General features: G+C 61.8%; 50 protein-coding genes (2 of these 50 running past the window's edge). 20 read left to right on the top strand and 30 right to left on the bottom strand.

The genetic code is table 11. The features are described from left to right. Positions 1-468: the 5' portion of an inorganic diphosphatase gene (gene ppa, locus M1E12_RS18020; protein WP_113458952.1), read on the bottom strand. 69 nt of this gene lie to the left of the window's left edge; only the first 468 of its 537 coding nucleotides appear in the window; its start codon is at positions 466-468; its stop codon lies beyond the left edge, outside the window. A 126-nt stretch (positions 469-594) separates the two neighbouring features. On the opposite strand from ppa, the gene M1E12_RS18025 reads away from it, so the two are divergent. Further along, the gene (locus M1E12_RS18025) at positions 595-1,227 is read left to right on the top strand and encodes a hypothetical protein (RefSeq protein ID WP_479562797.1); all 633 of its coding nucleotides are present in this window, start codon (positions 595-597) and stop codon (positions 1,225-1,227) included. Between the two features lie 15 nt (positions 1,228-1,242). Here M1E12_RS18025 and M1E12_RS18030 read toward each other — a convergent pair whose 3' ends face one another. From M1E12_RS18030 to M1E12_RS18040, 3 genes are all read right to left on the bottom strand, one after another. Further along, the gene (locus tag M1E12_RS18030; RefSeq protein ID WP_479562798.1) at positions 1,243-1,749 is read right to left on the bottom strand and encodes an N-acetyltransferase family protein; all 507 of its coding nucleotides are present in this window, start codon (positions 1,747-1,749) and stop codon (positions 1,243-1,245) included. Between the two features lie 179 nt (positions 1,750-1,928). Beyond that, positions 1,929-3,758, bottom strand: a complete 1,830-nt coding sequence (gene typA / locus M1E12_RS18035) for a translational GTPase TypA (RefSeq protein ID WP_136539445.1) — start codon at positions 3,756-3,758, stop codon at positions 1,929-1,931. Positions 3,759-3,915: 157 nt separating this feature from the next. Beyond that, positions 3,916-5,979: a M3 family metallopeptidase gene (locus tag M1E12_RS18040; protein WP_479562799.1), complete on the bottom strand. Its 2,064-nt coding sequence runs from the start codon at positions 5,977-5,979 to the stop codon at positions 3,916-3,918. Between the two features lie 196 nt (positions 5,980-6,175). On the opposite strand from M1E12_RS18040, the gene M1E12_RS18045 reads away from it, so the two are divergent. Both M1E12_RS18045 and M1E12_RS18050 read left to right on the top strand, forming a co-directional pair. Further along, positions 6,176-6,604 carry a hypothetical protein gene (locus M1E12_RS18045; RefSeq protein WP_113458957.1) on the top strand — a complete coding sequence of 143 codons (429 nt, stop codon included), beginning with the start codon at positions 6,176-6,178 and terminating at the stop codon, positions 6,602-6,604. Between the two features lie 108 nt (positions 6,605-6,712). Beyond that, positions 6,713-7,903, top strand: a complete 1,191-nt coding sequence (locus tag M1E12_RS18050) for a multidrug effflux MFS transporter (RefSeq protein WP_479562800.1) — start codon at positions 6,713-6,715, stop codon at positions 7,901-7,903. 56 nt (positions 7,904-7,959) lie between these two features. Here the strand turns inward: M1E12_RS18050 and M1E12_RS18055 are convergent, their stop codons facing one another. The 3 genes from M1E12_RS18055 to M1E12_RS18065 all read right to left on the bottom strand — a co-directional run bounded on the left by M1E12_RS18055 (position 7,960) and on the right by M1E12_RS18065 (position 9,827). After that, complete coding sequence (locus M1E12_RS18055; protein ID WP_136539437.1) at positions 7,960-9,183, bottom strand: argininosuccinate synthase; 1,224 nt, start codon at positions 9,181-9,183, stop codon at positions 7,960-7,962. Positions 9,184-9,291: 108 nt separating this feature from the next. After that, a complete protein-coding gene (locus M1E12_RS18060) occupies positions 9,292-9,582 on the bottom strand; it encodes a type II toxin-antitoxin system RelE/ParE family toxin (protein ID WP_479562801.1) in 291 nt (96 codons plus the stop codon). Then, positions 9,579-9,827: a type II toxin-antitoxin system ParD family antitoxin gene (locus tag M1E12_RS18065; RefSeq protein WP_479562802.1), complete on the bottom strand. Its 249-nt coding sequence runs from the start codon at positions 9,825-9,827 to the stop codon at positions 9,579-9,581. Before M1E12_RS18065 ends, M1E12_RS18060 begins: the two co-directional genes overlap by 4 nt. A gap of 100 nt (positions 9,828-9,927) precedes the next feature. Here M1E12_RS18065 and M1E12_RS18070 point away from each other — a divergent pair, with 100 nt between their 5' ends. Beyond that, positions 9,928-10,791, top strand: coding sequence for an SDR family NAD(P)-dependent oxidoreductase (locus M1E12_RS18070; RefSeq protein WP_136539431.1), 864 nt, complete (start codon positions 9,928-9,930; stop codon positions 10,789-10,791). A gap of 74 nt (positions 10,792-10,865) precedes the next feature. Beyond that, positions 10,866-11,507 (top strand): LysE family translocator, encoded by a 642-nt coding sequence (locus tag M1E12_RS18075; protein WP_113377938.1) that lies wholly within the window; start codon positions 10,866-10,868, stop codon positions 11,505-11,507. Between the two features lie 33 nt (positions 11,508-11,540). On the opposite strand, the gene rlmN is transcribed toward M1E12_RS18075, so the two are convergent. From rlmN to M1E12_RS18095, 4 genes are all read right to left on the bottom strand, one after another. Continuing rightward, complete coding sequence (rlmN, locus tag M1E12_RS18080; RefSeq protein ID WP_310243088.1) at positions 11,541-12,716, bottom strand: dual-specificity RNA methyltransferase RlmN; 1,176 nt, start codon at positions 12,714-12,716, stop codon at positions 11,541-11,543. Positions 12,717-13,014: 298 nt separating this feature from the next. Then, positions 13,015-13,518 carry an invasion associated locus B family protein gene (locus M1E12_RS18085; protein ID WP_310243085.1) on the bottom strand — a complete coding sequence of 168 codons (504 nt, stop codon included), beginning with the start codon at positions 13,516-13,518 and terminating at the stop codon, positions 13,015-13,017. 260 nt (positions 13,519-13,778) lie between these two features. Then, a complete protein-coding gene (locus M1E12_RS18090) occupies positions 13,779-14,159 on the bottom strand; it encodes a YkvA family protein (protein ID WP_113458964.1) in 381 nt (126 codons plus the stop codon). Between the two features lie 76 nt (positions 14,160-14,235). Further along, positions 14,236-14,538 (bottom strand): 4a-hydroxytetrahydrobiopterin dehydratase, encoded by a 303-nt coding sequence (locus M1E12_RS18095; protein ID WP_136539424.1) that lies wholly within the window; start codon positions 14,536-14,538, stop codon positions 14,236-14,238. Positions 14,539-14,565: 27 nt separating this feature from the next. Between M1E12_RS18095 and M1E12_RS18100 the strand changes: the two genes are divergently transcribed. Further along, complete coding sequence (locus tag M1E12_RS18100) at positions 14,566-15,024, top strand: low molecular weight protein-tyrosine-phosphatase (protein WP_479562803.1); 459 nt, start codon at positions 14,566-14,568, stop codon at positions 15,022-15,024. Here the strand turns inward: M1E12_RS18100 and thpR are convergent. Both thpR and M1E12_RS18110 read right to left on the bottom strand, forming a co-directional pair. Next, positions 14,973-15,566, bottom strand: coding sequence for an RNA 2',3'-cyclic phosphodiesterase (thpR, locus tag M1E12_RS18105; protein ID WP_113458967.1), 594 nt, complete (start codon positions 15,564-15,566; stop codon positions 14,973-14,975). The two genes, M1E12_RS18100 and thpR, sit on opposite strands and share 52 nt — an antisense overlap. 66 nt (positions 15,567-15,632) lie before the next feature. After that, positions 15,633-16,280 carry an arylesterase gene (locus tag M1E12_RS18110; RefSeq protein ID WP_479562804.1) on the bottom strand — a complete coding sequence of 216 codons (648 nt, stop codon included), beginning with the start codon at positions 16,278-16,280 and terminating at the stop codon, positions 15,633-15,635. A 74-nt stretch (positions 16,281-16,354) separates the two neighbouring features. Between M1E12_RS18110 and M1E12_RS18115 the strand changes: the two genes are divergently transcribed. The 3 genes from M1E12_RS18115 to M1E12_RS18125 all read left to right on the top strand — a co-directional run bounded on the left by M1E12_RS18115 (position 16,355) and on the right by M1E12_RS18125 (position 20,528). Next, positions 16,355-17,068 (top strand): ABC transporter ATP-binding protein, encoded by a 714-nt coding sequence (locus M1E12_RS18115; protein ID WP_113458969.1) that lies wholly within the window; start codon positions 16,355-16,357, stop codon positions 17,066-17,068. Further along, a complete protein-coding gene (locus M1E12_RS18120) occupies positions 17,065-19,611 on the top strand; it encodes an ABC transporter permease (RefSeq protein WP_479562805.1) in 2,547 nt (848 codons plus the stop codon). Before M1E12_RS18115 ends, M1E12_RS18120 begins: the two co-directional genes overlap by 4 nt. Before the next feature lie 179 nt (positions 19,612-19,790). Beyond that, positions 19,791-20,528 (top strand): Bax inhibitor-1/YccA family protein, encoded by a 738-nt coding sequence (locus M1E12_RS18125; protein ID WP_479562806.1) that lies wholly within the window; start codon positions 19,791-19,793, stop codon positions 20,526-20,528. Between the two features lie 149 nt (positions 20,529-20,677). Here M1E12_RS18125 and M1E12_RS18130 read toward each other — a convergent pair whose 3' ends face one another. From M1E12_RS18130 to M1E12_RS18145, 4 genes are all read right to left on the bottom strand, one after another. Beyond that, on the bottom strand, positions 20,678-21,253 hold the full coding sequence (locus tag M1E12_RS18130) for a CarD family transcriptional regulator (protein WP_479562807.1): 576 nt from the start codon (positions 21,251-21,253) through the stop codon (positions 20,678-20,680). A gap of 381 nt (positions 21,254-21,634) precedes the next feature. Next, positions 21,635-21,973 carry a ferredoxin FdxA gene (fdxA, locus tag M1E12_RS18135; protein ID WP_113458972.1) on the bottom strand — a complete coding sequence of 113 codons (339 nt, stop codon included), beginning with the start codon at positions 21,971-21,973 and terminating at the stop codon, positions 21,635-21,637. A gap of 188 nt (positions 21,974-22,161) precedes the next feature. Then, positions 22,162-22,572: an RNA-binding S4 domain-containing protein gene (locus M1E12_RS18140; RefSeq protein WP_479562808.1), complete on the bottom strand. Its 411-nt coding sequence runs from the start codon at positions 22,570-22,572 to the stop codon at positions 22,162-22,164. Further along, positions 22,572-25,616, bottom strand: a complete 3,045-nt coding sequence (locus M1E12_RS18145) for a helicase-related protein (RefSeq protein ID WP_479564912.1) — start codon at positions 25,614-25,616, stop codon at positions 22,572-22,574. Before M1E12_RS18145 ends, M1E12_RS18140 begins: the two co-directional genes overlap by 1 nt. Before the next feature lie 323 nt (positions 25,617-25,939). Between M1E12_RS18145 and M1E12_RS18150 the strand changes: the two genes are divergently transcribed. The 3 genes from M1E12_RS18150 to M1E12_RS18160 are packed head-to-tail and all read left to right on the top strand — an operon-like array spanning position 25,940 to position 27,431. Then, a complete protein-coding gene (locus tag M1E12_RS18150; protein ID WP_479562809.1) occupies positions 25,940-26,968 on the top strand; it encodes an alpha/beta fold hydrolase in 1,029 nt (342 codons plus the stop codon). A gap of 13 nt (positions 26,969-26,981) precedes the next feature. Beyond that, positions 26,982-27,134 carry a DUF3309 family protein gene (locus M1E12_RS18155; RefSeq protein WP_082511155.1) on the top strand — a complete coding sequence of 51 codons (153 nt, stop codon included), beginning with the start codon at positions 26,982-26,984 and terminating at the stop codon, positions 27,132-27,134. A gap of 42 nt (positions 27,135-27,176) precedes the next feature. Next, a complete protein-coding gene (locus M1E12_RS18160; protein WP_113458975.1) occupies positions 27,177-27,431 on the top strand; it encodes a glycine zipper domain-containing protein in 255 nt (84 codons plus the stop codon). A gap of 214 nt (positions 27,432-27,645) precedes the next feature. Here the strand turns inward: M1E12_RS18160 and M1E12_RS18165 are convergent, their stop codons facing one another. The 3 genes from M1E12_RS18165 to M1E12_RS18175 form a co-directional block, all read right to left on the bottom strand. Then, positions 27,646-27,999: a YunG family protein gene (locus M1E12_RS18165; protein WP_479562810.1), complete on the bottom strand. Its 354-nt coding sequence runs from the start codon at positions 27,997-27,999 to the stop codon at positions 27,646-27,648. A gap of 65 nt (positions 28,000-28,064) precedes the next feature. After that, positions 28,065-28,790, bottom strand: a complete 726-nt coding sequence (gene phbB, locus M1E12_RS18170; RefSeq protein ID WP_310242743.1) for a beta-ketoacyl-ACP reductase — start codon at positions 28,788-28,790, stop codon at positions 28,065-28,067. Positions 28,791-28,942: 152 nt separating this feature from the next. Further along, positions 28,943-30,124 carry an acetyl-CoA C-acetyltransferase gene (locus M1E12_RS18175; protein WP_479562811.1) on the bottom strand — a complete coding sequence of 394 codons (1,182 nt, stop codon included), beginning with the start codon at positions 30,122-30,124 and terminating at the stop codon, positions 28,943-28,945. 224 nt (positions 30,125-30,348) lie between these two features. On the opposite strand from M1E12_RS18175, the gene phaR reads away from it, so the two are divergent. Next, the gene (phaR, locus tag M1E12_RS18180; RefSeq protein WP_479562812.1) at positions 30,349-30,930 is read left to right on the top strand and encodes a polyhydroxyalkanoate synthesis repressor PhaR; all 582 of its coding nucleotides are present in this window, start codon (positions 30,349-30,351) and stop codon (positions 30,928-30,930) included. A 42-nt stretch (positions 30,931-30,972) separates the two neighbouring features. Here phaR and M1E12_RS18185 read toward each other — a convergent pair whose 3' ends face one another. From M1E12_RS18185 to mtgA, 4 genes are all read right to left on the bottom strand, one after another. Further along, the gene (locus M1E12_RS18185; protein ID WP_113458978.1) at positions 30,973-31,368 is read right to left on the bottom strand and encodes a hypothetical protein; all 396 of its coding nucleotides are present in this window, start codon (positions 31,366-31,368) and stop codon (positions 30,973-30,975) included. Positions 31,369-31,503: 135 nt separating this feature from the next. Continuing rightward, positions 31,504-31,689: a 50S ribosomal protein L32 gene (gene rpmF, locus M1E12_RS18190; RefSeq protein WP_006724402.1), complete on the bottom strand. Its 186-nt coding sequence runs from the start codon at positions 31,687-31,689 to the stop codon at positions 31,504-31,506. Positions 31,690-31,844: 155 nt separating this feature from the next. Further along, complete coding sequence (locus M1E12_RS18195; RefSeq protein ID WP_479562813.1) at positions 31,845-32,492, bottom strand: glutathione S-transferase family protein; 648 nt, start codon at positions 32,490-32,492, stop codon at positions 31,845-31,847. Between the two features lie 71 nt (positions 32,493-32,563). Then, positions 32,564-33,298, bottom strand: a complete 735-nt coding sequence (mtgA, locus tag M1E12_RS18200) for a monofunctional biosynthetic peptidoglycan transglycosylase (protein ID WP_479564913.1) — start codon at positions 33,296-33,298, stop codon at positions 32,564-32,566. A gap of 144 nt (positions 33,299-33,442) precedes the next feature. Between mtgA and M1E12_RS18205 the strand changes: the two genes are divergently transcribed. The 3 genes from M1E12_RS18205 (at position 33,443) to M1E12_RS18215 (ending at position 36,109) form a co-directional block, all read left to right on the top strand. Then, entirely contained in the window at positions 33,443-34,357 is a 915-nt protein-coding gene (locus M1E12_RS18205; RefSeq protein ID WP_479562814.1) for a polyprenyl synthetase family protein, read from the top strand. Between the two features lies 1 nt (position 34,358). Further along, positions 34,359-35,414: a histidinol-phosphate transaminase gene (gene hisC, locus M1E12_RS18210; protein ID WP_479562815.1), complete on the top strand. Its 1,056-nt coding sequence runs from the start codon at positions 34,359-34,361 to the stop codon at positions 35,412-35,414. A 62-nt stretch (positions 35,415-35,476) separates the two neighbouring features. After that, complete coding sequence (locus M1E12_RS18215) at positions 35,477-36,109, top strand: LysE family translocator (RefSeq protein ID WP_310242731.1); 633 nt, start codon at positions 35,477-35,479, stop codon at positions 36,107-36,109. Between the two features lie 54 nt (positions 36,110-36,163). Here M1E12_RS18215 and M1E12_RS18220 read toward each other — a convergent pair whose 3' ends face one another. The 3 genes from M1E12_RS18220 to M1E12_RS18230 all read right to left on the bottom strand — a co-directional run bounded on the left by M1E12_RS18220 (position 36,164) and on the right by M1E12_RS18230 (position 39,496). Further along, on the bottom strand, positions 36,164-36,829 hold the full coding sequence (locus tag M1E12_RS18220) for a YiaD family glycine zipper/OmpA-like lipoprotein (RefSeq protein ID WP_136539396.1): 666 nt from the start codon (positions 36,827-36,829) through the stop codon (positions 36,164-36,166). 76 nt (positions 36,830-36,905) lie between these two features. Then, positions 36,906-38,171 (bottom strand): flavodoxin-dependent (E)-4-hydroxy-3-methylbut-2-enyl-diphosphate synthase, encoded by a 1,266-nt coding sequence (ispG, locus tag M1E12_RS18225; protein ID WP_479562816.1) that lies wholly within the window; start codon positions 38,169-38,171, stop codon positions 36,906-36,908. A 131-nt stretch (positions 38,172-38,302) separates the two neighbouring features. Beyond that, positions 38,303-39,496: an MFS transporter gene (locus tag M1E12_RS18230; protein ID WP_479562817.1), complete on the bottom strand. Its 1,194-nt coding sequence runs from the start codon at positions 39,494-39,496 to the stop codon at positions 38,303-38,305. Between the two features lie 211 nt (positions 39,497-39,707). Here M1E12_RS18230 and M1E12_RS18235 point away from each other — a divergent pair, with 211 nt between their 5' ends. Next, entirely contained in the window at positions 39,708-40,586 is an 879-nt protein-coding gene (locus M1E12_RS18235; RefSeq protein WP_479562818.1) for a DMT family transporter, read from the top strand. Here M1E12_RS18235 and M1E12_RS18240 read toward each other — a convergent pair. Continuing rightward, positions 40,568-41,731, bottom strand: coding sequence for a M20 aminoacylase family protein (locus M1E12_RS18240; protein ID WP_183954619.1), 1,164 nt, complete (start codon positions 41,729-41,731; stop codon positions 40,568-40,570). The genes M1E12_RS18235 and M1E12_RS18240 overlap by 19 nt on opposite strands. A gap of 134 nt (positions 41,732-41,865) precedes the next feature. Between M1E12_RS18240 and M1E12_RS18245 the strand changes: the two genes are divergently transcribed. Next, on the top strand, positions 41,866-42,501 hold the full coding sequence (locus tag M1E12_RS18245; protein WP_479562819.1) for a TetR family transcriptional regulator C-terminal domain-containing protein: 636 nt from the start codon (positions 41,866-41,868) through the stop codon (positions 42,499-42,501). 326 nt (positions 42,502-42,827) lie between these two features. After that, positions 42,828-51,335: a glycoside hydrolase family 94 protein gene (locus M1E12_RS18250; RefSeq protein ID WP_479562820.1), complete on the top strand. Its 8,508-nt coding sequence runs from the start codon at positions 42,828-42,830 to the stop codon at positions 51,333-51,335. A 64-nt stretch (positions 51,336-51,399) separates the two neighbouring features. Here M1E12_RS18250 and pyc read toward each other — a convergent pair whose 3' ends face one another. Both pyc and M1E12_RS18260 read right to left on the bottom strand, forming a co-directional pair. After that, the gene (pyc, locus tag M1E12_RS18255) at positions 51,400-54,861 is read right to left on the bottom strand and encodes a pyruvate carboxylase (RefSeq protein ID WP_479562821.1); all 3,462 of its coding nucleotides are present in this window, start codon (positions 54,859-54,861) and stop codon (positions 51,400-51,402) included. Positions 54,862-54,978: 117 nt separating this feature from the next. Then, on the bottom strand, positions 54,979-55,716 hold the full coding sequence (locus M1E12_RS18260; RefSeq protein WP_310242718.1) for a LuxR family transcriptional regulator: 738 nt from the start codon (positions 55,714-55,716) through the stop codon (positions 54,979-54,981). 280 nt (positions 55,717-55,996) lie between these two features. On the opposite strand from M1E12_RS18260, the gene M1E12_RS18265 reads away from it, so the two are divergent. After that, positions 55,997-57,671 carry the 5' portion of a glucan ABC transporter ATP-binding protein/ permease gene (locus tag M1E12_RS18265; protein ID WP_479562822.1) on the top strand. 71 nt of this gene lie beyond the right edge of the window, so only the first 1,675 of its 1,746 coding nucleotides appear in the window; it begins with the start codon at positions 55,997-55,999; the stop codon falls past the right edge of the window.

Here is a 57,671-nt window from a genome sequence, read left to right on the forward strand (position 1 = left end):
CCAGTCGCCGATCTTCACCCACTTGCCGGGCTCCAGATCCTTGTAGTGCTCGAAGAAGTGCTGGATCTGCTTCAGGGTGATTTCCGGAAGATCCGTGTAGTTGGCGATCTTGTCGTAACGGCGCGTCAGCTTCGGCACCGGAACGGCGAGGATCTTCTCGTCCATACCGCCGTCATCTTCCATCATCATGACGCCGATCGGGCGCACATTGATGACGCAGCCCGGGACCAGCGGACGGGTGTTGCAGATGAGAACGTCGAGCGGGTCGCCGTCCTTGCAGAGCGTGTGCGGCACGAAGCCATAATTGCCCGGATAGGTCATCGGGGTATAGAGGAAGCGGTCGACGATCAGCGTACCGGCGTCCTTGTCCATCTCATACTTGATCGGCTGGCCGCCGACAGGAACTTCGACGATGACGTTGATGTCTTCCGGCGGGTTCTTGCCGATGGCAATTGCATCAATACGCATATTATTGGACCCCGTAGAGTGTTGAATTCCTGCGCTACCTAATGCGTATTATGGCGCAATGCAACACGGCTTTCGGCGGACATGAGGGGCTCACCGCCGGACAGCTTACTGAGGGGGCGCATCCGCATGATCAAGACATCGAGAACCATCTCCACGGCCATGCAGGCGCTGATCTGCCTTCTTCCCCTTGCCGGCCCCGCTCACGCAGCCGAAAGCGTCTATACCGACCTCGACCTCGATGCCTGCGAGACGCTCGCTGAGGACATGATGGGCGTCTCGTTGAAATGCGAGGGATACAAGGACTGCCCCGTCTACTTCAAGGAAGGCGATCTCCGCCAGAGCGTGATCTTCGGCAAGATCGACCAGGTCCTGATCGACGGCGCCTATGAAAGTTTCGCCGCCTTCAACCGCGTCAACACCAAGATCGAATGGCGCCTCAATGAAAGCGGCGAGCCAGTTGCGGCGATCCTGCGATGGTTCATCGAGAACCCGGGGCCCAGCGGATCGCCAAGCCCGGAGAGTACCGGTCAGGTCCTCGTCATTTCCCGCGTCGGCGACGCTGGCTTCCCCGCCTCCTGTTTCGTCGCCATGGTGGACGCCAAGGCCAACCGCAATGCCAACGAACTCGCAAGACAGGCAGCCGAAAGTGACGCGGCCGACTTCGCCTGCGGCATGACGGAGCCCCAATGGATCGGCAAACGTGGCGATCTCACCAGTGAGCGGACCTTCAGCTGGCCCGAGGGCTATGTGGTGGAATAGGCGAGAGCCGCCCGATCAGTTCCAGATGAAGCCGAGCTTCTTCAGGTGCACGTCGTCGAAATCTTCCATGCCTTCGACAACGTCGAGCCCACCATTCGACCGGAAGAAGTTCGCGGCGATCTCGCTGTCCTCAAGGCACCAGACGACCATTCCATTGCAGCCAAGAGACTTCAGCATGCGCCGGGCCTCGTGGAAGAGCTGGTAGCCGAGGCCAATGCCCTGATATTCCGGGCGGAGATAAAGCTCGTAGATTTCTCCTTCATGCGGCAGCGCGCGTGCCCGGTTATAGCCAAGCGAGGCATAACCCGCCACGACGCCGGCCACCTCGGCCACCAGGATGGTTGCCGGACCGCGCGTTGCCTTGCGCCACCAGCTTTCGCCGCGGCGCTCGACCATCTTTGTCAGGGCACGATAGGGAATGATGCCGGAATAGGCGTGCATCCAGGCTTTGCGATGAGCATCCGCGACCGCGGCGGCATCTGCGGGACCTGCCAAGCGCATATCGATCGACAACGTCTTCATAACGTAAACTCACCCTGGCGCGCCGAACTTAGTAGACGCGGAGCCCGGACCTTCATCGGTCCACGGTGAAAAGTTAACGCTTTTTTAAGACTAGCCGCAAGGCGCGAGGAACAAGTTCAACAAACAAAACCCCGGCCTTTTGGACCGGGGTTTCGAAATGAGACATGTTTTCAGAGGCTTCAGCCGGTAGCGGAAGCCTTGGCCTTTTCCATGCGCTTGCGGTCATTCGCATCGAGGAACATCTTGCGCAGGCGGATGGACTTCGGCGTCACTTCGACGAGCTCGTCGTCCTGGATCCAGGACAGCGCGCGCTCGAGCGTGAACTTGATCGGTGGGGTGAGCTTGACCGCTTCATCCTTGCCGGCAGCACGAATGTTGGTAAGCTTCTTGCCCTTGAGCACGTTCACTTCCAGATCGTTGTCGCGGCTATGGATGCCGATGATCATGCCCATATAGACCTTCTCGCCGGCATCGATGATCATCGGGCCGCGATCTTCCAGGTTGAACAGGGCATAGGCCACGGCTTCGCCGGCTTCGTTGGCGAGCAGAACACCGTTCACGCGGCCACCGATCTCACCCTTGTAGGGCTGGTAGTCGTGGAACAGACGGTTCATCACGGCCGTGCCGCGCGTGTCGGTCAGGAGTTCCGACTGATAGCCGATCAGGCCCCGGGTCGGCGCGAAGAAGACGAGGCGAACGCGGTTGCCGCCCGACGGACGAAGCTCGACCATTTCGGCCTTGCGCTCGGACATCTTCTGGACGACGACGCCGGAATGCTCTTCGTCGACGTCGATCACGACTTCCTCGATCGGCTCCATCATCTGGCCGGTCGCTTCATCCTTGTGCATGACGACGCGCGGACGTGACACGGCAAGCTCGAAGCCTTCGCGGCGCATGTTTTCGATGAGAACGGCAAGCTGAAGTTCACCGCGGCCTGACACGAAGAACGAGTCCTTGTCGGCCGACTCTTCGATCTTCAGCGCGACATTGCCTTCGGCTTCCTTGAACAGACGATCGCGGATGACGCGGCTCGTGACCTTGTCGCCTTCGGTGCCAGCCAGCGGGCTGTCGTTCACGATGAAGGACATCGTGACGGTCGGCGGGTCGATCGGCTGCGCCTTCATCGCTTCAGTCACGGCCGGATCGCAGAAAGTGTCGGCAACGGTGCCCTTCGAGAGACCAGCAATGGCGACGATGTCGCCGGCATGGGCTTCTTCGATGGCGGTACGCTCGATGCCGCGGAAGGCGAGGATCTTGGAGATACGGCCCTGCTCGATGAGCTTGCCGTCTTGGCCGAGAACCTTGACCGCTTGGTTTGGCTTGATCGAGCCGGCAGCAATACGGCCGGTGATGATGCGGCCGAGGAAGTTGTTGGCTTCCAGGATCGTACCGATCATCTTGAACGGGCCTTCTTCGACGGTCGGCTCGGGCACGTGCTTGATGACGAGATCGAGCAACGGCTTCAGGCCTTCTTCCTGCGAGCCGTTCGGATCGGTGTTCATCCAGCCGGAGCGGCCCGAACCGTAAAGGATCGGGAAGTCGAGCTGCTCGTCGGTCGCGTCGAGCGCGGCGAAGAGATCGAAGACTTCGTTGACGACTTCATCAATACGGGCGTCCGGACGGTCGACCTTGTTGATCGCAACGATCGGGCGAAGACCGACCTTGAGCGCCTTGCCGACCACGAACTTGGTCTGCGGCATCGGGCCTTCGGCAGCATCGACGAGAACGATTGCGCCATCCACCATCGAGAGAATGCGCTCGACTTCACCGCCGAAGTCGGCGTGGCCGGGGGTGTCGACGATGTTGATGCGGGTGTCCTTCCACTCGATCGACGTCGCCTTGGCGAGAATGGTGATCCCGCGCTCCTTTTCGATGTCGTTCGAGTCCATAACGCGTTCCATCACGCGCTGGTTCTCGCGGAACGAGCCGGACTGCTTGAGGAGCTCGTCGACGAGGGTCGTTTTCCCATGGTCAACGTGCGCAATGATCGCGATATTGCGGAGGTTCATATCCAAGATCTCTGATGGCTGGGGCGCAATACGGAAGAGAGGCGCCGATTTACTTTGGCGCGCTCATACCCTGTTTTTTGCATTTGCGAAAGGGGGAAACGCCCGAAGCGCCGGCGATGGTTACCGCCGGCGGCCCTTTTGAGCGGCGTCAGGACGCTTAGGCCGCAAGGCCTTTCTTCTTCAGCATCGCCTCCGGGCTCGGCATCTTGCCCCGGAAGGCCTTGTAGGCATCCTCCGGATCGACCGACCCACCGGATGCATAGATGTGCGTCTTCAGCTTCGATGCCATCTCCGGATCGAAGGGATTGCCGGTTTCCTCAAAGGCGGCGAAGGCATCCGCGTCGAGCACTTCCGACCACATGTAGGAATAGTAGCCCGCCGAATAACCATCCCCGGAGAACACGTGCTGGAAGTGTGGCGTGGCGTGGCGCATGACGATCGACGACGGCATGCCGATCTTCTCAAGCACTTTGGCCTGCACAGCCATCGGATCCTCCACGGGCCCGCGGGTGTGAAACGCCATGTCGACCAGTGCCGACGAGGTGAACTCCACCGTGTTGAAACCGGCATTGAAAGTCCGGGCCGCGAGCACCTTGTCGAGCAGCGCCTGCGGCATCGGCTCGCCTGTCTCGTAATGCACCGCATAGGTCTTGAGGATCTCGGGCACCGTCAGCCAGTGCTCGTAAAGCTGCGAGGGCAGTTCGACGAAATCGCGCGAGACGCCGGTACCGGACACTGAGGGATAGGTGACGTTGGACAACATGCCATGGGCGGCATGGCCGAATTCATGGAAGAGCGTGCGGGCATCGTCGAGCGACAGCAGAGCTGGCTTGCCGGGTTCGGGCTTCGCGAAATTGCAGACATTGTAGATGATCGGCAGCTCACCCTGGCGACCGTTCTTCAGCGTGAGGCGGTGCTGCGCCTGGAAGCTGCTCATCCATGCGCCGGAACGTTTGGAGGGGCGGGCGAAATAGTCGCCGAGGAACAGTGCGACCAGGTCGTCGTTGCGGTCGCGGATTTCGAAGACGCGCACGTCAGGATGATAACCGACGACATTGGCGAGTGGCACGGCGCGGATGCCGAAGATGCGACCGGCAACATCGAAGCAGGCCTCGATGATCTTTTCGAGCTGCAGGTAGGGCTTCAGCTCGGCTTCCGAGAAGTTGAACTTCTGCGCGCGAAGCTTCTCCGCATAATGGCGCCAGTCCCAGGGGGACACCTCGTGGTTCTTGCCCTCGTCTGCGATCAGGGCGGCAAGTTCAGCCTCTTCGGCGCGCGCTTGGGAAACGGCCTTTTCCCAGACCTGCATCAGAAGCCCGTTCACCGCCTCCGGCGTCTTCGCCATGGTGTTGTCGAGCTTGTAGGAGGCATAGTCCTTGTAGCCCAGCAGACGCGCCTTCTCGGCCCGAAGCGACAGCGTCTCCTTGACGATGCCGCGATTATCGGTCTCGCCACCATTGATGCCGCGCGACGTCCAGGCCTTGAAGGCAGTCTCGCGCAGATCGCGGCGTTCGGAGAAGGTGAGGAACGGCTCGATGATCGAGCGCGACAGCGTCACCACATGGCTGTGTCCGCCGCCGTGTGCGGTCGCGGCAGAGGCCATGGCATCACGCAGGAAGGCGGGAATGCCGGCGAGATCCTCTTCGCCCACAAGCGGCAGGATCCAGGTGGATTCATCCGCAAGCACGTTCTGGCCGAAATTGGCGCCGAGGCTCGCCAGCCGCTCGTTGATCGCCGCCAGCCGCTCTTGCTCCGCCTTCGGAAGCTTGGCACCCGACTTCACGAAGCCCTTCCAGTGCCGCTCCAGCACACGGGTCTCTTCCAGCGTCAGATTGAGCGCATCGCGGCGGGTCCAGAGATCGTCGATCCGGGCAAACAGAGCCGCATTCATGCCAATCTTCGAATAATGGCGCGACATCTTCGGCGCGATCTCGCGTTCCAGAGCCTGGATGCCGGGATTGGTATGGGCGCCCGCCCGGTTCCAGAACAGCGCCGAGACGCGCGAGAGGGCATCGCCGGCGATCTCGAGCGCCACGATCGTGTTGGCGAAGCTCGGCAGCTCCGGATTGTCGGCGATCGCATCGATCTCCGCCTCGTGCTCCCTCAGAGCCGCCTCGAAGGCGGGCGCATAGTCGTCATCGCCGACCTGTTCGAATTGCGGCAGGCCATGCGGCCCCTGCCAGTTGATGACAGCGGGATTGAAGACGGACGACTCAGCCATGCGTTAACCTCCTGAAGCTCCGCGCAACTGCCGGCGAAGCACTGATTTTCCACCATGTTATCCCGGCAAAGCGAGGGCAAGCACGCAAAAATCAGTGAACAAGGCGAGATTTTTCCACAGCGAGTCCGCACCCTCATTGACGAACATTCGAATAGGCCCATAGATCGATTCATCCTATGAAAGGACGGTCACGGCCATGGAAATCTTTCCAATCCAACCGGTAGGCGTTTCATCCCTTCGCGTCAAAGAAAGCACCCCGCAGTCGGATGTCCGGCTGTCAGAACTTTCGCCTAAGATTGCGGCCTCCAAGGAAACGGAGGTTTTCGAAGAAGCACTGTCGGTCTTTGCCAGCATGACGCCACGGCGCCTGCGCGAGATTGCCTCGGAAAGCTTCCAGCGTGACGAGATCGACGCCGACACCTACCGTGAACTGTCGACGGAACTGCCGCTCCAGATCGTCGACCGCAACGGCAACATCATGGATCTGTCGACGCTGACCGACGATTCCCATTTCGATTACGCGGAATACTACCGCACACAGCAGTCGCTCGCGGAAATGATCGGCGACATGGACATGGCCGGCTCCTATGCCAAGGTGCTCGACTTCTTCTCGAAATCGGCCTGATCGAGCCTGGGGCGAAAATTGGCACTCGATCGAGAGCGTCAATCACACTAAGTCATCAGCACGAGGCGCCGCGACGGCGCCTTTCTTCTTGATGCCGGACGAGTTCTGATGACAGCAATGCGCATGAGCGAGCGGCGCACCACCTTCCTTGGTGCCTTCCTGACCACGCTCGGTCCGATCTCCATGGCGATCTACACGCCGGCCATGCCCGAACTGGTGCGGGCTTTCGGAACCACCGACGCGGCGATCAAGCTCAGCCTATCTCTCTTCTTCGCCGGCTTCGCACTTGCCCAGCTGGTCGCAGGTCCCCTCGCCGATGCCCTGGGTCGCAAGAAGGCAACGCTGATTTTCCTCGCGATCTACCTGGCCGGCTCTTGTCTCGCAACGATAGCGCCGAGCGTGGAATTCATTCTCGCCGCCCGTCTCGTGCAGGGCATCGGCGCTTCCGTCGGCGTGGTCGTCGGCCGCGCCATCGTTCGAGACCTCTACACAGGTGCGGAGGCAAGCCGCATCCTCAACACCATCGGCATCTTTCTCGCTGTCGGGCCGGCCATGGGTCCCACTCTCGGTGGGCTGACGCTCGCCGCCTTCAGCTGGAATGCGGTCTTTCTCCTGATGGTCGCGTTCGGCCTGCTGGCCATGGCTTTTACGCTGACCCTGCTCAAGGAAACGATCGTCCCGGATCTCGGCCGTCTCCGACCCGGAAAACTGCTGCGCAACTATCTGGAAGTCGGAACGAACACACGTTTCCTCGCAGCCTCCCTCGTCCTGAGCGGCACGATCGGCGCACTCTACGCTCAATCGACCATGCTGCCTTTCGTGCTGATCAACGAAGTGGGACTGACGCCGACCCAATTCGGGCTGGGCATGCTGATGCAATCCGGCGCCTATCTGACGGGATCACTCACCCTGAAGCTCGTCTCCCGCCGGATCTCGGGTCTGACGGCGTCAAGGATCGGCATCACGCTCTGCGGCACCGGCGCCGTGATCATGGCGCTGTCGGTGGCATTCGTGCCGCCCTTCTTCCTGTCGATCATGGGGCCTGTGGCAATCTGCACCTTCGGCCTCGCCTTCCTCAGCCCCCATGTCGTGACGACGAGCATGGCGCCCTTCCCGCACATCGCCGGATCCGCGTCTGCCCTGACCGGCTTCCTGCAGATGACCGCGGGTTTTGCCGGCGGCGTTGCGGCAGCTTCGATCGGCGATCCGCTGACCGCCTTCGGCATCATCATCCCCTTCATGGAACTGAGCGCACTCGCGGGCTTTCTCTGGTTGCGCCACCTCGAACGACGGGCATGAAAAAGCCCGCCTCCCGGAGGGGAGACGGGCGCTCTGTTGTCTGAGCCGAGGAGGGCTTACTTACCGAGATTGCGCTTGGCGAGCGTGCGCAGGCGCAGCGCGTTGAGCTTGATGAAGCCGGCAGCATCCTTCTGGTCATAGGCGCCCTGATCGTCCTCGAAGGTGACGAGCTGGTCGGAATAAAGCGACTTCGCCGATTCACGGCCGATGACCATGACATTGCCCTTGTAGAGCTTCAGCGTCACTTCGCCTTCGACATGCTCCTGGCTCTTGTCGATCAGAGCCTGCAGCATTTCGCGTTCCGGCGAGAACCAGAAGCCGTAATAGATGAGCTCGGCATAACGCGGCATAAGCTCATCCTTGAGGTGGGCTGCGCCACGGTCGAGCGTGATGCTCTCGATCGCACGATGGGCAGCGAGCAGGATGGTGCCGCCGGGGGTCTCGTAGACGCCACGGCTCTTCATGCCGACGAAGCGGTTTTCGACGAGATCGAGACGGCCGATGCCATTGTCGCGGCCGTAATTGTTGAGTTCTGCAAGCAGCGTCGCCGGGCTCATGCGAACGCCGTTGATCGAGCAGGCATCGCCCTTCTCGAAACCGACCTTGATGATGGTCGCCTTGTCCGGAGCGGCTTCCGGCGAGATCGTGCGCATATGCACGTATTCCGGTGCTTCCTGGGCGGGATCTTCGAGAACCTTGCCCTCCGACGAGGAGTGCAGAAGGTTGGCGTCGACGGAGAACGGCGCTTCGCCCTTCTTGTCCTTGGCAACCGGGATCTGGTGCTGTTCGGCGAAGTTCAGGAGATCCGTGCGGCTCTTGAACGCCCAGTCACGCCAGGGCGCGATGATCTTGATGTCGGGGTTCAGCGCATAGGCGGAAAGCTCGAAGCGGACCTGGTCATTACCCTTGCCGGTCGCGCCATGGGCAATCGCATCGGCACCGGTCTTGCGGGCGATGTCGATCAGGTGCTTGGAGATCAGCGGACGGGCGATCGAGGTGCCGAGCAGGTAGACGCCTTCATAGACGGCGTTCGCGCGGAACATCGGGAAGACGAAGTCGCGAACGAACTCTTCGCGCACATCCTCGATGAAGATTTCCTTGATGCCGAGCATCTCGGCCTTCTTGCGGGCCGGCTCGAGCTCTTCGCCCTGGCCGAGGTCGGCGGTGAAGGTCACGACTTCAGCACCGAGTTCGGTCTGCAGCCATTTCAGGATGATCGAGGTGTCGAGGCCGCCGGAATAGGCGAGGACGACTTTCTTCACGTCTTTGGGGAGTGCCATGTCGATGTTCCGTCTGGAAGGAGCGAGGCTCAAGGCCCGCCTGGATCAAGAATGGCGGCACTTTTAGCGAGATTCCGCTGGTGTGCAAGGGCGGGGAACATGACTGTGTCAGAGATGGCCGCGGATATTCATGCGCTGGTGGAGGATACGGATCAGCACTATCGAATGCGAGGTCTCGCGATAGATAAGGTAGTGAGATTGATACGCAACGCTGAGATAGGCTTTCCTAAGTCCGGGAATTATCCGGCCGGGCCGTTGTCCTTCGCAGATTTCCTGAAGGTAACGCCTGATCCCCCGCGTATACGCAACCGCCTGCTCCAGACCCCAACGCTCTTCGGTGTAGTCGAAGAGCGCGTCGAGGTCGTGAGCAGCCCGCGGAGAAACAATAAGCGGCTTCATTCGGCGGCGGAGCGGCGGCGCTTACGATCGATGAACTCGTCAAAGTCAAACGGCTGCGGCTCACCGGAAGATTCACCTTCCTCGATCGCCGCTTTGATGGCGGCCAGGCCGTCCACCTCATCGCGCAGCAGTGCGAGTGCAGCCTCGATAACCTCTCCTTCAGAAGCATAGTCGCCGGCTGTAATTCTGGCCTCGATGAAATCTGCCAGTTCCTGCGAGACGGTAACGGTCGTCATTTTGTTCATCGGCAGGCAATCCTCCATCACGGGCTGTCACGTTGACGATGTGACGCGAGGGTACCATATCGTCGTCAATCATAACACCACCGGTTTAAGGAGTTCGCCCATGACGCCCCAGCATCCCGCGCTCGTGAAAGGTCATGTTGCTGTCATCACCGGTGCCGCCTCCGGCATCGGCCTTGCGGCAGCAAAAGCCTTCGCCCGGATGGGGCTTTGCGTCGTTCTGGTCGATCTTGACGGAGATCGCCTGGCGAACGCAGCCGCCGAAGTCACCGCGCTCGCGGCCGGCGGTGAAGCTGATGTCGTCGCGATCGGCACGGATGTGTCGAAACTCGATGAACTGGAAGCCCTGGAGCGCGCCGTCATCCAGCGGTTCGGGCGCGTGCATGTGCTGATGAACAATGCCGGGATCCAGCCGGGCAGCGCGCTCTTCGGCCCGCAGGCGAACTGGGACAACGTGCTCGGCGTCAACCTCATGGCGGTCATCAACGGCACCCGCACTTTCGGCCCCGGCATGGTCGCCCATAAGGATGCGGCGCTGATCATCAACACCGGCTCGAAGCAGGGCATTACCACCCCGCCGGGCGACCCGGCCTACAATGTCTCGAAAGCGGGTGTGAAGGCCTTCACCGAGGCGCTGCAGCACGAGCTGCGCAACACGCCGGATTGCAACGTCTCTGCACACCTGCTGATCCCCGGCTTCGTCTTCACCGGACTGACAGCAAACGGCCGCACGGAGAAGCCTTCAGGCGCCTGGACACCGGAGGAAACCGTCGACTTCATGCTGGAAAGCCTTGTGAGAGGCGACTTCTACATTCTCTGCCCGGACAACGAGGTGCCCCGCGCTCTGGACGAGAAGCGCATCGCCTGGGCCGCCGGCGACATCATCGAAAACCGCCCACCGCTGTCGCGCTGGCATCCGGACTATGCCGACGCCTTCAAGACCTATCTGTCGATCCCCAAAGGCTGATTGGCAAGGCCATCGATCGCCGCTAAGGATGAAGCCCCCGCACCTCGCGGGTGCTTCATCATGCGGTGACACCAATGGACTTCATTCCGAGCCTTCCCGTCTTTCTTGCCTTTAGCCTGGCGCTGTTGCTCTTGGCGATTACGCCTGGCCCGGACATGACGCTCTGGATCAGTCGCTCGCTGCGCGACGGAAAGGCCATCGGTCTGATGACGCTCGCCGGCACCAGCTTCGGCATCTCGATCCATACCATGCTGGTCGCCTTCGGCATCTCGGCGCTCATCGTCGCCTCGCCGACGGCCTTCCTGCTGTTGAAGACCGGCGGCGCCGCGTACCTGCTCTGGCTGGCACTGCAGGCAATCCGGCACGGCTCGAACTTTGTGATCAAGGCAGATGGCGATGCCGTGGTTTCGAAAAAGGGCGCCTTCCTGAACGGGCTCTGGGTCAATCTCTTGAACCCCAAGGTCATCATCTTCTTCATGACCTTCCTGCCGCAATTCGTCACCGCCACCGATCCGAACGTCACCGGCAAGCTGATCTTCCTCGGCCTCTGGTCGATCATCCTGTCACTGCCGATCGGCATCGGCATCGTCTACGGGGCGGATTTCATGTCGAACTGGCTGCAGGCGAACCGCAAGGTCCTGCGCGGCATCGACTACACCTTCGCCGGCGTCTTCTCGATCTTCGCGGTGAAGATCTTCATGACGCAGGCGCGGTGAGAGCGACAGGCGCGCCGAACGTCCGCCGCAATCTCAATCGTCGTCTTCGCCGTGATTGGCGATCATCATGGCTTCAAACGCCAGACGCTCAGTCTTGCGCATGCGCTCTGATTCCGACTTCAGCTGGCCGCAGGCGGCGAGGATGTCGCGACCACGCGGCGTGCGGATCGGCGAGGCATAACCGGCCTGATTGATGAAGTCGGCGAATTTCTCGATCTGCGCCCAGTCGGAACACTGGTAGTTGGTGCCCGGCCACGGATTGAACGGGATGAGGTTGATCTTTGCCGGCACGCCCTTGAGCAACTGGATCAGGCCCTTGGCATCCTCGAGGCTGTCGTTCACGTCCTTCAGCATCACATATTCGAAGGTGATGCGACGGGCATTCGAAAGGCCCGGATAGTTACGACAGGCTTCGATCAGCTCCTTCAGCGGATACTTCTTGTTGATCGGGACCAGCATGTCGCGCAGCTCGTCACGCACAGCGTGCAGCGAGATGGCCAGCATAACCCCGATCTCTTCACCGGTCCGGTAGATCTCCGGCACCACGCCCGAGGTCGAGAGCGTGACGCGGCGCTTGGACAGCGACAGGCCATCGCCATCGGTCGCGATCAGCAGTGCCTTCTTCACTTCCTCGAAATTGTAGAGCGGCTCGCCCATGCCCATCATGACGATGTTCGTGACCTTGCGATCGCTGGACGGCATCATCGTGCCGACAGGCGTTTCCCGATCCGGGAAATCGCCGAGACGGTCACGCGCCAAAAGCAGCTGGGAAAGGATCTCTTCCGCCGTCAGGTTGCGCACCAGCTTCTGTGTGCCGGTATGGCAGAAGGAGCAGGTGAGCGTGCAGCCAACCTGGCTGGAGATGCAGAGCGTTCCGCGACCTTCTTCCGGGATATAGACGGCTTCCACCTCGACCGGGCGGCCGGCGCCGCGGGGCGGAAAGCGCAGGAGCCATTTGCGGGTGCCGTCATTGGACACCTGCTCCTCGACGATTTCGGGCCGCGCGATGGTGAAATGCGTCTTCAGCATTTCGCGCATGTCCTTGGAGACATTGGCCATGTGGTCGAAATCCGAGACGCCGCGCACATAAAGCCAGTTCCAGATCTGCGCGACGCGCATCTTGATCTGCTTTTCCGGCACGCCCTTTTCGCGCAGGGCATTGCCCAGCGCTTCGCGGTCGAGGCCGATCAGGCTCGGCTTCTCGATCATGGCAGCAGGGCGAATGGAAGCCGCAGTCTGGCTACGCTCCGGAAGCGTCACAGTGACAGTCATCTCGTTACCTCGGGACCATATGGGAAAGCGGGCTCGGATCGAGCGCGTTCCGGCAGGCAGGTATGAATTCAAGGATCATGATGGACAGGCATCAAGCCGATGTCCTTATTTGGCTGCGGCCAATAGCAGCTTTTTTGGCGTCCGTCACCCCGACCCTGCTTTGCGGGTGAAGTGGAAACGGCTCAGGGCCGGCAGTGGTCTGCCGGCCCTGGGTTTCATGATCGGCGATTGGCCGTCAGTTGCAGTTCTGGATCTTCTGCAGCGCTGCAGAGATGCCGGAAAGCGAATAGGTATAGCTCGTGGCCGTGCCACGTGCAGACGTCGCCTTGACCGTCATCGTGGAGCCGCCCTTCATGGCAGCAACCAAGGCCGGCTCTTCGGCGGCATTTTCCACCCAGGCCGAGCTGTCCTTGACGAACAAGACGAAATTCTTGTTGTCGATGGTCACATTGACCTTCGAGTCGCCCTTCATCGGGTAACCCATCATGGCCTGCGGCTCATACGAGATGTTCTGGCCCGGGCGCTGCGAGACGACGAAGAAAATGTCGCCGTGATTGACGCTGCTCGGCTCCTTCGCCGTCGGGACGGACAGCACGTAGCACACGGTGCCGCCGTTCGACTTGTAGGAGTAGGCACCCCAGGCCTTGAACTGCTCGATCCGCGTGGGCGATTGTGCGTTGGCGAGCCCGCTGCTCGCCAGGAGGATTGCCAATGCGGTTACGCTACTTCTTACGAACATGTCTTCCTGCCGGTTGTTTCCATCCATCACCCGACCATGCAGCCGGGCGCTCATCGTCAAAACCTGTGTTCAGTTTGACTTAATTTACCTTACCAAACGATGAACGACACACGCCTTGTTGTCACATTTGGCGGCGGTATTTCGTTTGGCGCCCCGAAATCCGGAGAAAACGGCTTCGGACCTCGATCCTGCGGACGATGTAGAAGGAAAGAAAAAGGCAAGAGTGGGGCTGCCTTGAACACAAGGCTGCCTTGCGACCATCAGGTCTGATCGGGACTGTCTGCGAGCGCCCTGTCGGCTTCCTCGTAATGACGATCCTTGATGTGCCGGTTGATCATGGCGATGGCCGTTGTGAGCACGGCAATGTCATCCGTGAAGCCGACGACCGCGAGAATATCCGGTACGACATCGATCGGCAGAACGAAGTAGCCCAGCGCGGCAAGCAGGATGCCGCGAACACGAAAAGGTGTCTCGCGATCCGTTGCACAGTAATAGGCTGCGACGAGATCCCGCGAGAAAGGGATCTGGCGGGCGGCCTTCTTGAAGGTCGGCCAGAACCGGCTGCGAACCTTCGCTTCCTGTCGCTCCTGCTGCTCCTTGTCTCCGGGAAGCAGGATCTCACCAATCTTCACGTCATCCATAGCCCATCGATCCTTTCGTTCGGACCCGATCAATCATATGTGAATGCTCGAATCCGAATTCAATCACCACCTGCGATCAACCGCTGCGCGCCGCAGCCAGATCCATGAGAACGGCGAGCTTGAAGTCCAGTTCCGTTATTCCGCCAGCAGAATGCGTGGTGAGCGTCACATCCACCTTCCTGTAGACGTTGAACCACTCCGGATGATGATCGAGCTTCTCGGCCGCCAGAGCGCATTCGGTCATGAAGCCAAAGGCCTGGCGAAAGTCACGGAAGACGAAGTGCTTCTCGATCGCGGCGCCGTCACGCCCGATGCTCCAGCCCTGCAATTCGGCCAGCCGGGCTGCAATGGACGCCGCCGGCAGTTTTTCGTATTTCATTGGAAAACACTCCTCCTGGATCGAGCGATGCCGGCACCCTCAATTCTCTTCGTCTGCCTCGGCAACATCTGCCGATCACCCCTTGCGGAAGGAATCTACCGCCACCTCACGGCCGGAGCCAGACAAACGCCGGTGATCGCCTCGGCGGGGACCGGTGCCTGGCATGTCGGCAACCCGCCGGACCGCCGGTCGATCAAGATTGCGGCAGCAAACGGCATCGACATCTCGCGGCAACGCGCGCGCCAGGTCAAGCCCGACGACTTCCATGACTTCGAACTGGTCGTGGCGATGGATAGAAGCAATCTTGCCCGGTTGAAGGCGCTGCGACCGGAAAGCGCGACCGCCGAACTGCATCTCTTCGCAGATCTCGCCTTCGGAACCAGTGAAGACGTTCCAGATCCCTATCACGGGGACTTGGCCGATTTCGAAGAGGTCTACAGCATGCTCTTTGCGGGCTGCAGCGCGGTCGTCTCGAAATTCGGATAGACCGGCGCCTCGTAAAGAGGAAAGACCTCTTCGGTGAGGTAGGGCCCGCCACCGACGGATTCCTTCGACGACAAAAGGACAAACCGGCCCACCCGGAAGGGCATGGTCTGGAAATCGCCACGACCGCTCAAATAATGAACCACGTCATCGACGCGCGATGACTTCAGTCTGGCAAGGGTCACATGTGGCGTGAACTTGCGCGGATCCGGGGGCAATCCGATGCGCTGGCAGATCCGTTCGATCTCGCCCTGCAATGCATAGAGCTCTGGCGCGGGAGACACGCCTGCCCAGATCGAATGCGGCTTCTTCGACCCGAAGGAGCCGATGCCGTTCAAGCTGAGAGAAAATTCGGGGCGGTCGATCCGATCGAGCCTGTCGACGACCTCATCGGCCGTTCTACCGTCAACGTCTCCGATGAAGCGCAGGGTGATGTGATAATTCTCGACATCGATCCAGCGCGCTCCGGGGAGCCCACCGCGCAGCAATGAGAGACTCATGGCAGCGTTGCGCGGAATTTCGAGGGCAGTGAACAATCTCGGCATGGAGCGCTCCCCGAATCTTTTGCAGGTGCTCACAGCGAATCACGCAACGACTTCAAGCGCAAGCGTTTAATTCTGCTGTCCCTTGATGTCTGCCACCCAAGATTCGGCGAGAGGCAGCATGCGCTGGGCCATGGTCTCGAGACCCTTGGTGTTGGGGTGCATGCCATCGTCGAGAAGCAGGCTGCGATCCGTGATCACCCCGTCGAGGACGAAGGGATAAAGCGGCAGGCCATACTTCTCCGCGAGACGCGGATAGATCGCGTTGAACCGCTGACCATAATCGTCACCCATGTTCGGCGGCGCGAGCATGCCGACCAGCAGGATCGGAATGTTGCGCTCCTTCAGCCGGGTGATGATCTGATCGAGGTTCTTTTCGGTCTGCTCCGGAGGGATCCCGCGCAGGGCATCATTGGCGCCGAGTTCGAGAATGACGCCATCGGTCCCCTCCGGCACCGACCAGTCGACGCGTGACAGGCCGCCCGATGTCGTGTCACCGGAGACACCGGCATTCGCGATCACTACGTCATACCCCTTGGCAACCAGCTGGCGCTGGAGCTGGGCCGGCAGAGCATCCTCCTGCGGCAACTGGTATCCCGCCATCAGACTGTCCCCAAGACCGACAAGCTGCAGGGGCTCGGCGGCGGCAATCCGTGGACCGGCCAGGACCGTCAGCAGGATCACGGCGAAATGAAGGAGCTGAGCTTTAAAAGTCATGGGGCCTTTCCTAGATTGCTGGGAATGCCGCAGTGCGGCGAAGCTTCATCTTTCCAGATATAGGATGGTCGAGTGTGAGAAACAGCATCATCGAATTGAAAAGCGCCGATCTCACGCTTGGCAATGCCGCTGCCTCCGTTCACGTTTTGAAGAGCATCGACCTGTCGATTGCAGAGAGCGAAGCCGTGGGCATTGTCGGGCCATCAGGCTCCGGCAAATCGACGCTTTTGATGGTGCTGGCAGGTCTCGAACGCCTCGACAGCGGCGAAATTCATGTCCGCAACACGCCGCTTCATACGCTGAGCGAAGATCGTCTCGCCGACTTCCGTGGCAAGAACATCGGCATCGTCTTCCAGTCCTTCCATCTCATCGCCAACATGACGGCGCTCGAGAACGTCGCGGTTCCGCTTGAACTCGCCAATGTGAAAGGCGCTTTCGACATTGCGCGCAAGGAACTGGAATCCGTCGGCCTGGGCGAACGCCTCAGCCACTATCCCGGTCAGCTTTCCGGCGGCGAGCAGCAGCGCGTGGCGATCGCCCGGGCACTGGCACCTTCTCCGGCCGTGCTGATCGCGGACGAGCCGACGGGCAATCTCGACACCGAGACTGGTCGCCAGATCGCCGACCTTCTGTTCACCAAGCAGAAGGAGCGCGGCATGACCCTCATCCTCGTCACCCACGATCCGTCGCTTGCCGCCCGCTGCACCAGACAGATCAAGGTGGCATCCGGCCGGATCGCCGGCGACAGCCGAAACGAGCAGACCCGCCTCGCTTCGGTGTCCGCATGACAAGCTTCGCTTCTCGCCTTTCCATTGCCTTTCGGATCGCCCTGCGTGAATTGCGCGGCGGACTGAAGGGTTTCTACATCTTCCTCGCCTGTATCGCGCTGGGAACCGGCGCCATCGCTGCCGTGAACTCCGTGTCGACCGCCATTACCGATGCGATTTCTTCGGAAGGCCGGACGCTGCTGGCCGGCGACGTGCGGTTCGAACTCGATAACCGCGAGGCCACGTCAGAGGAACGGGCCTTCCTAGAAGGCTTCGGCACGGTTTCCGTTACCACCAACCTGCGCTCCATGGCGCGTCTCGCAGATGGCTCGGATCAGTCGCTGGTCGAGATCAAGGCGGTCGACGAGGCCTATCCGCTTTATGGCAGGCTCGTTGCCGAGCCCGATCGCCCCCTCACAGAACTGCTGGCCCAGCAGGACGGCACCTGGGGCGCAGTCGTTGCCCCTCTTCTGCTTGAACGGATGAACATCCAGGTCGGCGACGAACTGCTGGTCGGCAATGCCCGCTTCCGCATCAATGGCACCATCGTCACCGAGCCGGATTCGATCTCGGATGGTTTCGGCTTCGCGCCTCGCTTCCTGACCAGCCGGGATGGCCTCTTTGCCAGCGGGCTCGTGGCAACCGGCAGCCTTGTCGAACATGCCTACAAGATCCGCTACGACAACCCTGCCCCGACGCCGGAAGCAATCCGCCAGCGCGCCCAGGCTGAACACCCGACAGCCGGCTGGTCAATCCGCAGCAGCGACCGCGCAGCCCCCGCTCTGACCGAGAATGTCGAGCGCTTCTCGCAGTTCCTGACCCTTGTCGGCCTGACGGCGCTTGTCGTTGGCGGGGTTGGCGTCGCGAATGCGGTGCGCGCCTTCCTCGATTCCAAGCGGACTGTCATCGCCACGCTGAAATGCGTCGGCGCCCCGGCCTCCGTGGTGGTCATGGTCTACCTCATCCAGATCACGCTGGTCGCATCCGTCGGCATCCTGGCCGGCCTCGTTCTCGGTGCCATCGCCCCGCCGGTCGTCGCAAGCTACCTCGCCGGTATCCTGCCGATCTCAGCGGAAGCCACGCTCTACCCGCGTGCGCTTCTCCTTGCGGCGATCTTCGGCATGCTGGTGACCTTCGCCTTCGCTATCCTGCCGCTTGGCCATGCCCGCAAGGTGCCGGCAACGGCCCTCTTCCGCGAGCAGGGTTTCGAAGCCTCCGGTCTGCCGTCCTGGCCCTATCTCCTGGCCATGGCTCTGGCCCTGGGCGCTCTGGCAGCGCTCGCGATTTTCACCTCGGAGCAGCAGCGGATCGCGACGATCTTCCTGGCCGCCATGGCCGCAGGCTTCGTGTTGCTGCGCGTGGTCGCCATGGGCATCGCCTGGCTTGCCAAGCGCAGCCCGCGCATCCATTCCGCGGCCCTCCGATTGGCCGTCGGCAATATCCATCGTCCCGGCGCGCTGACCCCGGCTGTAACGCTCTCCCTCGGCCTTGGCCTCAGCCTGCTGGTGGCACTGGCGCTGATCGACGGCAATCTGCGGCGCGAGCTGACAGGCAATCTGCCCGAACGGGCGCCGAACTTCTTCTTCGTTGATATCCAGAGCGGCGAAATCGACGGCTTCCGCACCCTGGTCGAAGGCATGGCACCGGACGGCAAGCTGATCGAGGTACCCATGCTGCGCGGCCGCATCGTCGAACTCAACGGCACGGATGTCGCCAAGGTCGAGGTGCCGCCGGAAGGTCGCTGGGTCCTGCGCGGCGATCGCGGCCTGACCTATGCGAAAAACATTCCGGAAAACAGCACCCTGACAGAGGGCGAATGGTGGCCTGACGGTTATACCGGCGAGCCGCTGGTTTCCTTCGCGGAGGAAGAAGGTCGCGAACTCGGCCTCAAGGTCGGCGATACGATCACCATCAACGTGCTCGGCCGCAACATCACGGCGAAGATCGCGAACTTCCGGACAGTGGAATGGGAAAGCCTGTCGATGAACTTCGTCATGGTCTTCTCGCCCAACACCTTCGCCGGCGCCCCGCATGCCTGGCTGGCGACGCTGATCGATCAGGACGCGACGGCGGCTGAGGAAGCCTCGATCCTGCGTTCGGTTACCCAGCAATTCCCGACCATCACCACCGTTCGCGTCAAGGACGCGCTCGATGTGGTCGATCGTCTGGTCGGACAGCTGGCAACCGCAATCCGGGCAGCCGCCGCAATTGCCCTGATTGCCTCGGTCCTGGTTCTCTCGGGCGCCCTCGCAGCCGGAAATCGCGCACGCACGCATGATGCGGTCATCCTGAAGACGCTCGGTGCCACGCGCGCCATGCTGATCCGCGCCTTCACCTACGAGTATATGCTGCTGGGTGCGGCAACGGCGATCTTCGCGCTGATTGCGGGTGGTGGCATCGCCTGGTTCGTGCTCAGCCAGATCATGAACCTGCCGTCGAACTTCCTGCCCGACGTCGCCTTGATGACGCTCGTGATTGCACTTGTTGTCACGATCGGGATCGGCCTTGCCGGCACCTGGCGCATCCTCGGGCAGAAAGCGGCTCCGGTGCTGCGAGAGCTCTGAACCACGAGGCGACGGGCCGCGCACTCCCGTCGCTTTAACTATTACAGCGATTTAAGATTGTGGCCCTTGTCGCGGACAGGGGAACCTCTCATATTGAAGGCACGCATGCTGGGCTTCGCAGCGGCGCGGGAGCCATTCGGGCTCCGCTGTCCATTATCGAAGCTTTGAGAGAGGAAAACATGTCCGAACTTCGCAACTATCAGAGTCGCCCGGGTCAGACCCAGTCGGCCACGATGATCGACGAAGGTCTGCGCGCCTATATGCTGAAGGTCTACAACCTGATGGCACTGGGCCTCGCCATCACCGGTATCGCAGCCTTCGCCACCTTTCAGATGGCCGTTTCAGGCGGACAACTCACGGCCTTCGGCCAGGCGATCTTCCTGAGCCCGCTGAAGTGGGTGGTCATCCTGGCGCCGGTCGCCATGGTGTTCTTCCTGAGCTTCCGCATTCATAAGATGAGCGTAACGGCGGCCCAGACGACCTTCTGGGTGTATGCCGCGCTGATGGGCCTGTCGCTGTCGTCGATCTTCCTGATCTACGCGGGCGCCAGCATCGTGCAGACCTTCTTCGTGACCGCGGCGTCCTTTGGTGCGTTGTCGCTCTACGGCTACACCACCAAGCGTGACCTGTCGGCCATGGGCTCGTTCCTGATGATGGGTCTCTTCGGCCTGATCATCGCCTCGCTGGTCAATCTGTTCATGGCCTCCTCGGCTCTGGACTTTGCGATCTCCGTCATCGGCGTCCTGATCTTCGCGGGTCTGACGGCCTATGACACACAGGCGATCAAGGAATCCTACCACGAGAGCCATTCGAGCGAGATGGCCGGCCGCAACGCCATCATGGGCGCGCTGCGTCTCTATCTCGACTTCATCAACCTCTTCCTGTTCCTCCTGCGCTTCCTCGGGAACCGCGAGTAACAGCCAAGAGGCAAGATCTGGGAAACCCCGCTCCGGCGGGGTTTTTCTTTGATCGCGATTTGCCCGCGCCAGCACACCGTTTTTCAGGCACAAAAAAACCTCCGGTTCTCACCGGAGGTTTTTTCATGACCAGGCAACTGAAGCTGCTTTTACGCGGCTTCTTCTTCCTGCGTATCGTCTTCCTCGATCATCTTGCCGCGCTTGGGACCCTTGGCGAGGTTGACCTCGACAAGGCGGACGGCTTCGGTCTCGGACATCTTGTTCACGGCAGCGATTTCGCGAGCCATGCGGTCGAGCGCTGCTTCGTAGAGCTGACGCTCGGAATAGGACTGCTCGGGCTGGTTCTCGGCACGGTAGAGGTCGCGAACGACTTCTGCGATGGAGATCAGGTCACCGGAATTGATCTTGGCATCATATTCCTGCGCACGACGCGACCACATGGTGCGCTTCACACGGGCCTTGCCCTGAACTACCTTCAGCGCGCGATCGACGAAGTCGGTCTCGGACAGCTTGCGCATCCCGATGCTCACGGCTTTCGCAACCGGAACCTTCAGACGCATCTTGTCCTTTTCGAAGTCGATCACGAAAAGCTCGAGCTTCATGCCTGCGACTTCTTGCTCTTCGATGGCGGTGATGGTACCCACGCCATGGGCCGGGTATACGATCGACTCGCCGGTCTTGAAGCCGTGGCGTGCCGAGGAATTCTTCTTCTGCTGGGTCGTCATTCTATTCAAATACTCCCTGTTTGCTCCCGGCGTGATGCCGGCGCCGGGTCGGTCAGGCCCGGATGAGACGACAAGACTGCGAAACTTGTCATCCTGATCCAGTCCGTCACACAGTCAGACAACACCTCGTCGCGACGGAGACACGACACGAACGGTGTCGCCGATGTCACGGAAATCGCGCGTTGGTGAAGTTGCTTTCGTGATGGTTCAGGGCATAGCTATGCCGCAAAGTGGAACAGTTCCAAGAGGCTATCACAAAAAGACGAGGAAATCAATATTTTAGTGCAGTGCGCCACAATCGTGACGCAGAAGGCAGCGAATCCGCCGCCAAGTGATGGATTTTTGGGCAGGATTCCTGTGACCCCGCCCAAGGCCGGAGTATCAGTCGCCCGAACCCGGGTTTTCCGAGAAGAACTTTTCGAACTTCCCGTCGACGCCGTCCATCTCCTTGGCCTCCGGCATCGGGTCCTTCTTGACCGTGATGTTTGGCCAGATCTTCGCATAGTCGGCGTTGATCTTCAGCCATTTGTCGAGGCCCGGCTCGGTATCCGGCTTGATCGCTTCCGCAGGACATTCCGGTTCGCACACGCCGCAGTCGATGCATTCGTCCGGATGGATGACGAGGAAGTTTTCGCCCTCATAGAAGCAGTCAACAGGGCAGACCTCGACACAATCGGTGTATTTGCAGCGAATGCAGTTATCGGTGACGATATAGGTCATGCGGCACTCCAGGATGACGTTCTCGAACGGCAGGAGAAAGACCGATGCGGGTCTTTCCGCCAGGATGGCCCTGGACGGAAGGCTCGCGCCCCGCCGGATATTTCTGTCGGACGGGAAGTGAGCTAATGCGGAATCCCGGCCAAGGCAAGAATAAACGCCCTGAAATCAGGCCGCTTTGTAGAAATTTTCTAATCGGCAGACCAATCCGGCTCCCCGCGCAGATCGTCGAGCGCGCGGCGCTCCTTCTTCGTCGGCCGCCCCGCTCCCGGCGCCCGCACCGCCTGCTCCAATGCGGTGAACGGCTTCTTCTCGCGCGGCGGCGTCAAGTCCTCGTAAAGCAGCCGCGCCTCCTCGTAAGGCCCGCGACGCTCACCCGGCAGCTTGACGATCAGAACCAGATCGCGCTCCGGCATGGCGATCTCGAGCCGGTCTCCGACTTTGACCTGATGGCTTGGCTGGCGGATCTTCTGGCCGTTGACGCTGACATGGCCGGCAACCACCCGCTCCTGCGCGAGGCTGCGTGATTTTGCCACACGGGCGAAGAACAGCCACTTGTCGATGCGCTGGCGCGAACCGCTTTGTGGCTGTTGTTCGGTCATTACTTCTTCAGCTGCTCCTTGAGCGCGGCGAGCTTGGCGAAGGGCGAATCCGGATCGACCGGCTTTTCCTTGCGCGGAGGCTTGGCTTCGAAGCGCGCCGGCTGCGACTTGTTGTTGTCGCGCTCGGGACGCGGGCCGCGATCCTTGCGGTCACCACGATCCTGACGCTCACCCTTGCCGCCGAACTTGCCGCGGTTGTCGTCACGACGGTCGCCACGGTTGTCGGAGCGTCGATCGTCGCGACGGCCTTCACCGCGACCTTCGCCACCCTCACGCGGCGCCTGATTGCGCTGACCCTGCGGACGGCGATCGCCACCGGGACGACCGGTGCCACGCTGATTGTCGCTACGGCCACCCGGACGCCAGAGCAGAACAGGCTTCGGCTCGGTCGCTTCGGCAGACTCTGCCGGCTGCTCGGAAGCAGTTGCCTCGGCAGGTACAGCGTCGGAGGCGGGCGCATCTTCGGCAGATGCAGGCGCGACCTCAGCCTCACCCGTCGCCTCGGACGCCTGGTCGGCCTCTTCAACGCCATCCTCGTCGCTCTTCTCAGCGCCGGCAGCGGCTTCCGTGGCGGTCGAACCGGCCTGCGTGGCGAGGAAGGCTGCAGCTTCCTCTGCCGAAACGCTGTCGGCGCGGTAGCCAAGGCCCTTCAGGATCTCTTCCATGTCGTCGGGCGTGGCACCCAGGATCGACAGCATCGCCGTCGTCGTGGTGAAGCGGCGACCGTCATAAGCGCCGTCAGGACGAGCAGGCGTTCCGGGCTTCCACTGCAGAAGCGGACGAATGAGGTCTGCGAGACGCTCCAGAATGTCGATGCGCACCGCGCGCTTGCCGAGGAAACGGAAGCCGGCGAGCTTGTAGAACATGCGCTCGAAGCTCGGCTCGGTCACGACGGATGTGCGGCCGGCAGCCAGCACCGGGATCAGATCGCCATAGCCCGGCTTGTCCAGGCCGTCATGCTTGAGCGCCCAGAGCAGCGTAATCAGCTCGGCGGGTGCAGGCTTCAGAAGCGCCGGCATGAAGATGTGATAAGCCCCGAAGCGCACACCGTAACGGCGCATGGAGGCGCGGCCGTCCTGGTCCAGCGACTTGACGTCGTCGGCCACGTCGCGGCGGAAGAGAACGCCAAGGTTCTCGACCAGCTGGAAGGCGAGGCCCTTCGCAAGCCCCTGCAGGTCTTCGGCACGCGACAGGTCGTCCAGCGGCTTCAGCACCGTCGAGATATGATGATTGACGAAGCGCTCGACGCGGGCAGCGACGTGATCGCGTGCGATGCCGGTCAGCTGCTCGTCGGCCAGCAGGATGACGCGCGGATGCAGGATATGGTCGGTGCCAACGAGGCGGGCGACGGGATCGCCGAGCCAGCGGACAAGGCCATCCGAGCCGATTGCGAGATCATTGTTGCCGGAAGCATGCAGGCGCGCGGCCCGCGCTTCGAATTCCAGCGCCAGAGCCTTGTATGCAGCGGCCTGAACAGCCTTCGCATCCGGGCCTTCCATGCCGGAAATCGGCGTGAACCGGAAACCGGAGAGTTGCCCCATGGCATGGCCTTCCACGAAGACATCGCCGTTCACACTGATTTCAGCTTCCAACATTGCATTCTCTCTTAAGCGCTTCATGAGCACAGATGTCCTGCGATCAACAAAGCGTTTCGTCAACCGTTCATGTAACGCATCGGACAATCGGTCTTCGATTTCCCGCGTCTTTTCTTGCCAGTGTGTCGGATCGGCAAGCCAGCCGGGCCGGTTCGACACGTAAGTCCATGTTCTGATCTGGGCAATCCGCGCCGAAAGCGTATCGATCTCGCCATCGGTCCGGTCCGCCCGGCGCACCTGCTCGGCGAGGAAATCCTCGTTCACGGTGCCCCGCCTGACCAGATCGAAATAAAGGCTCTGAATCAGATCAGCATGCTGTGCCGGCGTAATGCGCCGATAGTCGGGCAGAGCGCAGGCTTCCCAGAGTTTTTCCACCCGCTCGGGCCGATCGGTGATGTCGGAAATCTCCGGGTAGCGCGAAAGATACTCCAGCGCCTGCTGGTCGGTCGCCGGCAGAGCCCGCGTCAGTCCTTCGACCCGAGGCGCCGCATCAAGGCTTCGCTGCAGTCCGGCGATCGAGGAAAAGTCGAATTTTTCCGTCCGCCACTGCAGGACCTTCACCGGGTCGAACTGGTGCGTTTCCAGCCGCTCAACGAGCTCGTCATCGAACGGATCGACACGACCCGTCACGCCGAAAGTGCCGTCCTTGACATGACGACCCGCACGACCGGCGATCTGCCCGAGCTCCCCCGGATTGAGGTTTCGGAACTGGTATCCGTCGAATTTGCGATCCTGCGCGAAAGCGACATGGTCCACGTCGAGATTGAGGCCCATGCCGATCGCATCGGTCGCCACGAGATACTCGACATCACCTTCCTGATAGAGACCGACCTGCGCATTGCGCGTCCGCGGGCTCAAGGCACCCAGAACAACGGCTGCCCCGCCCCTCTGGCGCCGGATGAGTTCGGCGATCGCATAGACCTCGTCGGCAGAGAAGGCGACGATGGCGGTGCGCTGCGGCAGGCGCGTGATCTTCTTTTGACCAGCATAGAAGAGCTGCGAAAGCCTGGGCCGCTCGACGATCGTGATCCCGGGCAAAAGCTGGATCAGGATGGACTTCATCGTGGCCGAGCCGAGAAGAAGCGTTTCTTCGCGTCCCCTCAGATGCAGCAGACGATCGGTAAAGATGTGGCCACGCTCTAGGTCGCCGGCAAGCTGGATCTCGTCGATGGCGACGAAGGCGACCTTCGTTTCCCGCGGCATGGCTTCGACCGTGCAGACGGAAAAGCGGGCATTGGGCGGGCTGATCTTTTCTTCGCCCGTCACCAGCGCGACGTTCTGAACGCCGACGCGTTCGACGACACGCGTATAGACCTCGCGGGCCAGCAATCTGAGCGGCAACCCGATGATGCCGGACCCGTGCGCGACCATACGCTCGATGGCGAAATGGGTCTTGCCGGTATTCGTTGGCCCCAGCACAGCACTCACGCCGCGGCCACTCAGGATCATGGGTTGGGTATTCAAGGACCGCTCCGCTTGTCGGGACCGCGCCTCTTCCGCATACCGGCACCCTTGGCCCACACATGGCGACGAACAAGGGCAAAGGCAAGGCGCTTGTCGCAATCACCCCAGAATTCCTCGCAAACCCTTGAACGGAATCATCTTTCCGACTCAAGAACACTCTGCGAACGAATCAGCGACGAATCGACGACTCCGCAGGTTTCCGGGTTTGTTCACGGCTATATCTGGAAGCCTCGCTGCGTTGCACCACCAAATGCTGAATCGATTTCCAGCGCATAGAACCTCCGTTTATGGCGATGGAACAATCCGGAATGGCTTCACGTTCCGCCGGTGAGGTGAAACTGATGACTTTGTCCCCGCCGCCCGCAGAATGGATTGGAACCAGCGACCTGGCCCAGGATTACGTCCTGATCCATGGCATGGTCATGGCACCTTCCTTTTGGCGCACCTATGCGCCCGATGTTGTCCGAAAGGCTCGGAGCGCGGCTTATGCACTGCCAGGACACCACCCTTGGAAGCTTGTCGAGCCAGGACAACTGATCACGCCGGAAGCTGTAGCCGCTGCATACGCGAAGGCGATCAGGCGCGATTTCGGCGGCAGGCCGGTAACGCTGATCGGTCATTCGACCGGCGGCTTCGTTTCCTTGCTGCTCGCCAGCCGTTATCCTGAGCTGGTGAAATCGATCGTGTTGATCGGCGCTTTCGCCTGTGGCCGGTTCGAGGGGCAGGAGCGATTGCCGGCCAAGCTGCTGCGCGTTCCGCGCGCCGGCCCCTTCCTCTTCCGGCAGTTCTTCAAGCGATGGATCTCGACCAGCGAGCAGTTCCGCTGGGGCTCGGTCGAATGCGTCTTCGACAAGGGATGCCCCTGGCAGAACGATCGGGCGGTGGCAGCCATGGAAGATGTCCGGCTGCAGCTATTACAGGCCCGCCCCGAAGATATCGCCGCCTGCATCCGGTTCATGTCGGCAACGACAATTCTGGCAGAGCTTTCCGAGATCAGGGTGCCCGTCCTGAATATTGTCGGGGCGGAAGACGCGATCGTTCCCCCCGCTCATCAGTTGCGCGTATCGAAACTGCTCCCGCAAGCCCAGACGGTCCTGCTGCGCAATTGCGGCCACCTGCCCATGGTCGAGCATCAGACGATGACGGCCGGCATCATCAGCGCCTTCGTCGACGGCATGTCCGCACTGCAGGCAAAGACCCGCCGCCCGGCGCTGTCACCATCTGGCAAGGCAGCATCGCAGCTGTTCCGTCTGATGGCTCAGACCCTGTACCGGACGGAACAAACTCCCGCCGGTCGCGTTCAACCGGCACAAGACAGCATTTCTACCAAGGCTTAGGAGAGGGCCCCCAATGAGTACCATTCTCATCGTCATTTTGATTCTGCTGCTGATCGGCGCCCTGCCGAGCTGGGGCTACAGCCGTGGCTGGGGCTATGGCCCGTCGGGCGGCCTTGGCCTCGTACTCCTCATTCTCATCATCCTGATGTTGATGGGCCGCATCTGACCTGAAGTGAACATCCAACTCGACGTGAAAAGGAATAGGACGATGAAAAAGACCCTTCTGGCACTCGCATTGATCGCCCCGCTCGCATCCTGCACCGCAACCGAACGCGGCGCCGGCATCGGCGCAGCATCCGGTGCCGTCATCGGCGGTGTCGCCACCGGCAACGTTCGCGGTGCAGCCGTTGGTGCCGCAGTCGGCGGCGTAGCAGGCGCCCTGATCGGCAACTCGCAGGAACGCGCTGGCTATTGCGTGTACCGCGACCGTTATGGCCGCACCTACGAAGCGCGCTGCCGCTAATCGGCACTGCCTCGAAAAAAGCCGCCGAACTCTCGGAGTTCGGCGGCTTTTTTCGTGCTCAGCATTAACGTCTCGACCAAATCCGGAACGAATCGACGACGAATCGCGGACTGAGCAAATTTCCCGGTTTGTTCACCGCTAGATATTGTTGAAGAACAATCGGTTAACCATAGGATGCGGTGGATATTAAGAATTCTAGCTGCAGCCTTGGGGCTCAATCCTTAACAGGAAGCCCAAGACCCTGACGCAGGGCCCGATACTGTTGCGCATTGGTATCGAGCATCGCCTCCTCCCGGTCAGAGGGGAGATCATGATAGTCGATCGGTTCGTGGAACTGGCCTGCCGTGAAGTCACAGCGGCACCCCCCGATCAAGTTGTAGAAGTGCGGCCCCTCGGGCAGGAGCGTCTTCAAAATGAGGCCCCCGAACACATCCTGGACCACCAGGCTGGTGACGCCACACTGGCCTCTTGCCGGGTTGTCCGAAGACCAAATACTAGACGTCTCTAGCGACCAAGCTTTCGCAAGGCGTTCGGCAAATTGCTCGAAGTGGGCTGCCGAATAAACCATGGCGGCTCCTGGAAACGAAGAAGGCCGGCACGAGGCCGGCCCTGTAACTCACGCGCCGCAACCGTTCAGACGAAGAACTGTCCGCCATTGGCCGAGATGGTTGATCCCGTGATGAAGCCGGCATCGTCGGAAGCGAGGAAGACGACGCAGCGCGCAATCTCGTCAGGCTCGCCGAGGCGGCCAACCGGGATCTGCGGGATGATGCGCTCGGTGAGCACCTTTTCCGGAATGGCGCGAACCATCTCCGTCCCGATGTAACCGGGGCAGATGGCATTCACGGTAATGCCCTTGGCAGCACCCTCTTGCGCGAGCGCCTTGGTGAAGCCGAGATCGCCGGCCTTGGCAGCGGAATAGTTCGCCTGACCCATCTGGCCCTTCTGGCCATTGATCGAGGAGATGTTGATGACCCGGCCGAAGCTGCGGTCACGCATGCCGGTCCAGACCGGATGCGTCATATTGAAGAGGCCGGTGAGGTTTGTGTTGATTACCTCGCCCCATTGCTCCGGCGTCATCTTGTGGAACATGGCGTCGCGCGTAATGCCCGCATTATTGACCAGCACTTCGACCGGGCCGAGGGCTGCCTCGACGGCGGCGATGCCATCGACGCAGGCCTGATAATTCGACACATCCCACTTGAAGACCGGAATACCGGTCTCCGCTTCGAAAGCCTTCGCCTTTTCCTCGTTGCCGGCGAAGTTTGCCGCCACCTTGTAGCCGGCATTTTTCAGCGCGACGGAAATCGCCGCACCGATGCCGCGTGTGCCGCCGGTCACCAAAGCCACTCTGCTCATGCTGTCCTCCCCGTTTTTTCTATCTGGGTTTCCCGTCTGGATCGACCGCTGCTGTTCCCGTCGCAACGGCATGACTTCACCATCCCGGCCTGAGGCCGGGACAGAGCTTCATGATGTCAGTGATGAACCGGCGCCATTTTTGGCTTTCCGGATCAGAAAGCCTCGAGGCACATGGCAACGCCCATGCCGCCGCCGATGCAGAGGGTGGCAAGACCCTTCTTCGCGCCGCGACGCTTCATCTCGAACAGCAGCGTGTTGAGAATGCGCGCACCGGATGCACCGACCGGATGGCCGATGGCAATCGCACCGCCGTTGACGTTGACGATCGAAGTATCCCAGCCGAGGTCCTTGTTGACCGCGCAGGCCTGCGCCGCGAAGGCTTCATTGGCCTCCACGAGATCGAGATCCATGATCTTCCAGCCGGCTTTTTCGAGCGCCTTGCGCGATGCCGGGATCGGGCCCGTGCCCATGATCTTCGGATCGACGCCAGCCGTTGCCCAGGACACGATACGGGCGAGCGGGGCAATGCCCCGACGCGAAGCCTCGGCCTCGGTCATCAGCAGGGCCGCAGCGGCACCGTCGTTGATGCCGGAGGCATTGCCGGCAGTCACAGTGCCTTCCTTGTCGAAGGCGGGCTTCAACTTCTGCATGCTGTCCAGCGTTGCGCCGTGGCGAATATATTCGTCCTGGTCGACGGTCACATCGCCCTTGCGACCCGGCACGACGACCGGAACGATTTCATCCTTGAAGCGGCCGGCAAGCTGCGCGGCTTCCGCCTTGTTCTGCGAGGACACCGCAAAGGCATCCTGCTCGTCGCGGGTCAGCTGCCACTGGCGGGCGACATTCTCCGCGGTCGTCCCCATGTGATAGCCGTAGAAGGCGTCCGTCAGACCGTCCTTGATCATGGTGTCGACCATCTTCAGGTCGCCCATTTTGGTGCCGTTGCGGAGATGTGCGCAATGCGGCGCCATGGACATGGATTCCTGCCCGCCGGCAACGATGATCTTGGCGTCACCCGTTGCGATCTGCTGCATGCCGATGGCAACCGCACGCAGGCCCGAGCCGCAGAGCTGGTTGAGGCCCCAGGCGGTCGCTTCCTGCGGAATGCCGGCTTTCATCGCTGCCTGACGCGCCGGATTCTGACCCTGGCCGGCTGTGAGGATCTGGCCGAGAATGACTTCGTCGACTTCGCTGGCGTCTACGCCGGCGCGCTCCAGAACACCCTTGATGGCAATGGCACCCAGATCATGGGCTGCGACGGAGGACAGCGCCCCGTTGAAAGATCCGACCGGGGTTCTGGCAGCGCTCGCGATAACGATGGACGGGGTGCTCATGGGCGTCTCCTCGGGTTTTGTGATTGAGAAGAAACTGACAAAGACTGCCGCCGGTGTCAAACAAGATAAGCCCTCACTTCTCGTTCTTTGGTTGCGCTTTCCTGTCTTTCGTCAAATGCCGATCATGCAACGCACAAAGAGATTGTCACCGGATGGAATTTGCGCTTACACTCGACGCCGGGAAGAGCAAAAACAATCGAAAAACGACGGGTTAGGAGACAGAAATGGCCAAAGCCGATGGCGAAATCGTTATCAAGAAATACGCCAATCGACGCCTCTACAACACCGGCACCAGCACTTATGTCACGCTCGAAGACCTCGCCAAGATGGTCAAGAAGGGCGAGGATTTCGTGGTGCAGGACGCCAAGTCCGGTGAAGACATCACGCATTCCGTCCTGACCCAGATCATCTTCGAACAGGAGTCCAAGACCGGCAATACGTTGCTGCCGATCTCCTTCCTCCGCCAGCTCATCAGCTACTATGGCGACCAGATGCAGATGGTCGTTCCAAGCTTCCTCGAACACTCGATGAAGGCTTTCACCGAACAGCAGACCCAGATGCGCGAGCAGATGACCAAGGCCTTCGGCGATCATCCGCTGTCGAAGAACCTGCAGATGCCGATTCAACTGATGGAAGAGCAGGTGAAGCGCAACACCGAGATGTTCCAGCAGGCGATGCAGATGTTCTCGCCCTTCCTCGGTGGCCAGCAGCCGCCTGCCAAGGAAAGCAAGAAGGCCGAAGCCAAGGATATCGATGAGTTGAAGGAGCAGTTGCGCTCCCTGCAGAACAAGCTCGACAATCTCTGACCTGACACAAGGCCCCGGAAGGGGCCTTTTTCATGCCGGGTGTCAAAGCCCGATCGAGACGTCTCGACCAGCAGCCCGGTTGGAAATCGTGAAGCCCGCGACGACGTCGATGAAGGCAATCACCATCAGGCTGAAAAAGAGCTGCGTCGCCGCCTCGCGGACCAGCAGGAATTCAACCAGAAAGGCGATGAAGACCAACATCGACAGCATGTGGTTCATCAGCGAACTGCGGGTGCTGAGCGTTGCCTTCAAGACCTCGAAGAACAGGGCGATCAAGGCGGAGAGAATGACGAGGTCGCCGAGCGTCATGGTCCAGACGGCGCCGGAAAGCATCGGGACCGTCATGATCACGCCCGAGAAGGCCGAAACGCCGCTTCCCAACATGATGGCATTGTAGAAGACAAACGGCACGATCATCAGCGGCACGGCAATCAGCATGCGGGATCCTTCCTGTCCTTGCGATCCCGCCTGGTGCAGCGGCGATCAGCCGCGCGATTTAACTATGCCTAATCAAAAATGAAAAGGCCGGCGCAAGCGCCGGCCCTTCGAAACTTCAAGTCAAAGCGCAGAAAATTATGCGCTTTCCTTCGGCGTCAGAACCTGACGGCCGCGATACATACCGGTCTTCAGATCGATATGGTGCGGGCGGCGCAGTTCGCCGGAGTTCTTGTCTTCGACATAGGTCGATGCCTTGAGCGCGTCAGCAGAGCGGCGCATACCGCGCTTGGACGGGCTTGTTTTTCTTTTCGGTACAGCCATTTTCGTTACTCCACGTGACGGACAAAACAGATTGATCGGCCTCGATGAGGCCGGACAGAACCTGTCTCGATCTCGGAATTTGGCGGGCTTATACATGCCTGAAGTGGGTTTGACCAGTCCCCAGGTCACTTTTTTCGACAAGCACCCGGCCGGGCCTATGCCTCGTCTTCAGGCACGATCCAGGGCTCGGCCAGCGCCGCTTCTTCCCAGGCCCGCCAGGCCGGATGCGCGCGCATCGCATCCATATAGGCGATCGTCTCGGGATCGCGCGTCAGGTCATAGGTGCTGAAGCGGTTGACCACGGGCGCGAACATGGCATCGGCCGCGCTGAAGTCCCCGAACAGGAAGGGACCACCGGACCGCTGCCGCATTTCGCGCCAGATCGCTTCGATCCGTGCGACATCGGCCATGACGCCATCAGGGAGTTCGATCGCCTTCACCGGCCGCCGCATGTTCATCGGGCAGGCGCCGCGAAGCGCCCGGAAGCCGGACAACATTTCCATGGAGATGGAGCGCGCCAGCGACCGGCTCTCGCGGTCGACGGGCCACAGCCCTGCGTCAGGATAAAGCTCGGCGACATATTCGATGATGGCGAGCGACTCCCAAACGCGCACTGCACCGTGATGCAGGACGGGCACCCGACCGGTCGGCGATAGCTCCCGGAAGCGCGGATGCGTCGCGCCCGGCCCGAAGGGGATCAGTTCTTCGCGAAACGCGATGCCTGCGGCCGTCATCGCAATCCACGGCCGGAAGGACCAGGAGGAATAGTTCTTGTTGGCAATGTAGAGGGTCAATTCGTCCATGATGCTCTCCGGTGGGCTGAGGCCCAGTCTAGTCGCATCACGCTCCACTCCACCAACGAAAGCTTCTGATCTCAATCATAAAGACAGGTGATGTAATCACCCGACGCCCGGGCCCGGCGATCCACGACATTGGCCAGACGCTTGAGGCCCGGCCCCGGCTTGCTTGCTACACGGTCGATCGGATTGGGGAGGGACACGGCGAGCAGGGCCGACTGCTGGCGGCTGAGCTTCGCAGCAGACGTCTTGAAATGATACCGAGCAGCCGCCTCGATCCCGTAGATGCCGGGCCCCCATTCGGCAACGTTGAGATAGATCTCCATCATGCGCTCTTTGGGCCAGACGGCGTCCGCGGCCATCGCGAGCGGCAGTTCGAGACCCTTGCGGATAAAGGATCGCCCGTTCCACAGAAACAGGTTCTTCGCCGTCTGCATTGGAATGGTGCTCGCGCCCCGCGTCGCCTCGCCGGCCATGGCATCGTCGATCACGGACTGCAGCTGGTTCCAGTCGACCCCACCGTGATTGCAGAACTGCCCGTCCTCGGACATCATCACCGCCCGCACGAGATTGGGCGAGATGTCTTCAAACTCGACCCAACGACGGTCATAGCCCTGCAGCGTGACGAGATCGGCCAGCATCAGCGTCGAGACCGGTCGAATGATATCGACGCGATAGAGCAGGATCAGGAGGTAGGGTCCCGCAAGCAGGAGAAGAGCCGCGATCAGCACGGCCCGGATGATCCGCGGCCGCTGCCTCCGCCCCTCCGCCGGTACAACCTGCTCGTCTTGCTCCAATGCCTCGACTTCCAATGCCAATGAAGTGGGGTCCGTGTTCGATGATGAACCCTCTTAACCGTCCTCTTGGCAAATGACCAGTCTGGCTGCGCGCTTCTGCCCCTGTCATCAAATGAAATTCCCGTTGCCTGACAGGGGGCAGCGTGCCAAATAGCCCGCATGACCAAGAGCGCCGATGCCTTCGAAAAAAGCCTGTCTGCCCATGCCGCGATCGTCGAGGCAAGGCTTGCCACCCTGCTCGACGCATCCATTCGTCCGGCCGAACTCGCGCGCCCGACACAGCTGATCGAAGCCATGCATTATGGCGCGCTGAACGGCGGCAAGCGCCTGCGCCCCTATCTCGTGATGCAGGCAACGCGACTGTTTGCCAGAAACGAAGAGGCCGCCCTCCAGGTCGGCTGTGCGCTCGAATGCCTGCACAGCTATTCGCTCGTGCATGACGACCTGCCGGCCATGGACGACGACGACCTGCGCCGCGGCCAGCCGACGGTGCACAAGAAGTACGATGACGCGACGGCAATCCTCGCCGGCGACGGGCTTCTCACCTACGCCTTCGACATTATCACCTCGCCCGAGACACCCCTGCCGGACGCTGCCAAGGTGGCCCTCGTGCTGGAACTGTCACGCGCGGCCGGTATTGGCGGCATGGCGGGTGGTCAGATGCTCGATCTCGCGGCTGAAAAGCAGCAACCCGATGAGACAGGCATCGTCCTACTGCAGGCAATGAAGACCGGCGCGCTTCTGCGCTTTGCCTGCGAAGCGGGCGCGATCATCGCCGGCCGCCCGGCGGACGACCGCGATCGCCTGCGCCGCTTCGGCGAAGCCATCGGCCGCGCCTTCCAGGTTGCCGACGATCTCCTGGACATCACCTCCGACGCCGCCACGCTCGGCAAGGCCACCGGCAAGGATGCCGCCAAGGGCAAGGCGACACTTGTCGGCCTCAAGGGCACCGATTGGGCCCGCAGCGAACTCGACCGACTGGTCTCGGAAGCCAATGCCCTGCTCGCACCCTATGGCGCCGAGGCCGAACCACTGAAGGAAGCCGCCCACTTCATCGCCTACAGGAAGAAATAGTATGAGCCGATTCTGGTCGTCCGCCGTCCACGCGCTGGAGCCCTACGTCGCCGGCGAACAGCCGAAGATCCCGGGCCTCGTCAAGCTCAACACCAATGAGAGCCCCTATGGCCCCTCGCAGAAGGTGCTGGACGCGATCGCCGCTGCCTCCGGGGATCGCCTGCGCCTCTACCCCGATCCGGCCTCCACTGCCCTGCGCGATTCGATCGCCCGGCGTTTCGGCCTTTCGATGGAAGAGGTCTTCGTCGGCAACGGCTCGGACGAAGTGCTGGCGTTCACCTTCGCGGGCCTCTTGAAGCACGACGCGCCGCTCCTCTATCCCGACATCACCTACAGCTTCTACAAGACCTACGCCCGACTTTTCGAGGTCAAGGTCGAGGAGATCGCGCTGGATGACGGCTTGCGCGTGCGCATTGGCGATTACGACCGCCCCTGCGGCGCGATCATCCTTGCCAATCCGAATGCCCCGACCGGCATCGCCCTGCCGCTCTCCGAGATCGAAAAGCTGGTCGCCGCCCATCCGGATCAGGTGGTGGTCATCGACGAGGCCTATGTCGATTTCGGCGCCGAGAGCGCAGCCTCGCTGATCCCCCGCTACGAGAACCTGCTCGTCGTACAGACCTTCTCGAAGTCCCGCTCGCTTGCCGGCCTGCGCGTCGGCTTCGCCCTCGGCCAGCGACCGCTGATCGAGGCGCTGGAGCGGATGAAGGACAGCTTCAATTCCTATCCGGTCGACATGCTCGCCCAGGCCGCCGCCAAGGCTGCCATCGAGGACGAAGCCTGGTTCGACGAGGCCTGCGGCAAGATCATCGCCAACCGCGAGATGGTGACGAAGGCGCTTGAGACCCGCGGCTTTGAGGTCCTGCCGTCCTCGACCAACTTCGTCTTCGCGCGCCATCCGGCGCACCAGGGCGCGGATCTGCAGAAGGGCCTGCGCGAGCGTGCCGTCCTCGTCCGGCACTTCAACAAGCCCCGGATCTCCGATTTCCTCCGCGTGACCATCGGCACGACGGAGGAATGCAATCATTTTCTGAGCGCGATCGATCAAATCATCTGACGTGTGGAGCGGCTCAAGAACGGCTACGCTCCGGCCCTTGTCGCAACCGCCGGAGCATGTCCGTGACTGAGATCCTTCAACACTGGCCGCAGGTTGCGGCCGCCTATCTCGTCTATCTCGTGGCAGTCTTGAGCCCCGGCCCTGCCACCATGGCGATCGCCTCGGCCTCGCTCGGTCAGGGTCGCCGGCACGGACTGACGATCGCAGCGGGCATTTTCTGCGGATCCATGACCTGGGCCGTGGCAGCCTCCCTCGGCCTTGCTGCCATCCTCTCGCAATATGCTGAGGCACTGGTGCTGATGCGCATCCTCGGCGGGCTCTATCTGCTCTATCTCGCCTGGCGGGCCTTCCGCTCGGCCGCAAGCAGGATCGATCCGCTGAGCGTCAGCAAGGCCACACTGAGCCTTAAGCGCACCTTTCTGATGGGCTATGCGATCCACCTGACGAACCCGAAGGCGATCTTCGCCTGGCTCGCCATCATCTCGCTGGGTCTGCCGCCGGATGCCACGCCGCTGGCTGTCGCCATCGTCGTCTGCGGATGCCTGACGACAGGCTTTACCGTCTTCATGGGTTATGCGCTGCTGTTCTCCACCCCCGGCGCCCTGCGGATCTATCGCGCCGCGCGTCGCTATATCGACGGGACACTCGCGGTCCTCTTTGCCGCCGCAGGCGTCAGGATGCTGACCTTCCGCTGAAACGAAAAAGGCGCCGCACGGATGCGGCGCCTCTGATCCTTCGGGTCGTAAACCTCAGCCCTGTGTGAGCGGCGAGATCTGGATCTCCACGCGACGGTTCTGCGCGCGGCCATCCGGGGTCGCGTTCGACGCGATCGGCTGGTTCGGGCCAAAACCAACGGCGGAGACGCGACGCGGATCGATGCCCTGGCTGTTAAGATAGCCGGCAACAGACATCGCGCGACGTTCGGACAGGCCCTGGTTATAAGCCTGGCTACCGGTCGAATCGGTATGACCGTTGATGTCGATCAGCGTACGGTCGAACTTGCGCAGCACGATCGCAACCGAGTTCAGCGTCGGATAGAACTGCGGCATGACCGCGTCCTGATCGGTGTTGAAGGTGATGTTGGACGGCATGTTCAGGATAATGCGGTCGCCGACGCGAGTGACCGAGATGCCGGTGCCCTGCAGCTGGGCGCGAAGCTCGGCTTCCTGCTGGTCCATATAGTTGCCGATCGCGCCACCGGCGAGCGCGCCGATACCCGCGCCGATCAGCGCCGCATTGCGGCGTCCGACCGGAGAACCGCCGACGGCCAGACCGCCGAGCGCACCGACAGCCGCACCGATGGCCGCGCCACCGGCCGTGTTGGACACCTTCTGCTGGCCCGTATAGGGGTCGGTCGTGGTGCAGGCGCTGAGATAGGTCGCGCACAGCGCGAGGATGGCGATCTTCTTGATCATGCTCGGTGTCCCTCCAGGATTCGGCTGATAATCCGTCAACCGTGAAATTGCGGCAACAAAAAGTTAACCCGCAGGCTCACTCCGCCGCCGATTTCCGACCGTAGCGCTTCTCGATATAGTCCGCCACCAGCGCCTCGAAGTCGGCAGCGATGTTGGGACCGCGCAGCGTCATCGCCTTCTGGCCATCGATGAAGACAGGCGCTGCCGGGTTCTCACCCGTGCCGGGAAGCGAGATGCCGATATCGGCATGCTTGCTCTCGCCGGGACCGTTGACGATGCAGCCCATGACCGCAACGTTCAGCCCCTCGACGCCCGGATACTTTTCCCGCCAGACCGGCATGTTCTTGCGCAAATCATCCTGGATCTTCTGAGCCAGCTCCTGGAACACCGTGGAGGTCGTGCGGCCACAGCCGGGACACGCGGCAACGACTGGCACAAACTGGCGGAAGCCCATGACCTGCAGCAGTTCCTGCGCCACCTGCACTTCACGGGTGCGGTCGCCGTTCGGCTCCGGGGTGAGCGAAACACGGATCGTATCGCCGATGCCATGCTGCAACACGTAACCCATGGCCGCCGAGGAAGCGACGATGCCCTTCGAGCCCATGCCGGCTTCGGTCAACCCGAGATGCAGCGCATGGTTCGAACGCTCGGCCAGCATCGAATAGACGGCGATCAGGTCCTGTACCTGACTGACCTTGGCGGAGAGAATGATGCGGTTGCGCGGCAGGCCGATCTCTTCGGCCAGTTCTGCCGACAGAAGTGCCGACTGCACGATCGCCTCACGCGTCACCTGGCGCGCCGACAGCGGCGAGCCCTGGGCAGCATTCTCGTCCATCAGCCGGGTCAGCAATTCCTGGTCCAGCGAACCCCAGTTGACCCCGATGCGAACAGGCTTGTCGTAACGGATCGCCATCTCGACGATCTCGGCGAACTGCTTGTCCTTCTTGTCCTTGAAGCCGACATTGCCGGGATTGATGCGGTATTTCGCCAAGGCCTCGGCACAGGCCGGATGATCAGCCAGCAGCTTGTGACCGATGTAGTGGAAGTCGCCGATCAGCGGCACGTCCATGCCGAGCCTGAGAAGGCGCTCGCGGATCTTCGGAACGGCAGCGGCGCTCTCGTCGCGGTCGACGGTGATGCGCACGACCTCGGAGCCCGCCTTGTAGAGGGCGGCAACCTGGGCAACGGTCGCATCGACGTCGGCCGTATCGGTATTGGTCATCGACTGGACGACGACAGGGGCGCCGCCACCGATGATGACGCCACCCACTTCGACCGCGACCGAAGAACGGCGCGGCTTGGGATCATAGGCATCGGCGGGCTGGATGATGGGAGCGGTCATGGCTGGTTCTCTGCAAGCCTCAATCGCCATGGAGGTGGATCAAAGCCGACCGCTTGTCAACCGCAACACGCCGCGGCGCGATCACATGCGCGCGTCTGCCGCCGCCTGAGAAAGGACGCGAGCTTCCTTCCTCAGTGGCCGGTTGCCCGATCCGCATGCCGGCCAAGTTTCGACAGAGCAAGCACGACAACCAGAAGCGCCGGGATTGCCGTATAGACCGTCGACAGCGAGGTATGCTCGGCAACGAAGCCGATCAGCGAGGGCGCAAAGAGAATGCCGGAATAGCCCATCGTGGTCACGACCGAGAGCCCGACGCCCGGCGCCAGCCCCGGTATGTTGCCGCCAGCCGAGAAAGCGATCGGCACCATGTTGGAGATACCGATGCCGGTGATCGCAAAACCGATCAGAGCCAGGGTGACGCTGTTCGCCTGCCCGGCCATGACGAGACCGATGATGGCCGCGACCCCGCAGAAGCGCAGCGTCTTGACGGCACCGAACCGGTCGCGGACGAAGTCACCGGCGAAACGGCAGACAGCCATGGTGAAGGAGAAGGCGGCAAAGGCGAAGCCCGACATCTCGGTCGTGGCGTTCAGTTCGTTGCGCAGGTAGAGCGCGCTCCAGTCGAGCACCGTGCCCTCCGGGATCATGCAGAACAGCGCGATCGTGCCAATCAGCCAGGGCAGCGGCGTCATCGGCAGCTTGGCCTTAGCAGGTTCATCGCTCGGATGCGGCGCATCGGCGAGGATCATCGGTCGGGCGACGACAAACAGCACCACGCAGACGGCGGCGAGAAGCAGCACATGGCCGGTGACACCGAGCGAGGCGATCAGAAAGCCGCCGGTTGCCGCACCGCACAGGCCGCCCAGGCTCCAGAACGCATGGCAGGACGACATGATCGACCGGCGCATATTGCGCTCGACCTCGACCGCATTGGCATTCATCGCCACGTCCATGGCCCCGGTCAGGCCACCGAACAGGAAGATGGCGATCGCACCCGTCCAGATATTGTCGACCAGTGTCACGAGCACGATGGTCGGAATGAAGAGCAGCGTCGTCACCTCCACGACGCGTCGCGAGCCGTAGCGGGCGATTTGCATGCCGGCAATCGGCATCAGGACCAGCGAACCGACACCGAAGACGAAGATCATCACGCCGAGCATCAGCTCCGTCAGTCCGAGCGCCTGCGAAAAAAACGGGATCTTCGGCGCCCAGGCACCGATGACGAGACCATTGAGGAAGAACAACAGCGCGACCGCCGCGCGCTCCTTCGTCACGATCGGCGCCGGTGCGGCTGGGGAAGTGATGGTAGGCGTAATGTCGTTCATGTCCTGCTCCCGTGGTCGGGGCGCACTTTAGTTAAATCGATTTAGGCGACAATCGCTCTCACGTCTGGAAGCTGTAAATTTTTGTATCGCGTTACAACAATTCTAGTCCGCACCGAGGCGGACGCGGACAGTTGACAGATCCCCGCCAAGCTCCGACACATGGAGGAACTCGCGCGCCGCCCCGGTGCGGCATCATCGAAAGACACCCCCCGTGAAAACCGCCGTTGGCGCTGGCATCCTGCTTTCCAGTCTCGCCTATCTCCTCTTTGCCGTGCATGACGCGATGATCAAGCTGCTGGTAGAGAACACCACGGTCTGGCAGATCCTCTTCTGCCGCAGCATCGCCATCCTTCTCGGATGCTACATCCTCGGCGGAAGGTCGCTTGCGCGCGACACGATCACCTCGCCTGCGCTGCGCCCCATGATGCTGCGCAGTCTGTTCCTGCTCGCGGCCTGGCTCTGCTTCTTCAACGCCGCCAAGCATCTGCCGCTCGCGGACCTCACGACCCTCTACTTCGCCGCACCGATTGCGGCGATCCTTCTGGCGATCCCGATTCTCGGCGAAAAGGTACCGATCAGCAGCTGGATCGCCGTCATCACAGGCTTCATCGGCGTGGTCATCGCCAGCAACCCGACGGGGCTTGCGACCAGCTGGCCCGTCTATCTGGCGCTTGTCGCGGCCGTCTGCTGGGCGATCGCCACCACGCTGCTCAGAACCACCAGCCAGAGCGCGAGCAGCATGGTCCAGATGGCCATGACCAATGTCTTCTTCCTGGTGCTGACCACACCCATGGCCCTGATGACATGGACCATGCCCAGCGGGGCGACGCAGATCCTGCTGCTCGCTGTCGGTTTCATCGGCGGCATTGGTCAGCTGAGCTTTTTCGAGGCGCTGCGGCGCGCGCCGATCTCGGTCATTGCACCGCTCGAATACACGGCTCTGATCTGGGCCTTCGCGCTGGGCTATGTCATCTGGCAGGACGTGCCGAGCGCCAATGTCTGGGCGGGCGCCGTGCTCATTGCCGGCGCCGGCCTCATCATCCTGTTCGCCCAGCGGCGCCGGATGCCGGCTCAGGATCTCGAGAGATAACGCTCGGCGAGTTCCACCCAGAAGGTGGTGCCAACAGGCAGGATATCGTCGTTGAAGTCGTAGCGCGGATGATGCAGCGGCGGATCATCGGGTGTGCGCTGTGTGCCGAGAAAGAAATAGGTGCCCGGTCGCTTCGCCAGCATATAGGCGAAGTCCTCGCTGCCCATCATTGGCCGCGGCAGGTCGTATACCTTGTCCTGCCCGGCAAAGCTTACCGCGAGATCGCGGACGAAGTCGGTCTCGTCCTTGTGGTTGATCGTCGGATCGTAGCCGCGCTGATAGTCGATGGTCACGCCCATCCCGTAGCTCGCCGCCTGACCTTCGGCGACGGCACGGATGCGCCGCTCCAGCTGGTCGCGGACATCAGGATCGAAGGAACGGATCGAGAGAACCATCTCCGCGCGCTCCGGAATGACATTGCTCGCAGCCCCGGCATGGAAACCGCCGACCGTGATCACCGTCGGATCGAGCGGATGGATGTTGCGCGAGACGATCGTCTGCAGCGCCATGACGATCGATGCACCACAAACGATCGGATCGGCCGTCGATTGCGGCTCCGCCCCATGCCCGCCGCGGCCATTGACCGTGATCTTGCATTCGTCGACGGCGGCCATGATCGGACCTTCGCGCAGGGCGAAGTGACCGAAGGGGATGTCCGGATCATTATGCAAGGCAAACACGGCATCGCAGGGAAAGCGATCGAAGAGCCCGTCCTCGATCATGATCCGCGCCCCGCCGAAATTCTCCTCGGCCGGCTGGAAGATGAGATGGATGACGCCGTCGAAATTGCGCCGCTCGGCAAGAATCTTGGCCGCGCCGAGCAACATCGCCGTGTGTCCGTCATGCCCGCAGGCATGCATCACGCCGGGGATCTCGCTGGCATAGGGAAGCCCGGTTTCCTCGAGTATCGGCAGCGCATCGAAATCGGCGCGGATGCCGATGCTGCGCTCGCTGCTGCCGTTGCGCAGGGTCGCGACCACACCGGTCTTCGCAAGCCCGCGTGTCACCTCGTAACCCAGCGCCGTCAGTTGCTCGGCCACGTAATCCGAGGTCTTGAATTCCGACAGACCAATCTCCGGAAAGCGGTGCAGATGGTGGCGCGTTGCCAGCACTTCGGCCATCACGTTGGGAGCATGGATCGTCATGGGAATGACCTTTCGGTATCAACATCAACTTCAACAAGGCGCGGACTGTTGCACTTGCCGCTGCGTTGTTCAACCGTGTAAAATGACGGTCGACGGCAGGTCGCCGCCCTCTTGAGCCAGGCTGGAGTTGCCGCATGACACGACGCACGTTCCAGCGTGCCGGGGAAGCCGAGCGTCGCAAGGATCTGATTGCGGCAACACTGGACAGTATTTCCGACTATGGCCTGGAAGGCGCGACCGTGCGCGACATCGCCGCGCGCGCAGGCGTGACCGGCGGCCTGATCCGACACTATTTCGCCGGCAAGGACGAGATGGTGCAGGCAGCTTACCGCGAGATGCTGGCAGGCATGACCGGGACCGCAGTCGACGCCATGGCCGAGGCGGGAGACGATCCCCGAAAACGCCTGCATGACTTCATCGTCGCCAATGTCAGCCCGCCCATCGCCGATCCCAAGGCGCTTTCCCTCTGGGCGGCCTTCATCGGCCGCGTCCGCTCCGATGAGGAACTGGCGCGAATTCACCGCGAAAATTATCTGGTCTTCATCGGCATCCTCGAAGACCTCGTTCAGGCGGTTCTGACCCAGCATCACCACAAGCCTGTCTTCAACGAGGTTCGCCACCTGGCCGTTGCAATCAACGGTCTGATCGACGGACTGTGGCTTGAAAACTCGTTGGCCAGCGACCTGTTCGATGAAGGCCCTCTCTCGGACATTGCTCTCGATGCCGTGGAGGCCATGCTTGGCGGTCTGTCGCTGCGCAATCGACGATAGACCGGGCAAACAATTCAGGTTTCGCTAACTCCATCCGAACAATGATCGCGCCGCATGCAGGCTACTGCATGATCCTTTGCTGTAGGTGCCGCAAACCTCTTGGCCAGACGCTTGAAATAAGGCATAAAAATGCCAATTCACCTGCCAGGACGTGAAAGCCAGCAACAGAGTTCAACCGCAGCCCGGACGCGCGTCGTATTACGGCCTTTTTCTGCCTCGATTGTTGGTGACCAGCCCGATTGTGTGCAATGAGGCGCAACCGCGACGACCGGAAGGTCGAAGCAGATGGCTTTCTACATAACCACCGAACCGAGAACCTATCCTTCATGACGCTGCATGTCCCATCGCGCGACCTCGAAACCAAGCAGATCGATCACAACGATTCCATACGATCTGCCTATTTCACGATCGACGAGTTGCGCGAAAGCGCCGCCTCGCTCGCGCTCAACGGTGCGGATGAACTGCCCGGCCTGATCGATTTCGACTTCTTCGCCCGCCACAAGGAGAATGAGCGGGAAATCCTGCGCGTCTACCGCGCCACGGCCGCGGATGTCGAAGCGGGCGCGACCATCACGCCGGCGGCGGAATGGCTGCTGGACAACCACTACATCATCGAAGAGGCGATCCAGGAAGTCCGCCGCGACTTCCCGAAGAAGTTCTACCGCCAGCTGCCGACGATGAAGGTGGGAAGCCGCGAAATCCCCCGCACCATGGCGCTGGCCTGGCTCTATGTCGCGCACACCCATTCCACCGTCAGCCAGGAAAGCATGACAGCTCTCGTCGAGGGCTATCAGCAGCACCAGACGCTCGAGATCGGGGAACTCTGGGCGCTGCCCTCGATCGTCCGCTTCGTGCTGGTGGAAAATCTCCGCCGCATCGCGACCCGCGTCGACCGCTCGCGCCGCATGCGCCGCCGCGCCAATGAAGTGGCCGACGAGATCATCCGTCTGAACGATCCGGTCGCTGCCGCCACCTATCTCAGCCAGATTGAACAGCTGGCTGACGACAATACCTTCGCGACGCAGTTCCTCTATCGCCTGCGCAACGGTTCGCAGAACACGAGCTTCGCCGTCGAATGGCTGGAAAGCCGACTGGAAGCGGCCGGCCGCACCGCCCAGGAGGCGATGGACGCCGAACACAATCGTCTCTCCTCCGGCAATGTGACGATGGGCAACATCGTCCGTGGCCTGCGCGAGATCGACGACAAGGAATGGTCGGTCTGGGTCGAGGACGTCAGCCATGTCGACCGCGTCTTGGGCCAGCATACCGATTATCGCGAACTCGATTTCGGTTCGCGCAACGCCTATCGCAACACGATCGAAAAACTGGCGCGCCGCAGCGACCACAGTGAAATCGAGATCGCCCAGACGGCGATCGATCTGGCGACGGAAACGGCAGGACCTGACGGCCCGCTCGACGTCGGAAGCTACCTCGTCGGCAACCGCCGAACCGAGCTCGAAAACGCGATCGGTTACAGCCAGCCGCTCTCGCGTATCGTCACGGATTTCATCAAGAAGCTGAATTGGTTCTCGATCGCCGTTCCCGTCGTGGCGCTGACGATCACCGCACTCGCCGTCATCGGCCATTTCCTCAACCAGATGGCACTGCCATCCTCGCTGATCCTGGTTCTTCTGATCCTGGTGTCCCTGCCCGTTTCGGAAGGCGCGACCGGCCTCTTCAACACGCTGGTGACCTTCTTTGTCAAACCGTTCCGCCTGACGGGTTACGAGTTCAAGGACGGCATTCCCGAAGATGCGCGCACCCTCGTCGTCGTGCCCTGCATGATCACCAAGCGGGATGATGTCGACGAGCTCGTGCGCAACCTCGAAGTCCATTACCTGACCAACCCGCATGGCGAGATCTACTTCGCGCTGCTGAGCGACTGGAAGGACAGCCAGAGCGAGGAATCCGCAGCCGATCTCGAAGTGCTGGATTATGCCAAGCGTGAGGTCGCACAGCTCAACAACCGCTATGACTTCGCGGGCAAGACCCGCTTCTATCTCCTCCATCGTCGCCGCCAGTATAACGAGGCGGAAGGCTGCTGGATGGGCTGGGAGCGCAAGCGCGGCAAGCTGCACGAACTGAACCTGCTGCTGCGCGGCGACCGCGATACATCCTATCTGCCGGGTGCCAACATGGTGCCCGAAAACGTGCGTTACGTGATGACGCTCGATGCCGACACGCGCCTGATGCGCGACGCTGTCACCAAGCTCGTCGGCAAGATGCACCACCCGATCAACCGGCCCGTACACGACGAAAAGACGGGCCGCGTGATCAGCGGCTATGGAGTCCTGCAGCCGCGTGTGACACCGTCGCTAACGACCGGCAAGGATGCCTCGGTCTTCCAGCGCATCTTCTCGATGAACCGCGGCCTCGACCCGTACGTCTTCACCGTGTCCGACGTCTATCAGGACATCACCGGCGAAGGCACCTTCACCGGCAAGGGTCTCTACGATGTCGACGCCTTCGAGACCGCCATCAAGGGCCGGATCGACGAAAACAGCGTCCTCAGCCACGACCTGCTCGAAGGCTCTTTTGCCCGCTGCGCACTGGTGACCGATGTCGAGCTCGTCGAAGACTTCCCGACCCGCTACGAAGTCGAAATCTCGCGCCAGCATCGCTGGGCGCGCGGCGACTGGCAGCTCATCCCCTATATCGGCGACACCAGCCGCGGCATCACCAGCCTCGGTCGCTGGAAGATGGTCGACAATCTGCGTCGCTCGCTCACCCCGATTGCCTGGTATGCCGCCTCCGTTCTCGGCTGGGCGACCATGGATCCGGTCGGCGCCACCATATGGCAGCTGCTGCTGATCTTCAGCCTCTTCGTCGCCCCAACACTCTCGCTCTTGTCGGGCATCGTGCCGCGCCAGACCGATATCGTGCCGGCGGCCCATTTCCAGACACTGTGGTCGGAAGTTCGCTCGATCAACGCCCAGGTCGCCCTGCGCATCGTCTTCATCGCCGACAATGCCTGCATGATGGCCGATGCCATCGTGCGCTCGCTCTACCGCATGCTGGTGAGCCGCAAGCTCCTGCTCGAATGGCGGACCGCGGCCAGCGTCCAGTCCGCAGCACAGGGCACGATCGCCTCCTATTACGGCAACATGCGTCATGCGCCGATCCTCGCCATCCTCTCGGTGGGTATCGCAGCACTTCCCGGCGGCTACGGTTACCTGATCGGCCTTCCCTTTGCCTTCCTCTGGGTGCTGTCGCCGCTGCTCGCCTGGTATGTCAGCCAGTCGGCCGAGACCGAAGACAGTCTGGAAGTGCCGGAAAATGTCTCCTACGAGCTGCGCAAGATCGCGCGGCGCACCTGGCGCTATTACGAGACCTTCACGACCGCCGGCGACAACTACCTGCCGCCGGACAATTTCCAGGAAACGCCCGAGCCGATCATCGCGCACAGGACATCGCCCACCAATATCGGCGTCTACCTGCTCTCCGTGGTTTCGGCACGCCACTTCGGCTGGCTGAGCTTCGAGCAGACCCTTGAGCGCATGGAACAGACGATCTCCACCGTCGAGCGGATGGAGAAGTACCGGGGCCACCTCTACAACTGGTACTACACCGACACCCTCAAGACGCTGGGCCCGAGATACATCTCCGCCGTCGACAGCGGCAATTTCGCCGGCCACCTGATTGCGATCTCGTCGGCCTGCCGCGAATGGGCCGAAGCGCCCTCGGCCCATCTCCAGGGCAATCTCGATGGCATCGGCGACGTCGGCGGCATCCTGCTCGAGATCCTCGAACAGCTGCCCGATGATCGCAAGACGGTCCGTCCGCTGCGCCGCCGCCTGGAAGAGCGCATCATCGGCTTCAACACGGCGCTCGCCGCGGTTAAGCGCGAGCACGAATTCGCCTCGATCCGCATCATCAACCTCGCGGTGCTTGCCCGCGACGTCCAGAAGCTTGCCGCCAACCTGCATCACGAAGTCCGCTCCGAACAGAGCGCCGAAGTCGTGCGCTGGACGGAATCCCTGGTCGCTGTCTGCGAAGCCCATATCGCTGACACCGCCTTCGACCTGTCGAACATCGACCCGTTGCGCCAGCGCCTGAGCCAGCTCTCCGAGCGCGCCCGCAATCTGGCCTTCTCGATGGACTTCACCTTTCTCTTCCGTCCCGAGCGCCGCCTGCTCTCGATCGGCTACCGCGTCGATGCCCGCGAACTGGATGAGGCCTGCTACGACCTGCTCGCCTCGGAATGCCGCCTGACAAGTCTGTTTGCGATCGCCAAGGGCGACCTACCGACGGAACACTGGTACCGCCTCGGCCGCCAGGTCGTGCCGATCGGCGCCCGCGCCGCGCTGATCTCCTGGTCCGGTTCGATGTTCGAATATCTGATGCCGCCGCTCGTCATGCAGGAGCGCCAGGGCGGCATTCTGAACCAGACGAACAATCTGATCGTCATCGAGCAGATGAACCACGGCCGCCGCCTGAACATTCCGTGGGGCATCTCGGAAGCGGCCTTCAACGCCCGCGACCACGAGATGAACTACCAGTACACCAACTTCGGTGTACCGACGCTGGGACTGAAGCGCGGGCTCGGCCAGAACGCCGTCATCGCGCCGTATGCCTCGATCCTCGCCAGCCAGTACTACCCGGAAGCCGCACTCGAGAACCTGAAGCGGCTGCGCAAGCTTGGGGCGCTCGGCGCCTACGGCTTCCACGACGCGGTCGACTTCACGCCGACGCGCCTGCCGGACGGCAAGAAATGCGCCGTCGTCTACAACTACTATGCCCACCACCATGGCATGTCGATCGCGGCCATCGCCAACGTCGCCTTCAACGGCCGCCTGCGCGCACTCTTCCACGCCGATCCCGTGATTGAAGCCGCGGAACTCCTGCTGCAGGAAAAGACGCCGCGCGAAATTCCGGTCATGAGCGCGAAGTACGAGCCGCAGACCCCGGGCAAGGGCCAGGCAGACCTGCTGCGCGCCGAGATCCGCACGATCGAAGACCCGGCGACGAAGGACCGGGAAGTCGTCTTCCTCTCCAACGGCCACTATTCGGTGATGCTGACGGCGACCGGCTCCGGCTTCTCCCGCTGGAACGGCCAGTCCGTCACCCGCTGGAAGCCGGATACGACCGAAGATCGCTGGGGCACCTTCCTCTTCCTCCGCGACACCGCGACCAACGAATGGTGGTCGGCGACATCAGCGCCCCGCCGCGCGGAAGACGAGAAGACCAAGGTCATCTTCGGCGACGACAAGGCGGAGTTCTTCAAGACCGTCGGGGACATCTCGACCTCGGTCGAATGCATCGTCGGTACCGAACATGATGCCGAAGGCCGCAGGCTGACGATCCTGAACGCCGGCACCGAAGACCGCTATATCGAAGTCACTTCCTACACCGAGCCGGTGCTCGCCTTCGAAGACAGCGACAATGCGCATCCGCTCTTCTCGCGCATGTTCGTGAAGACCGAGTTCGGCCGCCGCCGCGATGTCATCCGCGCCGAGCGCAACAAGCGCAGCCCGTCGGATCCCGATATCTGCGTCGCCCATCTCGTGGTCGACAGCGCCGGTCAGGGCCGCCCGACGGAGTTCGAAACCGATCGGCGCAAGTTCCTCGGCCGCGGCCGGACACTCGGCGAAGCCGCAGCCTTCGATCCTGGCGCAAATCTCTCCGGCACGGAAGGCTTCACGCTCGATCCGATCCTCAGCCTGCGCCGCGTCGTCCGTGTGCCGGCCGGCAAGAAGGTCCAGGTCATCTTCTGGACCATGGCCGCCCCGAATCGCGAAGAGATCGATCAGGCCATCGAGCGTTACCGCCATCCGGATGCCTTTAGCCACGAGCTGATCCACGCCTGGACGCGGGCACAGGTCGAGCTTCGCCATATCGGCATCACCTCGCAGCAGGCCGCCGCCTTCCAGCATCTCGGCCGCTACCTCACCTATCCGGACAACCATCTGCGCGCGGACCCGGAAACCGTCCGCAAGGGTCTAAAGTCGCAGTCGGCGCTCTGGCCCATGGCCATCTCGGGCGACTTCCCGATCTTTGCGCTGCGCATCAACGACGACATGGACATGGACATCGCCCGCGAAGCGATGAGCGCGCTGGAATATCTCCGCCGCCGTGGCGTGGTCGCCGATCTCGCGATCATCAACGAACGCGCGACCTCCTATGCCCAAGACATGCAACATGCACTCGACCAGATGGCGGACAATCTGCGCCACCGCCTGCCAGGTGGTCGCCAGCATGTCTTCACCGTCCGGGACGACCTGCAGGACGAGGGCGCAACACTTGCCGTTCTCGCGGCAGCCCGCGTCGTCCTCCACACCCGCAACGGCAAGATCGTCGACCAGGTGAACCGTGCCGTCTCGCTCTTTGCCACGCCGCGCACGATCGACGGCGAAGTGGAATGGGCGGGCCTGCCGCCGGCGCTACCCGCACCGGCCAAGCCGGCACGCCCGGTCGACGGCACGGACCTCGACTTCTGGAACGGCTTCGGCGGCTTCTCGAAGGACGGCAAGGAATATGTCGTCCGTCTCGATGGCACGACCAGCACGCCGCATCCTTGGATCAACGTGATCGCCAATGAAAACTTCGGCTTCCACGTCTCTGCCGAAGGCGCTGGCTTCACCTGGAGCCAGAACTCCCGCGACTATCAGGTCACGCCCTGGACGAACGATCCCGTCGTCAACCGTCCCGGCGAGGCCTTCTACATCACGGACCTCGCCAGCGGTCGCGCCTATGCGACGGTGAGCGCGCTGAACCTTGACCCAACGGCGAGCTTCGAGACCCGCCATGGTCTCGGCTACTCGACCTTTGTCAGCCGCCACGGCGACCTCGAGATCGAGCTGACCCAGACGGTCGACCGCGAACGCCCGGTAAAGCTCAGCAGGATCCGTCTGAAAAACGTCAGCGGCGAAGCGCGCAAGTTCCGCATCTACGGTTATGCGGAATGGGTGCTGGGCAACAACCCGGCGCGCACCGCGCCCTTTGTCCTCTCGACCTTCGACGAGGAAACCGGCGCCCTGCTCGCCTCCAACCCCTACGACATCAACTATCCGGGCCGCTTCGCCTTCCTCGCAGGCGCGGAACAGCCGGATGGGTACACGACGAGCCGCCGTGAATTCATCGGTCGCAACGGCACGATCAAGCTGCCGCAGGCCGTGGCGCGTGCGTCCGGCCTCAGCGGATCGATCGAGAGCGAAAGCGACCCCTGCGCCGCAATCGCCTTCGATGTCGAGCTGGCGCCCGGCCAGTCGCGCGACATGACCTTCCTGCTCGGCGAGACCGAGACGGCCGAAGCGGCGCTCGATCTGATAAAGACGGTCCGTGGCTCCGGCTTTTCGACCATCCTGAAGACGAACACCGACTTCTGGACGGGCTTCACCGGCAAGCTTTCGGTCGAAACCGGCGACAAGGGCTTCGACAACCTCGTCAACCGCTGGCTACCTTACCAGGCGCTCGCCTGCCGCATCTTCGCGCGCGCCGGCTTCTATCAGGCCAGCGGCGCCTATGGCTTCCGCGACCAGCTGCAGGACACGCTGGCGTTTCTGACAGTCGAGCCGCAGCTCGCTCGCAGGCAAATCCTCAATGCAGCCGCCCGCCAGTTCGCGGAAGGCGACGTCCAGCATTGGTGGCTGCCGCAGACGGGAGCAGGTGTGCGCACCATGATCTCCGACGACGTCGTCTGGCTCGCCTATGCGATCGATCAATATGTCTCGGCGACAGGTGACGAAACCATCCTCACCGAACAGGTCCCCTTCCTCGACGGTCCGGAACTGCAGCAGGGTCAGCATGACAGCTTCTTCCTGCCCGGCACCTCAGCCGAAACGGCGGATCTCTACGAGCATGCCGCCCGCGCGCTGGATCTCGCCATTGCCCGCACCGGCGAACACGGTCTGCCCCTGATCCTCGGCGGCGACTGGAACGACGGCATGAACCGCGTCGGGATCGAAGGCCGGGGCGAAAGCGTCTGGCTGGGCTGGCTGTTGGCGGCAACGCTCGAACGCTTCAAGGCCCAGGCCGACAAGCGCGGCGACCGTGACCGCAGCAGCCGCTGGAGCGATCATGTCGCAAAGCTGAAGGCTGCCCTGGAGACGGCAGGCTGGGATGGCGATCATTATCGTCGCGGCTATTTCGACAATGGCGCACCGCTCGGATCGTCGGAATCGGTCCAGTGCCAGATCGACTCGATCGCCCAGTCCTGGAGCGTGCTCTCCGGCATGGGGAATCCCGAACATACCGCCAGGGCGCTCGAGTCCGCGGTCTCCAAACTCGTCGACGCGGAGACCGGCATCGTCCGTCTCTTCACGCCGGCCTTCGAGAAGCCTGAAGTCGATCCGGGTTATATCGGCGCCTACCCGCCGGGTGTGCGCGAGAACGGCGGGCAGTATACCCATGCCGCAATCTGGCTCGGTCTCTCGCTGGTCAAGGCGGGACGCGTCGCCGACGCTTGGCGAGTGTTCGAACTGTTGAACCCGATCAACCACGCCCTGAGCGCCGAGGAAGCCGAGCGCTACCGCGTCGAGCCCTATGTGGTTGCGGCCGATATCTACGGCGGCAACGGCTATGCCGGCCGCGGTGGCTGGACCTGGTACACGGGTTCTGCCGGCTGGCTTTATCGCTTCGCGGTCGAAGGCTTCCTCGGCATCCGCCGCAAGGGTGGCGAGATCCTCGTCGACCCGGCGCTGCCGGATCATTGGACAGGCTTCAAGGCGACCGTCGAGATCGACGGACGCAAGATCGATGTCGCGGTCGCACGCAAGGCCGAGGGTTATGACATCACGGTTGATGGCAAGGCGCAGGTAATATCGGAAGATCTGCCCCCGGCGCCGCCACCGGCAAAGAAGCCGGCCCGCAAGCCGCGGATCAAGGCCGCCGAATAGGCAAACGAAAGAGGCCCCGCCAGCGATGGCGGGGCCTCTTCTCTTTAGAGTGTCCGTGGAGCGATCAGGCCGAGTAGACGATCAGGAGATCCTTGGCGTCGATCTGGTCGCCGACGCGCACCAGGACTTCGGAGATCGTCCCGTCACGGTCGGCATGCAGCGCCGTTTCCATCTTCATCGCTTCGATCGAAAGCAGCACGTCGCCGGACTTGACCGTCTGGCCGGCAGCGACAGTCACTTGCGAAACGACGCCCGGCATCGGGGCGCCCAGTTGGGCGGCATTGCCAGTCTCGGCCTTGCGGCGGATGGCGCTACCCGAGGCACCATGCGCACGATCCGGTACCTTGATGCGGCGCGGCTGGCCATTGAGCTCGAAGAACACGGTGACCATGCCCTTCTCGTCGGTATGGCCGATGGCCTGGTTGACGATCACAAGCGTCTTGCCCCGCTCCAGGTCGACGAACAGTTCCTCGCCGGCCGGCAGGCCATAGAAATACTGCGGCGTCGGGATCACCGAAACAGGACCATAGGTATCGGCGGCCAGCGCGTAATCGGTGAAGACCTTCGGATACATCAGATAGGACGCGAACTCGAAATCCGTGACGTCGCGGCCGAGTTTCTCCTCGATCGTCTTGCGTTCGGCATCGAGGTCGGCAGCCGGCAGCAACGAACCCGGTACGGCGGTGTAGGGCTTCTCGCCCTTCAGTGCCTTCTTCTGCAGCGCTTCCGGCCAACCGCCCGGGGGCTGGCCCAGATCGCCCTTCAGCATCGAGACAACGGAATCCGGGAAGGCGATGTCCTTGGCCGGGTTCTCGACGTCGGCCACCGACAGATCCTGGCTCACCATCATCAGAGCCATGTCACCGACGACCTTCGACGACGGCGTCACCTTGACGATATCGCCGAACATCTGGTTGGCATCGGCATAGGCCTGCGCCACTTCGTGCCAGCGCGTCTCAAGGCCCAGCGAACGCGCCTGTTCCTTGAGGTTGGTGAACTGACCGCCCGGCATTTCGTGCAGATAGACTTCCGAGGCCGGTCCCTTGAGGTCGCTTTCGAAGGCCGCATACTGATTGCGCACCGCCTCCCAATAGAAGGAGATGCGACGGATCCAGTGCGGGTCGAGACCCGGATCGCGCTCGGAGCCACGCAGGGCCTCGACGATCGAGCCGAGGCAGGGCTGGGACGTATTGCCCGAGAAGGCATCCATGGCCGCATCCACCGCATCGACGCCGGCTTCGACAGCCGCAAGCACCGTCGCGGCCGCAATGCCGGAGGTATCATGGGTGTGGAAGTGGATCGGCAGGCTTGTGGCTTCACGCAGCGCCTTGAACAGCACCTTGGCCGCAGCCGGCTTCAACAGACCGGCCATGTCCTTCACGGCGATGATATGCGCGCCGGACTTTTCGAGCTCGGCGGCAAGGGATGTGTAGTACTTCAGGTCATACTTCGGACGCGCCGAATTCAAGAGATCGCCGGTATAGCAGATGACCGCCTCGCAGAGCTTGTTCTCCTCGATGACGGCATCCATCGACACGCGCATGTTGTCGACCCAGTTCAGGCAGTCGAAGACGCGGAACAGGTCGATCCCGCCCTTGGCCGCCTGACGGACGAAATACTTCACGACATTGTCGGGATAGTTCTTGTAACCGACCCCATTGGCGCCGCGCAGCAGCATCTGCAACAGCAGGTTCGGCGCACCTTCGCGCACCAGAGCCAGACGCTCCCACGGATCTTCCGTCAGGAAGCGCATGGAGACGTCGAAGGTCGCGCCACCCCAGCATTCGAGCGAGAAGAGGTTCGGCAAGGCCCGTGCATAGGTGTCGGCGATCTTGGCGATATCGTGGGTGCGAACGCGGGTCGCCAACAGCGACTGGTGACCGTCGCGCATCGTCGTATCTGTCATCAGGATACGCTTCTCGTTGCGCATCCATTCGCCGAACTTTTTCGGCCCGAGCTCGTCGAGCAGCTGCTTGGTGCCCGGCTTGATCTCCGCATCGATGAAGGGAACGACCGGCTCTGCGGCATCCGCCGGCGGCTTCGGGCGGCCCTTCACTTCCGGATGCCCGTTGACGGTGACATCGGCGAGATAGGTGAGGAGCTTGGTCGCACGGTCCTGACGCTTCACCTGCTGGAAGAGCTCCGGCGTCGTGTCGATGAAGCGGGTCGTATAGGAATTGTCGCGGAAGCTCGGGTGACCGATGATTGCTTCGAGGAAGGTGAGGTTCGTCGCCACGCCACGGATTCGGAATTCGCGCAGCGCACGGTCCATGCGGCTGATCGCTTCCTGCGGCGTGCTGCCGGATGCCGTGACCTTCACGAGCAGCGGGTCATAGTAACGGGTGATGATCGCGCCCGAATAGGCGGTGCCACCGTCGAGACGGATGCCGAAGCCGGCCGCCGAACGATAGGCGGTGATGCGGCCGTAATCCGGAATGAAGTTCTGCTCCGGGTCTTCCGTGGTGATGCGGCACTGCAGAGCATGGCCGTTGAGGCGGATATCCGCCTGCTTCGGGACACCCGATTCCGGCGTGCCGATCGCGTGGCCGTCGAGGATGTGGATCTGCGCCTTGACGATATCGATGCCGGTCACGACTTCCGTGACCGTGTGCTCCACCTGGATACGCGGGTTGACCTCGATGAAGTAGAATTTGCCGGTATCGGCATCCATCAGATACTCGACGGTGCCGGCGCCGATATAGTTCGTCGCCTTGGCGATCTTCAGCGAGTAATCGGCGAGTTCCTGCCGCTGCGCTTCGTTGAGATAGGGCGCCGGTGCGCGCTCGACGACCTTCTGGTTACGGCGCTGGATCGAGCAGTCACGCTCGAAGAGATGCACGACATTGCCATGCGTGTCGCCGAGGATCTGGCTTTCCACGTGGCGCGCGCGCTCGACGAGCTTTTCGAGATAGACCTCGTCCTTGCCGAAGGCGGCCTTTGCCTCGCGCTTGGCTTCCGTGACTTCCCGGATCAGGTCCTTCGGGTCGCGGATCGCGCGCATGCCGCGGCCACCGCCGCCCCAGGAAGCCTTGAGCATGACCGGGTAGCCAATTTCGGCGGCCAAGCGATGAATTTCCGCTTCGTCATCCGGCAGCGGATCGGTCGCCGGCACGACCGGCACGCCGACGCTGATGGCAAGGTTGCGGGCGGCGACCTTGTTGCCGAGCTGCCGCATCGTGTCGCTCTTCGGACCGATGAAGATCAGACCTGCATCGTTGCAGGCGTCCACGAATTCAGGACTTTCCGACAAAAGCCCGTAACCCGGATGGATGGCATCCGCGCCGGACAGCTTGGCGACGCGGATGATTTCATCGATCGAAAGGTAGCTTTCGATCGGCCCCAGATCCCGTGTCAGGTGCGGACCACGACCAACCTGGTAACTTTCGTCCGCTTTGAAGCGGTGCAGCGCGAGTTTGTCTTCCTCGGCCCAGATGGCGACCGTTTTCAGACCGAGCTCGTTGGCGGCGCGAAAGACGCGGATCGCGATTTCCGAACGGTTGGCGACAAGGATCTTGGATATTGGCAATTCGATCTCCCCAAAACGATATGCCAGGGCATTGTGCACCTGCGAAGAAAAGTCATAGCGTGTTGTTTTAGGAAGTTCAATTTGCCTTGGCGGACGCGGAGAAGATTCCGCCCCGCCTCAGGTTACCAGCCCGAGACGGAACGACATGGCAACGACATGTTGCCGGTTCTTCGCGTTCAGTTTGTCCTGAATACCATTCATGTACCAGTCGACGGTGTGGTTGGAGATCTTCAGGATCTTGCTGATCTCGTTGGAAGTCAGCCCGTCGGCCAGGTAATTCAACACTTCCATCTCGCGCCGCGTCATGCGCGTATCGATCGGCTTGACGGCTTCGCCGGCATCCGCGTCCTTGAACTCGACGAGACGCCAATAGGCCTTCTTCGCCACCGCATCGAAGAGCGCGATTTCGGTCGGCGAGAGGTCAACCGGACGCCCGCCGACGGTCATGTTGCCGAGCAAGCCGGTCCGCCCGTGGACCGGGAAGATATAGCCGTCGAGCAGACCGAACCGCATGCTGTCACCCAGCATGCGCTCCATGCGCTTGCGGTGCGGATCGGCGCGGAAGGCATGAAGCGCATCGCGCCAGCGGAAACCCGCCTGCGCCTGGCCGAGATAGCGGATCGTCGGATCGATCAGCACGTATTTCTTCGCGATGTAGAGCTGCGGCCACCCTTCGGGCCACTCACCGGTCAAGACAAGCTCCATCGGATTCTCGTCCGGCTTGGGCTGCCGGACCACGCCATAATACTCAAAACCATAGGAACGGATGAGTTTTTCCAGCTCTTTGACGACCTCCGCCGCCGAGCGGCACTCATCGACAACGACCAAAAAATGCAGCAATTGATTGATGTTCACAAAAGTCTCTCCAAAATGCGCGGCTAAAATACCATTAAAAAGCCACGAGCAGCGGTTTTTTCAACCACCCGGAGCAATATGAACATTTATCGTCAAATTGCGTTATGGGAAGCTTAAAGCAGGACGGTCGAGTCTGGCATGCCGGAACCTCTCTTCAGGTGGAGGATGCACTCCCATCTTGCGGAGCAATGGCTGTGGTATTAGGCATCCAGCGACCGACAGACCACCAGCAGATTATCCTGCCCCGGCTGGCACGGTGAACGAACGAAGGTGACGCGACTTGTCTCTGCTCCAGGTCTATTTCAAGGCTCTGACCTACCTTGCCCGCTACAGGCTGAAGGTTTCGCTCGTCGTCATCGCCAACGTCGTTCTCGCCGTCATCACGATTCTTGAGCCGATCCTCTTCGGCCGCATCATCGACGCCATCTCGGAAAAGCGCGACGCAACGACGATCCTGATCGCCTGGGGCTGTTTCGGCGTCTTCAACACGGTCGCCTATGTCCTCGTCGCGAGACAGGCGGACAGGCTTGCCCATGGTCGACGCGCCGATCTGCTCACCGATTCCTTCGCCAAGATCATCTCCATGCCGCTCAGCTGGCACCACCAGCGCGGCACGTCGAACGCCCTGCACACGTTGCTGCGTGCCGGTGAAACGCTCTTCGGTCTATGGCTCGAATTCATGCGCACCCATCTGGCAACGGCCGTGGCGCTCGCATTGCTGATTCCGACCGCCTTCTCGATGGATGTGCGCCTCACCTCCGTCCTGATCGTCCTGGCCGTTCTCTATGTCATTATCGGCAAGACGGTGATGAACCGCACCAAGGAAGGCCAGGCCTCCGTCGAGAGCCACTATCACACGGTCTTTTCCCATGTGAGCGACTCGATCAGCAACGTTTCCGTCCTGCACAGCTACAACCGTATCGAGCTCGAAACTCGTGCCCTCAAGGAATACACGACCAAGCTGCTGTCGGCACAGTATCCGGTTCTTGACTGGTGGGCTCTCGCAGGCGCGCTGAACCGCATTGCGTCGACCCTGTCGATGCTGGTGATCCTTGTCATCGGCACGCTGCTCGTCCAGCGCGGTGAACTCAAGGTCGGCGACATCATCGCCTTCACCGGCTTTGCCGGCCTGCTGATCGCCCGCCTCGATCAGATGATCACCTTCGTCAACCAGATCTTCGAGGCGCGCTCGAAGCTCGAGGACTTCTACAAGCTGGAAGACGCCGTCCAGGAGCGGGAAGAGCGTGCAGGCGCTGCCGATCTGAAGCCGGTCAAGGGTGATGTCGAATTCCGCGATGTCTGCTTCGACTTTGCCTCGACGACCCAGGGCGTGCGCGACATCTCCTTCCATGTGCGCGCAGGCCAGACGGTCGCGATCGTCGGCCCGACGGGTGCCGGCAAGACGACCCTCATCAACCTGCTTCAGCGGGTCTACGATCCGCAATCCGGCCAGATCCTGATCGACGGACAGGACATCGCCAAGGTGACGCGCAAATCGCTGCGCCACGCCATCGCGACGGTCTTCCAGGATGCCGGTCTTCTGAACCGCTCGATCAAGGACAATATCCGCCTCGGTCGCGAAGAGGCGACGGAAGAGGAAATCATCCAGGCCGCCGAAGCCGCCGCCGCGACCGACTTCATCGAAAGCCGGATGATCGGCTACGACACCCATGTCGGCGAGCGCGGCAACCGCCTCTCCGGAGGCGAGCGCCAGCGCATCGCAATTGCCCGCGCCATCCTGAAGAACGCGCCGATCCTCGTTCTCGACGAGGCGACCAGCGCGCTCGATGTGGAGACCGAAGCCCGGGTGAAGCAGGCGATCGACCGGCTTCGCCAGAACCGCACGACCTTCATCATCGCGCACCGCCTCTCCACCATCCGTGAGGCTGATCTCGTTGTTTTCCTCGACCACGGCCGGATCATCGAGATGGGCAATTACGACCAGCTGAGCGCGC

This window comes from Rhizobium sp. K33, from assembly GCF_056501445.1.

Excerpts from the sequence above, each read along its gene's own strand:
- M1E12_RS18075 (WP_113377938.1), top strand. The coding sequence starts at position 10,866 with ATGGACTTCATTCCGAGCCTTCCCGTCTTTCTTGCCTTTAGCCTGGCG.
- M1E12_RS18155 (WP_082511155.1), top strand. The coding sequence starts at position 26,982 with ATGAGTACCATTCTCATCGTCATTTTGATTCTGCTGCTGATCGGCGCC.
- phaR (WP_479562812.1), top strand. The coding sequence starts at position 30,349 with ATGGCCAAAGCCGATGGCGAAATCGTTATCAAGAAATACGCCAATCGA.
- M1E12_RS18250 (WP_479562820.1), top strand. The coding sequence starts at position 42,828 with ATGACGCTGCATGTCCCATCGCGCGACCTCGAAACCAAGCAGATCGAT.
- M1E12_RS18065 (WP_479562802.1), bottom strand. The coding sequence starts at position 9,827 with ATGAACAAAATGACGACCGTTACCGTCTCGCAGGAACTGGCAGATTTC.
- M1E12_RS18130 (WP_479562807.1), bottom strand. The coding sequence starts at position 21,253 with ATGACGACCCAGCAGAAGAAGAATTCCTCGGCACGCCACGGCTTCAAG.
- M1E12_RS18195 (WP_479562813.1), bottom strand. The coding sequence starts at position 32,492 with ATGGACGAATTGACCCTCTACATTGCCAACAAGAACTATTCCTCCTGG.
- M1E12_RS18085 (WP_310243085.1), bottom strand. The coding sequence starts at position 13,518 with ATGTTCGTAAGAAGTAGCGTAACCGCATTGGCAATCCTCCTGGCGAGC.
- M1E12_RS18110 (WP_479562804.1), bottom strand. The coding sequence starts at position 16,280 with ATGACTTTTAAAGCTCAGCTCCTTCATTTCGCCGTGATCCTGCTGACG.
- M1E12_RS18060 (WP_479562801.1), bottom strand. The coding sequence starts at position 9,582 with ATGAAGCCGCTTATTGTTTCTCCGCGGGCTGCTCACGACCTCGACGCG.
- M1E12_RS18175 (WP_479562811.1), bottom strand. The coding sequence starts at position 30,124 with ATGAGCACCCCGTCCATCGTTATCGCGAGCGCTGCCAGAACCCCGGTC.
- M1E12_RS18240 (WP_183954619.1), bottom strand. The coding sequence starts at position 41,731 with ATGACGATCCATGCTCCCAACGTGATGGCCGAAGTGCTGGCAACGCGC.
- hisC (WP_479562815.1), top strand. The coding sequence starts at position 34,359 with ATGAGCCGATTCTGGTCGTCCGCCGTCCACGCGCTGGAGCCCTACGTC.
- M1E12_RS18070 (WP_136539431.1), top strand. The coding sequence starts at position 9,928 with ATGACGCCCCAGCATCCCGCGCTCGTGAAAGGTCATGTTGCTGTCATC.
- thpR (WP_113458967.1), bottom strand. The coding sequence starts at position 15,566 with ATGCCGAGATTGTTCACTGCCCTCGAAATTCCGCGCAACGCTGCCATG.
- M1E12_RS18205 (WP_479562814.1), top strand. The coding sequence starts at position 33,443 with ATGACCAAGAGCGCCGATGCCTTCGAAAAAAGCCTGTCTGCCCATGCC.
- M1E12_RS18165 (WP_479562810.1), bottom strand. The coding sequence starts at position 27,999 with ATGGTTTATTCGGCAGCCCACTTCGAGCAATTTGCCGAACGCCTTGCG.
- M1E12_RS18040 (WP_479562799.1), bottom strand. The coding sequence starts at position 5,979 with ATGGCTGAGTCGTCCGTCTTCAATCCCGCTGTCATCAACTGGCAGGGG.
- M1E12_RS18125 (WP_479562806.1), top strand. The coding sequence starts at position 19,791 with ATGTCCGAACTTCGCAACTATCAGAGTCGCCCGGGTCAGACCCAGTCG.
- phbB (WP_310242743.1), bottom strand. The coding sequence starts at position 28,790 with ATGAGCAGAGTGGCTTTGGTGACCGGCGGCACACGCGGCATCGGTGCG.
- M1E12_RS18185 (WP_113458978.1), bottom strand. The coding sequence starts at position 31,368 with ATGCTGATTGCCGTGCCGCTGATGATCGTGCCGTTTGTCTTCTACAAT.
- M1E12_RS18095 (WP_136539424.1), bottom strand. The coding sequence starts at position 14,538 with ATGAAATACGAAAAACTGCCGGCGGCGTCCATTGCAGCCCGGCTGGCC.
- M1E12_RS18230 (WP_479562817.1), bottom strand. The coding sequence starts at position 39,496 with ATGAACGACATTACGCCTACCATCACTTCCCCAGCCGCACCGGCGCCG.
- M1E12_RS18145 (WP_479564912.1), bottom strand. The coding sequence starts at position 25,616 with ATGATCCTGAGTGGCCGCGGCGTGAGTGCTGTGCTGGGGCCAACGAAT.
- rlmN (WP_310243088.1), bottom strand. The coding sequence starts at position 12,716 with ATGATCGAGAAGCCGAGCCTGATCGGCCTCGACCGCGAAGCGCTGGGC.
- M1E12_RS18090 (WP_113458964.1), bottom strand. The coding sequence starts at position 14,159 with ATGGATGACGTGAAGATTGGTGAGATCCTGCTTCCCGGAGACAAGGAG.
- M1E12_RS18025 (WP_479562797.1), top strand. The coding sequence starts at position 595 with ATGATCAAGACATCGAGAACCATCTCCACGGCCATGCAGGCGCTGATC.
- typA (WP_136539445.1), bottom strand. The coding sequence starts at position 3,758 with ATGAACCTCCGCAATATCGCGATCATTGCGCACGTTGACCATGGGAAA.
- M1E12_RS18055 (WP_136539437.1), bottom strand. The coding sequence starts at position 9,183 with ATGGCACTCCCCAAAGACGTGAAGAAAGTCGTCCTCGCCTATTCCGGC.
- M1E12_RS18100 (WP_479562803.1), top strand. The coding sequence starts at position 14,566 with ATGCCGGCACCCTCAATTCTCTTCGTCTGCCTCGGCAACATCTGCCGA.
- M1E12_RS18160 (WP_113458975.1), top strand. The coding sequence starts at position 27,177 with ATGAAAAAGACCCTTCTGGCACTCGCATTGATCGCCCCGCTCGCATCC.
- M1E12_RS18045 (WP_113458957.1), top strand. The coding sequence starts at position 6,176 with ATGGAAATCTTTCCAATCCAACCGGTAGGCGTTTCATCCCTTCGCGTC.
- M1E12_RS18050 (WP_479562800.1), top strand. The coding sequence starts at position 6,713 with ATGACAGCAATGCGCATGAGCGAGCGGCGCACCACCTTCCTTGGTGCC.
- M1E12_RS18030 (WP_479562798.1), bottom strand. The coding sequence starts at position 1,749 with ATGAAGACGTTGTCGATCGATATGCGCTTGGCAGGTCCCGCAGATGCC.
- M1E12_RS18245 (WP_479562819.1), top strand. The coding sequence starts at position 41,866 with ATGACACGACGCACGTTCCAGCGTGCCGGGGAAGCCGAGCGTCGCAAG.
- M1E12_RS18220 (WP_136539396.1), bottom strand. The coding sequence starts at position 36,829 with ATGATCAAGAAGATCGCCATCCTCGCGCTGTGCGCGACCTATCTCAGC.
- rpmF (WP_006724402.1), bottom strand. The coding sequence starts at position 31,689 with ATGGCTGTACCGAAAAGAAAAACAAGCCCGTCCAAGCGCGGTATGCGC.
- ispG (WP_479562816.1), bottom strand. The coding sequence starts at position 38,171 with ATGACCGCTCCCATCATCCAGCCCGCCGATGCCTATGATCCCAAGCCG.
- M1E12_RS18150 (WP_479562809.1), top strand. The coding sequence starts at position 25,940 with ATGGCTTCACGTTCCGCCGGTGAGGTGAAACTGATGACTTTGTCCCCG.
- M1E12_RS18140 (WP_479562808.1), bottom strand. The coding sequence starts at position 22,572 with ATGACCGAACAACAGCCACAAAGCGGTTCGCGCCAGCGCATCGACAAG.
- fdxA (WP_113458972.1), bottom strand. The coding sequence starts at position 21,973 with ATGACCTATATCGTCACCGATAACTGCATTCGCTGCAAATACACCGAT.
- M1E12_RS18120 (WP_479562805.1), top strand. The coding sequence starts at position 17,065 with ATGACAAGCTTCGCTTCTCGCCTTTCCATTGCCTTTCGGATCGCCCTG.